The sequence below is a fragment of the Sphingomonas lacusdianchii genome, from assembly GCF_022664395.1.
In the GTDB taxonomy this organism is placed as follows: Bacteria; Pseudomonadota; Alphaproteobacteria; order Sphingomonadales; family Sphingomonadaceae; genus Sphingomonas; species Sphingomonas lacusdianchii.
The window spans coordinates 57672-113394 of sequence record NZ_JAKRET010000005.1 but is presented as its reverse complement, the minus strand read 5'-3'; the positions used below and the strand labels follow the sequence as shown (position 1 = coordinate 113394).

At 66.3% G+C, this 55723-nt stretch carries 58 protein-coding genes and 1 other RNA gene (2 of these 59 only partly in view); 26 read left to right on the top strand and 33 right to left on the bottom strand.

The window, feature by feature from the left end:
• Positions 1-1743 carry the 3' portion of an NAD(+) synthase gene (locus MF607_RS08645; protein WP_242117545.1) on the top strand. It extends 312 nt beyond the left edge of the window, so 1743 of the gene's 2055 nt are visible here — the last part of the coding sequence; its start codon lies off the left edge, out of view; the stop codon is at positions 1741-1743.
• Here the strand turns inward: MF607_RS08645 and MF607_RS08640 are convergent.
• Positions 1740-2594 carry an oxygenase MpaB family protein gene (locus MF607_RS08640; protein ID WP_242117542.1) on the bottom strand — a complete coding sequence of 285 codons (855 nt, stop codon included), beginning with the start codon at positions 2592-2594 and terminating at the stop codon, positions 1740-1742. The genes MF607_RS08645 and MF607_RS08640 overlap by 4 nt on opposite strands.
• Positions 2595-2696: 102 nt before the next feature.
• Between MF607_RS08640 and MF607_RS08635 the strand changes: the two genes are divergently transcribed.
• Both MF607_RS08635 and MF607_RS08630 read left to right on the top strand, forming a co-directional pair.
• Positions 2697-4334: a histidine kinase famiy protein gene (locus tag MF607_RS08635; protein ID WP_277925808.1), complete on the top strand. Its 1638-nt coding sequence runs from the start codon at positions 2697-2699 to the stop codon at positions 4332-4334.
• An 85-nt stretch (positions 4335-4419) separates the two neighbouring features.
• A complete protein-coding gene (locus MF607_RS08630) occupies positions 4420-6594 on the top strand; it encodes a histidine kinase dimerization/phosphoacceptor domain -containing protein (RefSeq protein WP_242117540.1) in 2175 nt (724 codons plus the stop codon).
• Positions 6595-6763: 169 nt separating this feature from the next.
• Here the strand turns inward: MF607_RS08630 and rplS are convergent, their stop codons facing one another.
• Positions 6764-7153, bottom strand: a complete 390-nt coding sequence (gene rplS / locus MF607_RS08625; protein WP_066689771.1) for a 50S ribosomal protein L19 — start codon at positions 7151-7153, stop codon at positions 6764-6766.
• Positions 7150-7887 carry a tRNA (guanosine(37)-N1)-methyltransferase TrmD gene (gene trmD, locus MF607_RS08620; protein ID WP_242117536.1) on the bottom strand — a complete coding sequence of 246 codons (738 nt, stop codon included), beginning with the start codon at positions 7885-7887 and terminating at the stop codon, positions 7150-7152. The genes rplS and trmD overlap by 4 nt, the downstream gene beginning before the upstream one ends.
• Before the next feature lie 63 nt (positions 7888-7950).
• On the opposite strand from trmD, the gene MF607_RS08615 reads away from it, so the two are divergent.
• Together MF607_RS08615 and MF607_RS08610 are read left to right on the top strand one after the other, a co-directional pair.
• Entirely contained in the window at positions 7951-8892 is a 942-nt protein-coding gene (locus tag MF607_RS08615) for an NAD(P)/FAD-dependent oxidoreductase (protein WP_242117533.1), read from the top strand.
• A 108-nt stretch (positions 8893-9000) separates the two neighbouring features.
• Positions 9001-9396 (top strand): BLUF domain-containing protein, encoded by a 396-nt coding sequence (locus MF607_RS08610; protein ID WP_242117531.1) that lies wholly within the window; start codon positions 9001-9003, stop codon positions 9394-9396.
• Here the strand turns inward: MF607_RS08610 and rimM are convergent, their stop codons facing one another.
• The 4 genes from rimM to ffh form a co-directional block, all read right to left on the bottom strand.
• The gene (gene rimM, locus MF607_RS08605; protein WP_242117529.1) at positions 9397-9855 is read right to left on the bottom strand and encodes a ribosome maturation factor RimM; all 459 of its coding nucleotides are present in this window, start codon (positions 9853-9855) and stop codon (positions 9397-9399) included.
• Positions 9856-9883: 28 nt separating this feature from the next.
• Positions 9884-10009: a hypothetical protein gene (locus tag MF607_RS22695; protein WP_277925805.1), complete on the bottom strand. Its 126-nt coding sequence runs from the start codon at positions 10007-10009 to the stop codon at positions 9884-9886.
• 103 nt (positions 10010-10112) lie between these two features.
• Positions 10113-10487, bottom strand: coding sequence for a 30S ribosomal protein S16 (rpsP, locus tag MF607_RS08600; RefSeq protein ID WP_242117527.1), 375 nt, complete (start codon positions 10485-10487; stop codon positions 10113-10115).
• A gap of 47 nt (positions 10488-10534) precedes the next feature.
• Positions 10535-12028, bottom strand: a complete 1494-nt coding sequence (gene ffh, locus MF607_RS08595) for a signal recognition particle protein (protein WP_242117525.1) — start codon at positions 12026-12028, stop codon at positions 10535-10537.
• A gap of 240 nt (positions 12029-12268) precedes the next feature.
• Here ffh and MF607_RS08590 point away from each other — a divergent pair, with 240 nt between their 5' ends.
• A complete protein-coding gene (locus tag MF607_RS08590; RefSeq protein WP_242117522.1) occupies positions 12269-13915 on the top strand; it encodes a putative bifunctional diguanylate cyclase/phosphodiesterase in 1647 nt (548 codons plus the stop codon).
• Here the strand turns inward: MF607_RS08590 and MF607_RS08585 are convergent.
• Positions 13890-14468, bottom strand: coding sequence for a DUF924 family protein (locus tag MF607_RS08585; RefSeq protein WP_242117519.1), 579 nt, complete (start codon positions 14466-14468; stop codon positions 13890-13892). The two genes, MF607_RS08590 and MF607_RS08585, sit on opposite strands and share 26 nt — an antisense overlap.
• Between MF607_RS08585 and mtaB the strand changes: the two genes are divergently transcribed.
• The 3 genes from mtaB to MF607_RS08570 are packed head-to-tail and all read left to right on the top strand — an operon-like array spanning position 14467 to position 17257.
• Complete coding sequence (mtaB, locus tag MF607_RS08580; RefSeq protein WP_242117517.1) at positions 14467-15702, top strand: tRNA (N(6)-L-threonylcarbamoyladenosine(37)-C(2))-methylthiotransferase MtaB; 1236 nt, start codon at positions 14467-14469, stop codon at positions 15700-15702. The two genes, MF607_RS08585 and mtaB, sit on opposite strands and share 2 nt — an antisense overlap.
• The gene (gene ftsY, locus MF607_RS08575; RefSeq protein WP_242117515.1) at positions 15699-16628 is read left to right on the top strand and encodes a signal recognition particle-docking protein FtsY; all 930 of its coding nucleotides are present in this window, start codon (positions 15699-15701) and stop codon (positions 16626-16628) included. The genes mtaB and ftsY overlap by 4 nt, the downstream gene beginning before the upstream one ends.
• Complete coding sequence (locus tag MF607_RS08570) at positions 16625-17257, top strand: septation protein A (protein WP_242117512.1); 633 nt, start codon at positions 16625-16627, stop codon at positions 17255-17257. The genes ftsY and MF607_RS08570 overlap by 4 nt, the downstream gene beginning before the upstream one ends.
• A gap of 139 nt (positions 17258-17396) precedes the next feature.
• On the opposite strand, the gene MF607_RS08565 is transcribed toward MF607_RS08570, so the two are convergent.
• Entirely contained in the window at positions 17397-18008 is a 612-nt protein-coding gene (locus MF607_RS08565) for a superoxide dismutase (RefSeq protein WP_242117510.1), read from the bottom strand.
• A gap of 112 nt (positions 18009-18120) precedes the next feature.
• The gene (gene pspF, locus MF607_RS08560; RefSeq protein ID WP_242117508.1) at positions 18121-19149 is read right to left on the bottom strand and encodes a phage shock protein operon transcriptional activator; all 1029 of its coding nucleotides are present in this window, start codon (positions 19147-19149) and stop codon (positions 18121-18123) included.
• A 170-nt stretch (positions 19150-19319) separates the two neighbouring features.
• On the opposite strand from pspF, the gene MF607_RS08555 reads away from it, so the two are divergent.
• From MF607_RS08555 to MF607_RS08515, 9 genes are all read left to right on the top strand, one after another.
• Positions 19320-19463 (top strand): hypothetical protein, encoded by a 144-nt coding sequence (locus MF607_RS08555; protein ID WP_242117504.1) that lies wholly within the window; start codon positions 19320-19322, stop codon positions 19461-19463.
• 67 nt (positions 19464-19530) lie between these two features.
• Positions 19531-20199 carry a phage shock protein PspA gene (pspA, locus tag MF607_RS08550; protein ID WP_242117502.1) on the top strand — a complete coding sequence of 223 codons (669 nt, stop codon included), beginning with the start codon at positions 19531-19533 and terminating at the stop codon, positions 20197-20199.
• A 5-nt stretch (positions 20200-20204) separates the two neighbouring features.
• The gene (gene pspB / locus MF607_RS08545) at positions 20205-20489 is read left to right on the top strand and encodes an envelope stress response membrane protein PspB (RefSeq protein WP_242117499.1); all 285 of its coding nucleotides are present in this window, start codon (positions 20205-20207) and stop codon (positions 20487-20489) included.
• Positions 20489-20869 (top strand): envelope stress response membrane protein PspC, encoded by a 381-nt coding sequence (gene pspC, locus MF607_RS08540; protein WP_242117496.1) that lies wholly within the window; start codon positions 20489-20491, stop codon positions 20867-20869. Before pspB ends, pspC begins: the two co-directional genes overlap by 1 nt.
• A 38-nt stretch (positions 20870-20907) precedes the next feature.
• The gene (locus tag MF607_RS08535; RefSeq protein ID WP_242117490.1) at positions 20908-21213 is read left to right on the top strand and encodes a hypothetical protein; all 306 of its coding nucleotides are present in this window, start codon (positions 20908-20910) and stop codon (positions 21211-21213) included.
• Positions 21214-21261: 48 nt separating this feature from the next.
• A complete protein-coding gene (locus tag MF607_RS08530; protein WP_242117897.1) occupies positions 21262-21546 on the top strand; it encodes a hypothetical protein in 285 nt (94 codons plus the stop codon).
• Positions 21547-21557: 11 nt separating this feature from the next.
• On the top strand, positions 21558-21821 hold the full coding sequence (locus MF607_RS08525; protein WP_056451243.1) for a hypothetical protein: 264 nt from the start codon (positions 21558-21560) through the stop codon (positions 21819-21821).
• A 25-nt stretch (positions 21822-21846) separates the two neighbouring features.
• The gene (locus MF607_RS08520; RefSeq protein WP_242117489.1) at positions 21847-22077 is read left to right on the top strand and encodes a hypothetical protein; all 231 of its coding nucleotides are present in this window, start codon (positions 21847-21849) and stop codon (positions 22075-22077) included.
• 23 nt (positions 22078-22100) lie between these two features.
• A complete protein-coding gene (locus MF607_RS08515; RefSeq protein WP_242117488.1) occupies positions 22101-22505 on the top strand; it encodes a SufE family protein in 405 nt (134 codons plus the stop codon).
• A gap of 281 nt (positions 22506-22786) precedes the next feature.
• On the opposite strand, the gene MF607_RS08510 is transcribed toward MF607_RS08515, so the two are convergent.
• From MF607_RS08510 to MF607_RS08460, 11 genes are all read right to left on the bottom strand, one after another.
• Positions 22787-23083, bottom strand: a complete 297-nt coding sequence (locus tag MF607_RS08510) for a (2Fe-2S) ferredoxin domain-containing protein (RefSeq protein WP_242117487.1) — start codon at positions 23081-23083, stop codon at positions 22787-22789.
• Positions 23080-23616: a J domain-containing protein gene (locus tag MF607_RS08505; RefSeq protein WP_242117486.1), complete on the bottom strand. Its 537-nt coding sequence runs from the start codon at positions 23614-23616 to the stop codon at positions 23080-23082. Before MF607_RS08505 ends, MF607_RS08510 begins: the two co-directional genes overlap by 4 nt.
• Before the next feature lie 51 nt (positions 23617-23667).
• Positions 23668-24067: RNase P RNA component class A (gene rnpB, locus MF607_RS08500), an RNA gene on the bottom strand.
• A 33-nt stretch (positions 24068-24100) separates the two neighbouring features.
• Positions 24101-24784, bottom strand: coding sequence for an N-acetylmuramoyl-L-alanine amidase (locus tag MF607_RS08495; protein WP_242117895.1), 684 nt, complete (start codon positions 24782-24784; stop codon positions 24101-24103).
• A 68-nt stretch (positions 24785-24852) separates the two neighbouring features.
• A complete protein-coding gene (locus MF607_RS08490) occupies positions 24853-25689 on the bottom strand; it encodes a CheR family methyltransferase (RefSeq protein ID WP_242117484.1) in 837 nt (278 codons plus the stop codon).
• Positions 25686-26735 carry a chemotaxis protein CheB gene (locus MF607_RS08485; protein ID WP_242117481.1) on the bottom strand — a complete coding sequence of 350 codons (1050 nt, stop codon included), beginning with the start codon at positions 26733-26735 and terminating at the stop codon, positions 25686-25688. The genes MF607_RS08490 and MF607_RS08485 overlap by 4 nt, the downstream gene beginning before the upstream one ends.
• A gap of 19 nt (positions 26736-26754) precedes the next feature.
• Positions 26755-27120: a response regulator gene (locus MF607_RS08480; protein ID WP_056401071.1), complete on the bottom strand. Its 366-nt coding sequence runs from the start codon at positions 27118-27120 to the stop codon at positions 26755-26757.
• A gap of 61 nt (positions 27121-27181) precedes the next feature.
• Positions 27182-27622 (bottom strand): chemotaxis protein CheW, encoded by a 441-nt coding sequence (locus MF607_RS08475; RefSeq protein WP_242117479.1) that lies wholly within the window; start codon positions 27620-27622, stop codon positions 27182-27184.
• A gap of 2 nt (positions 27623-27624) precedes the next feature.
• Positions 27625-29964, bottom strand: a complete 2340-nt coding sequence (locus tag MF607_RS08470; RefSeq protein WP_242117478.1) for a chemotaxis protein CheA — start codon at positions 29962-29964, stop codon at positions 27625-27627.
• Positions 29965-30301: 337 nt separating this feature from the next.
• Entirely contained in the window at positions 30302-30940 is a 639-nt protein-coding gene (locus tag MF607_RS08465; protein WP_242117474.1) for a histidine phosphotransferase family protein, read from the bottom strand.
• Positions 30937-31431 (bottom strand): M67 family metallopeptidase, encoded by a 495-nt coding sequence (locus MF607_RS08460; protein WP_242117471.1) that lies wholly within the window; start codon positions 31429-31431, stop codon positions 30937-30939. The genes MF607_RS08465 and MF607_RS08460 overlap by 4 nt, the downstream gene beginning before the upstream one ends.
• 17 nt (positions 31432-31448) lie before the next feature.
• Here MF607_RS08460 and MF607_RS08455 point away from each other — a divergent pair, with 17 nt between their 5' ends.
• The 3 genes from MF607_RS08455 to mtgA all read left to right on the top strand — a co-directional run bounded on the left by MF607_RS08455 (position 31449) and on the right by mtgA (position 34228).
• Positions 31449-32402 (top strand): RluA family pseudouridine synthase, encoded by a 954-nt coding sequence (locus MF607_RS08455; RefSeq protein WP_242117468.1) that lies wholly within the window; start codon positions 31449-31451, stop codon positions 32400-32402.
• Between the two features lie 51 nt (positions 32403-32453).
• Positions 32454-33359, top strand: a complete 906-nt coding sequence (gene rpoH / locus MF607_RS08450) for an RNA polymerase sigma factor RpoH (RefSeq protein ID WP_055792879.1) — start codon at positions 32454-32456, stop codon at positions 33357-33359.
• Positions 33360-33502: 143 nt separating this feature from the next.
• The gene (mtgA, locus tag MF607_RS08445; RefSeq protein WP_242117466.1) at positions 33503-34228 is read left to right on the top strand and encodes a monofunctional biosynthetic peptidoglycan transglycosylase; all 726 of its coding nucleotides are present in this window, start codon (positions 33503-33505) and stop codon (positions 34226-34228) included.
• Between the two features lie 44 nt (positions 34229-34272).
• Here the strand turns inward: mtgA and MF607_RS08440 are convergent, their stop codons facing one another.
• From MF607_RS08440 to MF607_RS08415, 6 genes are all read right to left on the bottom strand, one after another.
• Positions 34273-34521, bottom strand: coding sequence for a hypothetical protein (locus tag MF607_RS08440; protein WP_242117464.1), 249 nt, complete (start codon positions 34519-34521; stop codon positions 34273-34275).
• 73 nt (positions 34522-34594) lie between these two features.
• Positions 34595-34918 (bottom strand): YbaB/EbfC family nucleoid-associated protein, encoded by a 324-nt coding sequence (locus MF607_RS08435; protein ID WP_056401092.1) that lies wholly within the window; start codon positions 34916-34918, stop codon positions 34595-34597.
• Complete coding sequence (locus MF607_RS08430; RefSeq protein WP_242117462.1) at positions 34915-36555, bottom strand: DNA polymerase III subunit gamma/tau; 1641 nt, start codon at positions 36553-36555, stop codon at positions 34915-34917. Before MF607_RS08430 ends, MF607_RS08435 begins: the two co-directional genes overlap by 4 nt.
• Before the next feature lie 177 nt (positions 36556-36732).
• Complete coding sequence (locus tag MF607_RS08425) at positions 36733-37110, bottom strand: hypothetical protein (RefSeq protein WP_242117460.1); 378 nt, start codon at positions 37108-37110, stop codon at positions 36733-36735.
• A 145-nt stretch (positions 37111-37255) separates the two neighbouring features.
• Positions 37256-39112 (bottom strand): ABC-F family ATP-binding cassette domain-containing protein, encoded by a 1857-nt coding sequence (locus MF607_RS08420; protein WP_242117458.1) that lies wholly within the window; start codon positions 39110-39112, stop codon positions 37256-37258.
• Positions 39113-39499: 387 nt separating this feature from the next.
• The gene (locus MF607_RS08415; RefSeq protein ID WP_242117893.1) at positions 39500-41212 is read right to left on the bottom strand and encodes a class I adenylate-forming enzyme family protein; all 1713 of its coding nucleotides are present in this window, start codon (positions 41210-41212) and stop codon (positions 39500-39502) included.
• Positions 41213-41420: 208 nt separating this feature from the next.
• Between MF607_RS08415 and MF607_RS08410 the strand changes: the two genes are divergently transcribed.
• Genes MF607_RS08410 through MF607_RS08395 form a run of 4 tightly spaced genes read left to right on the top strand, consistent with a single transcriptional unit; the run spans position 41421 to position 46638 of the window.
• The gene (locus MF607_RS08410) at positions 41421-43445 is read left to right on the top strand and encodes a 3-hydroxyacyl-CoA dehydrogenase NAD-binding domain-containing protein (protein ID WP_242117455.1); all 2025 of its coding nucleotides are present in this window, start codon (positions 41421-41423) and stop codon (positions 43443-43445) included.
• A complete protein-coding gene (locus tag MF607_RS08405) occupies positions 43442-44620 on the top strand; it encodes an acyl-CoA dehydrogenase family protein (protein ID WP_242117453.1) in 1179 nt (392 codons plus the stop codon). Before MF607_RS08410 ends, MF607_RS08405 begins: the two co-directional genes overlap by 4 nt.
• 18 nt (positions 44621-44638) lie before the next feature.
• Positions 44639-45766 (top strand): acyl-CoA dehydrogenase family protein, encoded by a 1128-nt coding sequence (locus MF607_RS08400; RefSeq protein ID WP_242117450.1) that lies wholly within the window; start codon positions 44639-44641, stop codon positions 45764-45766.
• Complete coding sequence (locus tag MF607_RS08395; protein WP_242117448.1) at positions 45766-46638, top strand: acyl-CoA thioesterase; 873 nt, start codon at positions 45766-45768, stop codon at positions 46636-46638. The genes MF607_RS08400 and MF607_RS08395 overlap by 1 nt, the downstream gene beginning before the upstream one ends.
• A 6-nt stretch (positions 46639-46644) precedes the next feature.
• Here MF607_RS08395 and MF607_RS08390 read toward each other — a convergent pair whose 3' ends face one another.
• The 4 genes from MF607_RS08390 to MF607_RS08375 all read right to left on the bottom strand — a co-directional run bounded on the left by MF607_RS08390 (position 46645) and on the right by MF607_RS08375 (position 50821).
• Positions 46645-47724 carry a catalase family protein gene (locus tag MF607_RS08390; protein WP_347340870.1) on the bottom strand — a complete coding sequence of 360 codons (1080 nt, stop codon included), beginning with the start codon at positions 47722-47724 and terminating at the stop codon, positions 46645-46647.
• A gap of 61 nt (positions 47725-47785) precedes the next feature.
• On the bottom strand, positions 47786-48580 hold the full coding sequence (locus MF607_RS08385; protein WP_242117446.1) for an SDR family NAD(P)-dependent oxidoreductase: 795 nt from the start codon (positions 48578-48580) through the stop codon (positions 47786-47788).
• A complete protein-coding gene (locus MF607_RS08380) occupies positions 48580-49575 on the bottom strand; it encodes a phosphotransferase family protein (RefSeq protein ID WP_242117443.1) in 996 nt (331 codons plus the stop codon). Before MF607_RS08380 ends, MF607_RS08385 begins: the two co-directional genes overlap by 1 nt.
• A 1-nt stretch (position 49576) precedes the next feature.
• On the bottom strand, positions 49577-50821 hold the full coding sequence (locus MF607_RS08375) for an acyl-CoA dehydrogenase family protein (RefSeq protein WP_242117441.1): 1245 nt from the start codon (positions 50819-50821) through the stop codon (positions 49577-49579).
• A 131-nt stretch (positions 50822-50952) separates the two neighbouring features.
• Here MF607_RS08375 and MF607_RS08370 point away from each other — a divergent pair, with 131 nt between their 5' ends.
• Complete coding sequence (locus MF607_RS08370) at positions 50953-52170, top strand: TetR/AcrR family transcriptional regulator (RefSeq protein WP_242117439.1); 1218 nt, start codon at positions 50953-50955, stop codon at positions 52168-52170.
• Positions 52171-52231: 61 nt separating this feature from the next.
• Here MF607_RS08370 and MF607_RS08365 read toward each other — a convergent pair whose 3' ends face one another.
• Positions 52232-53806, bottom strand: a complete 1575-nt coding sequence (locus MF607_RS08365) for a long-chain fatty acid--CoA ligase (protein WP_242117889.1) — start codon at positions 53804-53806, stop codon at positions 52232-52234.
• 47 nt (positions 53807-53853) lie between these two features.
• A protein-coding gene (gene dnaE / locus MF607_RS08360) for a DNA polymerase III subunit alpha (RefSeq protein ID WP_242117436.1) crosses the window boundary here: on the bottom strand, positions 53854-55723 show its 3' portion. 1718 nt of this gene lie beyond the right edge of the window; only the last 1870 of its 3588 coding nucleotides appear in the window; the start codon falls outside the window, past its right edge; the stop codon is at positions 53854-53856.

Genomic DNA, 55723 nt, shown 5'->3' with positions numbered 1-55723 from the left:
CGGCTGTATAATTGCGCGGTGGCGGTGGCGCGGGGGCGCATCCTCGGCGTGGTGCCCAAGACCTATCTGCCCAATTACCGCGAATATTATGAGAAACGCTGGTTCGCGCCCGGCGCCGGGCTGACCGGGCTGACGATGCGTGTCGCGGGGCAGGAGGCGCCGTTCGGAACCGACCTGATCTTTGCCGCCGACGACCTGTCCGACTTCGTGTTCCATGCCGAGATTTGCGAGGATTTCTGGTCCCCCCTGCCCCCGTCGACGGCGGGCGCGATGGCGGGGGCGCTGGTGCTGTGCAACCTGTCGGCATCGAACATAGTCATCGGCAAGGCGCGCGACCGCGAGATGCTGTGCGCGTCGCAATCGGCGCGGACCATGTCGGCCTATATCTATTCGGCGGCGGGCATGGGCGAGAGTACGACCGACCTTTCGTGGGACGGACAGGGCAGCGTCCATGAACTGGGCGAGTTGCTGTTCACCTCCGACCGGTTCGATCGTTCGGCGGGCATCGTCTATGCCGATGTCGATCTGGAACGGTTGCGGCTGGAGCGGATGCGGACCGGCACGTTCAACGACTGCGCCAGCGCCAACGGCCATCCCGAAGCCCGCTTCCGCCGGATCGGGTTCGATCACGCCCCCGCCGAGGGGGATATCGGCCTGTTGCGACCGGTGCGCCGCTATCCCTTCGTGCCGAACACCCCCGACCGGCTCGACGATGATTGCTACGAAGCATTCAACATCCAGGTCGAGGGACTGCGCCAGCGGCTGGTCGCGTCGGGGACGAAGCGGCTGGTGATCGGCGTGTCGGGCGGGCTCGATTCGACCCATGCGCTGATCGTCGCGGCCAAGGCGTTCGACCGGCTGGAGCGGCCGCGCACCGATATTCTCGGTTTCACCATGCCGGGCTTCGCGACCGGCGAGGCGACCAAAAGCAATGCGTGGAAGCTGATGCGCGCGCTGGGCATCACCGGCGACGAGATCGACATCCGTCCCGCCGCGGCGCAGATGCTGGGCGACATGGACCACCCCTTCGCCAAGGGCGAGCCGGTCTATGACGTGACGTTCGAGAATGTGCAGGCGGGGCTGCGCACCGATTATCTGTTCCGGCTGGCCAATCAGCGGCAGGCGCTGGTGCTTGGCACCGGCGACCTGTCCGAACTGGCGCTGGGCTGGTGCACCTATGGCGTAGGCGACCATATGAGCCATTATGGCATCAATGCGGGCGTGCCCAAGACGCTGATCCAGTATCTGATCCGCTGGGCGATCCGCACCGACCAGTTCGATGCCGATACCGATGCGGTACTGGACGCGATCCTGAATACCGAGATTTCGCCCGAGCTGGTGCCGGCGGATGCATCGGGCAGGATGCAGAGCACCGAGGACCGGGTCGGCCCCTATGCGCTGAACGATTTCTTCCTACACCATATCGTGCGCTACGGCATGCGGCCGTCGAAGGTGGCGTTCCTGTGCTGGCATGCGTGGCGCGATGCGGCCGCCGGGCGCTGGCCGATCGATTTCCCGGAGGAGGCGAAGGGCAGCTACGACCTGCCGACGATCGCGGCGTGGCTGGAGAAGTTCCTGTGGCGCTTTTTCCAGACCAGCCAGTTCAAGCGGTCGGCGCTGCCCAACGGGCCGAAGGTATCGGGCGGCGGCGCGCTGTCGCCACGCGGCGACTGGCGCGCGCCGTCGGATGGCGTGGCCGGGCCATGGGTGGCGGAGTTGCGCGCCGGGTTGCCGCCGCTCTAACCCTGCGCGCGTGCCGTCCGTTCGGATGCCGATCCGCCCAGCGCCCAGCGCAACACTCGCGCCATGCCGTGCGCGCCGGTGCGGACGCCGACGCTGTGCGGCTGCAACTCGAGCATCGCCCGCGCCCATGGCGGCAGCAGGTCGATCGCCGCGGCGGTATTGAGCGCGCCGAACCCCTTGAGCAGCGGGTTGGGCAGCGGCTGGTGCAGCAGGGCGTCGCGCACCGTCCGGGTGCGTTCGTCGCAGCGCAGTTCGCGCCGGACCGCCAGCAGCCACGCATCGACCGCCGCCCGGCTGTCGGGGACATTGGTGGCACCCAACCGTTCGGCGACCACGACATTCTCGGCGAAATAACGATCCTGATCGGCACGCGACAGGTTCGGATCGCGATAGCGCAGATAGGCGCGCAGGAACGAGTCGGTTTCAGCGACATGCACCCATGTCAGGAGATGCGGGTCGTTGGCGTCGTAGGGCGTGCCGTCGGGCAAGTTTCCATGCACCCGGTCGTGAATCTGCCGCACCCGACCGATCAGCCGTTCGGCCTCAGCGGTGCTGCCATAGGTGGTCGCGGCGATGAACTGGGCGGTGCGCTTGAGCCGGCCGAGCATGTCACGCTGGAAATTGCTGTGGTCCCAAACGCCCGCCAGCGCGCCGGGATGAAGCATCTGCACCAGCAACGCCGCCGTACCGCCGATCATCATCGACGAAAAATCGCCATGCACGCGCCAGCTGACCGATTGCGGGCCGAACAGCCCGTTGTCGCCGGGCGGGCGGGTCAGGTCGATCGCGCCGTCCCCTGCCCCGGTCAGTGCGCGGACCTGTTTGGCAATGGCTTGGCGGACGGGGTTCATATGCGATGCAACGAGCGGCGCGGCGATCCGGGTCCGCCCGCGCGGAACCAAAGCCGCCGTTGGCGATCTTTATCCGGGAACTCGAACCGGTAGATTCCGTCCATGCACTCGCCGTCCAGTCCGGAAAAGCCCCTCGATCCCGTGCATCGCCAGCCGGCGATGGCGGAGGGCGACATGCGCGACCCGGCGAACGGAATCTTTTTCGCGGCGGTAAAGACCACGCGGATGCCGATGATCGTGACCGATCCCCGACAGGACGACAATCCGATCATCTTCGCCAATCCCGCCTTCCTGCAGATGACCGGCTATGCCGACGACGAGGTGCTGGGGCGGAACTGCCGGTTTCTGCAGGGGCCGGATACCGATCCGGACACCGTCGCCGAGATTTCCGAAGCGATCCGCCGGCGCCGCGAGACGTCGGTCGAAATCATCAATTACAAGAAGAACGGCAGCGCCTTCTGGAACGCGCTGTTCATTTCACCCGTGCTCGATGGCGATGGCGAGCTTCGCTACTACTTCGCCTCGCAACTCGACGTCACTCGCCGCCGCGATGCCGAGGAAGGGTTGCGACAGGCGCAGAAGATGGAAGCGGTCGGCCAGCTGACCGGGGGGATTGCGCATGATTTCAACAATCTCCTGACTGTCATTCAAGGGTTCACCGACGTCGTGCTGACCCAAGTCGAGCGCAGCCCAGAGAAGCCGATTGACCCCGTTCGCACCGGCCGGTCGCTCCGCGCGGTGGTCGAGGCGGCGGAACGCGGCGCGGAGCTGACCCAGCAATTGCTGGCATTCTCGCGCAGGCAGAAACTGTCGGGCCGGGTGACCAATATCGACGATCTGGTCACCAACCTGCTGCCAATGCTGAAACGCACGATCGGATCGGTACCGATCGCGATCGAGGTCATCCCGTGCGGCAGCGATTGCAATGCGCGGATCGATCCGGTCCAGGCCGAAACCGCGATCCTGAACATCCTGACCAACGCCCGCGACGCCATGCCCGGCGGCGGAAAGGTGACGATCACCGCCGAGCATGTCCGCGTCGACGGCACCGATCCGCGCTTCTCCGACGCGCGCCACGGCCCGTATATCGGGCTGTCGATCGCCGATACCGGACCGGGCATGGCGCCCGAGATACTGGCGCGGGTAACCGAACCATTTTTCACGACCAAGGATCAGGGCCAGGGCCCGGGCCTTGGCCTGTCGATGGTCTATGGCTTCATGAAACAGTCCGACGGCGCGCTGAAGATCGAATCGGAGGAAGGCAAGGGCACGACCGTCCACCTGCTGTTCCCCGCAGCGAGCGATGCCGCCGAACCGATCCGCCGCCGCCGGACGCACAGCGAGCGCGACTCGCGGGGTGACGAGACGATCCTGGTGGTCGAGGACCAGCGCGACGTCGGCGATCTGGCCGAGGCGATCCTGAGCGATTTCGGCTATACGGTCCTGCGCGCCGGCAACGGCCCCGAAGCGATCGACATCCTCGAACGCGGAACGCCGATCGACCTGCTGTTCACCGACCTCATTATGCCCGGCGGTATGAACGGGGTTATGCTGGCGCGCGAAGCCCGGCGGCAGCGGCCGCGACTGAAGGTGCTGCTGACCACCGGCTATGCCGAGGCGTCGATCGAGCGGGTCGACGCGCGGGGAACCGAGTTCGACCTGATCGGCAAACCCTATAAGCGTCCCGATCTGGCAGGGCGCGTGCGTCATGTGCTGGACGGGCCGACGGGAGCCGGTTGATCGAACGCGCTAGTCCTTTTACTGCAAACACTTCCCGCTGCGAACTTCGTCGTCGGGTCGCATCAAGACCACGAAAGGCCGACCGTTGGCGACGAATGCAGACTTCGATGCGCCGCGGCAGGCAGGTGCCCATTCGGCATCCGATCTGGGACCCGATCTGACCGCGTGCGATCGCGAGCCGATCCACATTCCCTGCGCGATCCAGCCGCACGGCGTGCTGCTGATCGTCGATCCCGTGCAGGACCGCATCACCGGCGGCGCGGGCGGCGTCGCCGGGCTGCTCGGCGACGACTGGCTGGGCGGGCCGGTCGGGCCGCTGATCGGGGATGAGGCGGTCGGCGTCCTGCGATCCACGATCGCCGGCCCGGTATCGCTGGGCACGATCAACGACCGGGCGTTCTCGATCGTCGCGAGCCGCGCCGGTGCCCAGTGGCTGGTCGAGGTCGAGCCGACCGCACCGGGCCAGCCGGGCACCGAGGACGCGCTGACCTGGATCGAACATGGCGGCGAGGAATTCGCTCGCGCCGTCGACCTCGACGATCTGAGCGCGCGCGCCGCCGCGATCTTCTCGCGGCTGACCGGGTTCGACCGGGTGATGATCTACCGCTTCCTCGACGATGATTCGGGCAAGGTCGTCGCCGAACGCCATGCCCCCGACATGGACGGGTTCCTCAACCATCATTTCCCGGCGTCCGACATTCCGCGACAGGCCCGCGCGCTGTATGTCCGCAATCGGGTGCGCGTGATCCCCGACGTCGCCTACACCCCCGCCCCGATCACCGGCATCGACCCGGCACTTCGCAATATCGACCTGAGCGATGTCGGCCTGCGTGCGGTGTCGCCGATCCATGTCCAGTATCTGCGCAATATGGGCGTCGCGGCGTCGGCATCGGTATCGATCGTCAAGGACGGGATGTTGTGGGGACTGGTCGCCTGCCACCATCGCACCCCGCGCAGCCTGTCCTACCTTCAACGCAAGACCTGCGAACTGGTCGCGGCATCGTTCGCGCAGCAGGTCAGCGCCAAGGAGGATGCCGCCGAATATCGCGAGCGGTTGCGGCTGCGCGCGGCCGAGGATGCGCTGGCCCAGCGGCTGGCGCAGGACAGCGACCCGGACCAGACCGCCGCGCTGATCGGGCATGACCTGCAACGCATGCTGGGCGCCGATGGCTTCGCCATGCAACGTGGTGCCGTTTTGCACACATCGGGCCATGTGCCGGCGCGCGAGGATATTGCCGACCTGTCACGCTGGGTCCGGCAACAGGGTTCGATCCTGACGCATAGCGCCGCGCTAGAACTGCGCCTGCCTGCCGCGCACGCCTATCGCGACCTGGCCAGCGGCATCCTTGCCATCACGCTGTCGGTCGACGAGCCGGTGGTGCTGATGTGGTTCCGCGCCGAGACGTTGCAGACGATCCAATGGGCCGGCAACCCGCACAAGGCAGTGAGCGACACGCCCGACCAGCCGCTGACGCCGCGCGCATCGTTCGCGGCGTGGAGCGAGGAGATACGCGGGCGCGCGCGTCCGTGGACCCCGGCGGAGGTCGAGGCGGCGCACCGGCTGTCGCGGCTGTTGTTCGATGTGCGCCAGCGGCGGCGGATCAGCGAGCTGAACCGCGAATTGTCGCGCGCCGTCACCGACAAGGACGCGCTCCTCGCGCAGCAGGAAACGCTGATCAAGGAGGTCAATCACCGGGTGCAGAACAGCCTGCAACTGGTGGTGGCCTTCCTGGCCATGCAGGCGACGGCGGAGAATGACGCGACGCTGACCCGCCATCTGGGCGAGGCGCAGCGGCGGCTGTCGGCGGTCGCGCTGGTCCATCGCCGGCTCTATTCCGACGACACCGTCACCGTCATCGACCTTGGCCGCTACATCGAGGATCTGTTGACCGAGATGCAGTCGTCCATGGGTGCCGAATGGACCGGGCGGCTGACCATGGACCTGTCGCCGATGCTGATCTCCGCCGATGCCGCGGTGCAGGTCGGGCTGGTGCTGGTCGAACTGGTCATCAATGCCCAGAAATATGCCTATGAGGGCAAGCCGGGACCGATCGCAGTGACGCTGGAGCGGTTCCGCAACCGGTTCCGCCTGACGGTGAGCGATCGTGGGCGCGGGCGCGTCGGCAACCGCACCGGCTTCGGCACGCGCATGCTGACCGCGATGGTCAAGCGACTGGACGGCGTGATCGAGGAAAGCGACAATGCGCCGGGGCTGCGCTTCACCGTGTCTGCGCCGATCGGTGGACCGGACGAGGGGTAGGCCGGCCTCGTCGTGCGTTCGGTGCGGCCCGCTGCTTAACCTTCCCCCTCTCTGCCAGGGAGGGGGGCAGCAATTTGCCGACGCATCACTGAATATTCAACGACCCAAGAAAAAGGGCGCGGCGGCCATTGGCCACCGCGCCCCACTGGCGCAACCACGCCCGCGCCGGTTACTCGGCAGCGGTCGCCTTGGCCGGACGCGGGTCGCGGCGTTCGGCGATACGCGCCGACTTGCCGGTACGACCGCGCAGATAATAGAGCTTCGCGCGCCGCACGACGCCACGACGGACGACTTCGATCGAATCGATGTTCGGCGAATAGAGCGGGAATACGCGCTCCACGCCTTCACCGAAGCTCATCTTGCGGACGGTGAACGACGAACCCATGCCCTTGTTCGAACGGGCGATGCAGACGCCTTCGTAATTCTGCACGCGGGTACGCTCGCCTTCGACGACCTTCACGCCGACCTTGAGGGTGTCACCGGCGCGGAATTCCGGGATCTTCTTCGATTCGTTGAACTTGGCGATCTGTTCAGCTTCGATCGTCTGGAGGAGGTTCATTTCTTCTGACCTTCGTTTTGCCTGTGCGCGCCAGAGGGCGACTGGACCCGAGCGTCGACGTGACGCTCCCACAGATCCGGCCGCCATAGCCGTGTGTCGGATTCCGATCGTGACTTGCGCCACGCGGCGATCCTCGCATGATCCCCCGATCGCAACACTTCGGGGATCACACGCCCTTCCCATTCAGCAGGTCGGGTATATTGAGGATATTCGAGAAGGCCGCTTTCGAAGCTTTCCTCGATACCACTCGAAGCCGCGCCCATTACGCCGGGAAGCAGCCGAACGCAAGCGTCGAGCAGCACCAGCGCACCCATTTCGCCGCCCGACAGCACATAATCGCCGATCGCGACCGGCTCGATGGCGCGCGCTTCGAACAGCCGTTCGTCGAACCCCTCGAAGCGGCCGCACAGCACGATCGCGCCCGGCCCCGCCGCCAGTTCGCGTACCCGGCCCTGCGTCAGCGGCTTTCCGCGCGGCGTCATCGCCAGCACCGGTCGGCCATCCGCCACGCTGTCGAGCGCGGCGGCGAGCACATCGGCGCGCAGCACCATCCCTGCCCCGCCTCCGGCCGGCGTATCGTCGACCGAGCGATGCTTGTCGGTCGCGAAGTCGCGGATCTGCACCGTGTCGAGCGACCAGCGTTCCTCGCGCAGCGCCCGCCCGGCCAGCGACAGGCCGAGCGGCCCGGGAAACATTTCGGGATAGAGGGTCAGCACGGTCGCGGCGAAGGTCATGGGCGACAGCCTGTGCCCGCTTGTTCGTGGGAACGAAAGCCCATCCGCTTCATTTGCGCCTCCATGTCGGCGACCTCCCCTGCCCCCGATCCCGAAACGGTCGATTGCGTCATCGTCGGTGCCGGTCCCGCTGGGCTGACCGCCGCCATCTATCTCGCGCGGTTTCACCTGACGATCCGCATGTTCGATTGCGGATCGAGCCGCGCAGCGATGATCCCGCGCACCCATAATCATGCCGGCTTTCCCGGCGGCATTGCCGGCAAGGAACTGCTGGCGCGGATGCACGAACAGGCGCGGACCTATGGCGCGACCTGCACCCCCGCGACGGTCGACGCGATCGAACGCGACGGCGAGGATTTCCGCGTCGTCACCGCCGACGGCGTCGTGGCGGCGCGTAGCGTGTTGCTTGCGACCGGGGTCGTCAACCATCGGCCGCGCGGATTGGACGACGCCGTCCATGATGCGGCGCTGGCGCGGGGATTGCTGCGCTATTGCCCGATCTGTGACGGGTATGAGGTGACCGACCGACGGGTCGGGGTGATCGGGACCAGCGATCACGGCACGCGCGAGGCACTGTTCCTGCGCGGTTATACCGCCGACGTCACGCTGATCGCCCCCGACAGCGACCATGACCTCGACGATGCCTGTCGGACCAAGCTCAACGCAGCCGGCATCCAGCGGGTCGACGGACCATGTGGCGACTATCGGATCGATGGCGACCGGTTCATCGTACGCACCGCCGAGGGCGAGATGGCGTTCGACAGCGTCTATCCGGCGCTTGGCTCGCATATCCGCTCCGAACTGGCGGTCGCGGCCGGGGCGCGGGCGAGCGTGGACGGCTGTCTGGAGGTCGACGATCACCAGCGCACCTCGATCCCCGGCCTGTTCGCGGCCGGCGACGTGGTGAAGGGCCTCGACCAGATCAGCCATGCCATGGGCGAGGCGGGGGTCGCGGCGACGACGATCCGCAATCTGCTGAGCGAACGCCGTCCGCTGCGGCGATGAATCTGGTCGCCGGCCGAATTCGGTCCGTCGCCGACCATTCCGGGTTGCGAACGATCCCCGGCCGCGAAGTGACTTGATCGGACGCGGCGGGAACCGTATCCGATGTGCGTGACTACCCCGCCCTTTCGTCAGCTATTCTACGCCAGCCGCTGTGCGCCCGGTGTCGATGTCGACCGGATCGTGCAGCAGTCGCGGCACAATAATGCCGTCGACGGGGTGACCGGGTTGCTCTGGTATCAGGACGGCCTGTTCCTGCAGGTGATCGAGGGGCCGGAGAGCAGCGTCGCCGCCACCTTCGCCCGGATTGCCGCCGACCCGCGACATGACGAACTGACGATCCTGTCCGATCGTCCGGTCGAGGCCCGCGAATTCGGGTACTGGAGCATGGAGCGCGCGCAGACGGGCAGCAGCGATACCGACGCGTTGCTCGCGCGGCTCGAACGCCGACTGTCCAATGCACCGGAATCGGTGCGGCAGGCATTCACCACCGCCGCCAATCGCTGATCAGTCGGCGGCGAACAGCGCGTCGACGACCAGCCGTTCGGCATTCCATTCGGGGACCGCTTGCGGCTGCATCGGCACCATGAAGCGCTTGCCGTCGGGGCGTTCGATCTCGATTACGTCGCCTGCGCCGAAATCGTCGATCGCGACGACGTGACCCAGCGCCTCGCCCTCGCTCGACACCGCCGGCAACCCCAGCAGGTCGGCATGGTAATATTCGCCCTCACCCAGCGGGGGCAGCTGGTCGCGGCCGATCCACAGCTCGGTGCCGCGCATCGCCTCGGCCTTGGTCCGGTCGGCGATCTCGCGGAACTTGCCGATGACGCCGTTGGTGGCGGGGCGCACCGACATCAGGGTCAGCGCGCCTCCGTTCAGCGCCGGATAAGCCGACAGGTCATCGGTGAACAGCTTCAGCCGCACCTCGCCGTTCAGCCCGTGCGCACCGGCGATCGCCGCCAGCACGACACGGTCGCGGTCCGCCGCCGCCGGTTCAGGCGTCGGGCGAGCCTTCGCCGCCCGCGGGGGCGTCGTCGCGGCCTTCGGCGGGTTCTTCCGCCGATTGGCCGGCATTGGTGGCGTCTTCGTCATGGTTCGGCTGCTGTTCGGGATCGATCATCGTTCATGCTCCTGGTCGGGTAGACCCGGAACGCGTGACGACGGTCATAGGGTGCCGGCGCGCCCGAAAAGACGCGCCGACGGAACCCCTTACCCTTGGCCTCTTATGCTTCGGCCGGGGCAGCAGCGGCTTCTTCGGCGGCCTTCGCCTTTTCGGCACGCTCTTCGGCGCGCTCGACGGCCTTCTCGCCCGGCTTGCCCTTGTTCGGGTTGTTGCGGGCAGCGCGTTCCTTAACGCCGGCCTTGTCGAGGAAGCGGGCGACGCGGTCGGTCGGCTGCGCGCCGACGCCCAGCCAATGGGTCGCACGCTCGGCATCGAGCACGACGCGCTTCTCGTCTTCCTTGCCCAGCAGCGGGTTGTAGGTGCCGATCTTCTCGATGAAGCGGCCGTCGCGCGGGCTGCGCGCGTCGGCGACGACGATGCGGTAGTACGGACGCTTCTTCGAGCCGCCACGCGACAGACGGATGCTGAGTGCCATTATTCTTCTTCCTTCGTTGGTCTGTGTAAGCCGGTTCCGACCGGCGGTTACTTCTTCTTGATGAGGTTTTCGAAGCCGGGTGGCAGTTGCGGCATGCCCTTGCCACCCGTGAGACCCGGCAGGCCCGGCATTTCGCCGCCAGCCTTGCTCATCAGGTCGCCGAGCCCCGGACCGCCCAGCGCATTGCCGAGACCGCCCATGCCGCCCTTGCCCAGCATCGCCATCATGCCTTTGATGCCGCCCATCTTCTTGAGCTTCTTCATCGCGGACTGCATTTCCTGATGCATCTTCAGGAGCTTGTTGACGTCCTGCACCGTGGTGCCCGACCCCTTGGCGATACGGATCTTGCGCTTGGCGTTGATCAGCTCGGGCTTGGCGCGTTCCTTGACCGTCATCGACGTGATCATCGCGTCCATGCGCAGCAGGATCTTCTCATCGACCGCGCCCGAGGCCATCGCCGCCTGCGCCTTCTTCATGCCGGGGATCATGCCGGCAAGCGCGCCGAGGCCGCCCATGCGCCGCATCTGCGCCAGCTGCCCGCGCAGGTCGTTCATGTCGAACTGGCCCTTGGCGAGACGACCGGCCATGCGCTCGGCATCTTCGGCCTCGATCGACTGCGCCGCCTTCTCGACCAGCGAGACGACGTCGCCCATGCCGAGGATCCGGCCGGCAACGCGCTTCGGATGGAACGGCTCGATCGCATCCAGCTTTTCGCCGGTCCCTGCGAACTTGATCGGCTTGCCGGTTACGGCCCGCATCGACAGCGCGGCGCCACCGCGCGCATCGCCGTCCATGCGGGTCAGGATGACGCCGGTCAGCGGCACTTGTTCGGAGAAGTTCTGCGCGACGTTGACCGCGTCCTGACCGGTCAGCGAGTCGACGACCAGCAGGATTTCGTTCGGCCGCGCGATCTCCGCCACCGCCTTCATCTCGTCCATCAGCGCCTGATCGACGTGCAGACGGCCCGCCGTATCGAGCATGACGACGTCATAGCCCTGCAGCTTCGCCGATTGCAGCGCGCGCCGGGCGATATCGACCGGCTGCTGCCCCGCCACGATCGGCAGCGTCGCAACCTCGACCTGCGTCCCCAGCACCGCCAGCTGTTCCTGCGCGGCCGGGCGATTGACGTCGAGCGACGCCATCATCACCTTCTTGCCCTCGCGCTTGGCGAGCAGCTTGGCGAGCTTGGCGGTGGTGGTGGTCTTGCCCGAACCCTGCAGACCGACCAGCATCACCACGGCGGGCGGCGTGACCGCGACGTCGAGTTCGGCCGTATCCGGCCCCAGCATGTCGACCAGCGCGTCATGGACGATCTTGACGACCTGCTGCCCCGGCGTGATCGAGCGCAGGACGTTCTGGCCAACGGCCGCTTCGGTCGCCTTCTCGACGAATTCGCGCGCGACCGGCAGTGCCACATCGGCTTCGAGCAGCGCGACGCGGACTTCGCGCATCGCGGTGCGAACGTCGGCTTCGGTCAGCGCGCCGCGACCGCGCAAGCGATCGAACACCCCTCCCAGCCGGTCACTCAGACTCTCGAACACGCGTACCACTCCAGCCTTGCCGTACGGGAAACGCTCAAGCAAAACACGCCGGCGGACGAAACCTCGTCGGCCGGCGTCGCCCATGGGCGGCAATGCTGAACGTCTCCGCACGGAAACGATCCGGGGCGCCTATCCCAAAACTCGGTTCGGCGCAAGCGATGACGATCGGCGACCGGTCCATGGCGGACGATGGGCCGGCTTTAACCGCTTCTATACCGATGGTCGGGATAAGAATTGCCGATGGAATGGGATCGTCAAAGAGGTACCGAGGGCATCGGCCCTGCGCCGGCGGAACCGCGGGAAGGCGGCGAACGCTGGACCCTGGCGATCTGCGTCGCGGCGATCCTGCTGTTCGTGGGCCTCAGCTTCGCGGTCATTTCGGGACTGCTCGACCATCGTTTCTATGGCGGCGAGCCTGTGGCGCAGCCGCTGGTGACGGCGTTGCTCATCAACGCCGCGCTGGTCATCTTCGGCTGGCGCCGCCACCGCGCCGTCCGGATCGAGATGCATGGCCGATCCGCCGCCGAGGAACGCGCGCGGATGCTGGCGTCGCGCGATCCGCTGACCGGTTTCCTCAATCGCCGCAGCCTCAGCGAAGCGGGTGCCGCGCTGCTGCGTTCGGCGACGAAGCGCGATCAGGCGGTGGCGCTGCTGATCGTCGACCTCGATCATTTCAAGATGGTCAACGACATGCACGGCCATGCGGCGGGCGACAGCGTGCTGCGCAGCGTCGCGCTGGAGATTGCCGGAGCGATGCCCCCCGCCGCGCTGACCGCGCGATTCGGCGGTGACGCCTTTGCCTGTGCCTTCGTCTTCGACGCGCGCGATCCGGCGGTCGTCGAACGCATTGCCGGCCGGGTCATCACCGCGCTGTCGCAGCCGATGTTCGTCGACGATCTGCGCATCCATCTGAGTTGTTCGATCGGCATCGCCCGGTCGGACTTTGACGGGGGCAGCATCGACACGCTGCTGCGCGCCGCCGATATCGCGATGTATTCGGCCAAGAAATCGGGTCGCGGCGACTTCACCTGGTTCAACCGGGCGATGGAGAACGCGCTGATCGACCGCAACGACATCGAAAGCGGGTTGCGTCAGGCGATCCCCGCCGGACAGGTCGTTCCCTTTTTCGAACCGCAGGTCGATCTGGCCACCGGTCGGCTGTGCGGGTTCGAGGTACTGGCACGCTGGGTCCATCCGACCCAGGGGCCGATCCCGCCCGATCGCTTCATTCCGGTCGCGGAGGAGGCCGGGCTGATCGGCGACCTGTCGCTGTCGATCATGCGTCAGGCCTTCGCCGCCGCACGCGACTGGGACCCGGGCATCACCCTGTCGGTCAACATCTCGCCATGGCAGTTGCGCGACGCATGGCTGGCGCAGAAGATCATCAAGACCACGGTCGAATGCGGTTTCGCCGCGAACCGGCTGGAGATCGAGATCACCGAAAGCGCGCTGTTCGACAATCTGCCGCTGGCCCAGTCGATCGTCGGATCGCTCAAGAACCAGGGCGTCCGGCTGTCGCTCGACGATTTCGGCACCGGTTATTCGAGCCTCGCGCATCTGCGGGCACTGCCGTTCGACCGGATCAAGATCGACAAGAGTTTCGTCCTGTCGCTGCTCGACAATGCCGACTCGGCAGCGATCGTCCATGCGATCATCGGTCTGGGCGAAAGCCTGAACCTGCCGATCACCGCCGAGGGGGTCGAGACCGACGCGATCGCCGAACGGCTGGCCGCGCTCGGTTGCGCCAAGGCGCAGGGCTGGGCCTATAGCCGGCCGTTGTCGGTGGCCGACACCCGGCGGATGCTGGCGGCGCGCGGGCTGCTCCATTGCGGCGGGGGGAGCGATCCCGAACTGACCGACCTTACCAACCGGCGTCGGGCCGGCTGAGATAGGCACGCTCCGCCGCGGTCGATTCGCCGCCAAGCGCGGCGTTGCGCGACGGATAGCGGCCATAGCGCGCGAGGACGGCCGCATGGTCGCGGGCGAATTGCAGGTTCACCGGATTGCCCAGCGACTCGAAGCAGCGCAGCGAGAAGCGCGCGACGCCGGCATCCTCGCTATGCATCAACGGCATGTACAGGAACGAGCGTTCAAGCGGTTTGAATTCCCTGTCGTCGCCACGGGCGATGCCGATCAGCGCGAGTTCGAGCGCGAGCGGGTCTGCGGCAAATGCCTCGGCGGTCCCGCGATAGATATTGCGCGAAAACTGGTCGAGCAGGATGACCGCAGCGAGCAGATGATGTTCTTCGTCCCGCCACTCCGCCGCCTCGGTCGCCAATACCGTATCGCGCAACGCCCCGAAGCGCTCCGCGATCGTCACATCGAGCGCCGCGTCCTTGGCGAAATGGCGGTCCGGCCCGACCTCATCGAACCAGAAGTCGAGCACGCCCCGCGCGTTCGCGTGGACTTCGCGTGTCCCTGTCCCTAGATCACCGCCCATGCCATCCTCCGCTGGTCCCACTATCATCACGCTCGGCTGCCGGCTGAACATCGCCGAAAGCGATGCGATCCGCGCGCTGGTCGTCGATCGCGACGTGACCGTGGTCAATAGCTGTGCGGTCACCAACGATGCGGTCGCGGCCACCCGCCGCGCGATCCGGCGGGCCCGCCGTGACCGGCCGGCGGCGCAACTGATCGTCACCGGCTGCGCGGCACAGATCGATCCGGCGCAATTCGCGGCGATGCCCGAAGTCGACCGGGTCATCGGCAATTCGGACAAGCTGAACCCGGCCGCATGGGGTTCGACCGACCCGGTCGTCGTCGGCGACATCGCCCGCATACTCGACACCGCGCCGCAACTGGCCGGCGGATTCGAAGGGCAGACGCGCGCCTTTATCGAAGTCCAGAATGGCTGCGACCATCGCTGCACCTTCTGCGCGATCCCCGCAGGGCGAGGGCCATCCCGTTCGGCGACGATCGACGGCGTGGTCGCGCAGGTCGCGGCCCTCGTCGCGGCCGGCCATGCCGAGGTCGTGCTGACCGGTGTCGACCTGTCGAGCTATGGCGACGACCTGTCCGATACGCCGAGGCTCGGCGATCTGGTCGCGGCGATCCTCGCCCGTACGCGCTTGCGGCGCTTGCGGCTTTCTTCGCTCGATCCCGCAGCTATCGACGCCAAGCTGTTCGAATTGCTGACGAAAGAACCCCGTGTCATGCCGCACGCGCACCTGTCGTTCCAGGCGGGCGACGATATGGTGCTGAAGCGGATGCGCCGCCGGCACAGCCGCGCCGACGCGGTCGCGCTGGTCGACCGGCTCAAGTCCGCACGTCCCGATATCGCGATCGGTGCCGACCTGATCGCCGGCTTTCCGACCGAGGACGATGCGATGGCGGCGAACACCCTCGCGCTCATCGACGATTGCGACATCGTCCATGCCCATGTCTTTCCCTACAGTCCGCGCGCCCGGACCCCCGCTGCGCGGATGCCGCAGGTGCCGCCGCCGGTTGGCAAGGCGCGCGCACAGGCGTTGCGTGTAGCCGCCGAACGTCGCCACCGCGACTGGTTGCAGCGCCAGATCGGCAGCACCGCCGACATCCTCGTCGAACGTCCCGGCACGCGCGGGCACAGCCCCGGCTTCGCCGATGTTTCGCTTCCCCCCTGCCCGCCCGGTTCGATCGTGACCGTGCGGCTGACCCAGATCGAAGGCAATCAGTTGATCGGAATGCCCCTATGAGCCTTTCGTGGCACGAACGCCTGCTCGGCGGCCTCAAGAAGACGTCGGACCGGCTGACCGGCAACCTTGTCGGCCTGTCCGCCGCGCGGCTCGACGACACGCAGCTCGACGATATCGAGGAAGCGTTGATCGCCTCCGACCTCGGTCCCGCCACCGCCGCCCGCGTCCGCCAGCGCCTTGCCGAAGGGCAATATGAACGCAACATGGAGGAACTCGGCATCCGGCTGGTCGTCGCGGAAGAGATCGAAAAGGTCTTAACGCCGGTCGCCAAGCCGCTGGAAATCGAGGCGTTTCCGCGACCGCAGGTGATCCTCGTCATCGGCGTCAACGGGTCGGGCAAGACCACCACCATCGCCAAGCTGGCCAAGACGCTGGTCGAACAGGATTATGGCGTGATGCTGGCGGCGGGCGACACCTTCCGCGCCGCCGCCATCGGCCAGCTTCGCACCTGGGCCGAACGGATCGGCGTGCCGATCGTCAGCGGTGCCGAGGGGGGCGACGCCGCCGGCATCGTCTATGAAGCGGTCAAGCAGGCGACGGCCACCGGCATCGACGTGCTGATCGTCGACACCGCCGGCCGCCTGCAGAACAAGCGCGAATTGATGGACGAACTGGCCAAGGTCCGGCGGGTCCTCGGCCGGCTCAACCCGGCAGCGCCGCACGACGTCGTCCTCGTCCTCGACGCGACGACGGGTCAGAATGCGCTGAACCAGATCGAGGTATTCAAGGAAATGGCGGGCGTCACCGGCCTCGTCATGACCAAGCTCGATGGCACCGCGCGCGGCGGCGTATTAGTCGCGGCGGCCGAGAAGTTCGGCCTGCCGATCCATGCGATCGGCGTGGGCGAAACCGCCGACGATCTGCGCGGCTTCGACGCCAACGAAGTGTCGCGGATCATCGCCGGTGTCGAACGGGTGCGCAAATGACCGTACAGCGCCAACCCGCCTCGCCGCTGTTCCGCATGGCGCTCGATTACGGGCCGCTGGTGGTGTTCTTCGTCGCCAATCTGCTGGCCGGCAAGATCGGCCTGCCCGACATGATCGATTCGCTGGCGCAGGTCATCATCGCCAGCACCGCCTTCATGATCGCCAGCGTCATCGCGATCATCGTATCGAAGTGGAAGACCGGCCACATTTCGCCGATGCTGTGGCTGTCGGCCGGGCTGGTCGTCGTGTTCGGCGCGCTGACTCTCTATTTCCGCGACGATACTTTCATCAAGATGAAGCCGACCATCGTCTATGCGATGTTCTCCGCGATCCTGACCTTTGGCTTGGTGACCGGGCGGCCGTTGCTGCAACAATTGCTCGAAACCGCCTATCCGGGGCTGAGTGCGCTCGGCTGGCGCAAGCTGACCATCAATTGGGCGGCGTTCTTTGCATTCATGGCGGTGCTCAACGAGGTCGTGTGGCGCCATTCGACCTGGGATTTCTGGGTCGGATTCAAGCTGTGGGGCGCGGTACCGCTGACGCTGTTGTTCGCGGTCGCGAATATCCCGATGCTGTTGAAGCATGGGCTGAAGGTCGGGGAAGACAGCCCGCTTCCCCCCGCAGACTAACTCCCTCTCCCCCTTGGGGGAGAAGGTCGGGGAGAGGGAAGTTCCGGGCGTCGCACTCACAAAAAAAGGGGGCCGCCCTCGCGGACAGCCCCCTCTCCCAACCCTCTCCCCTAAAAGGGGAAAGGGTTATTGCGGCGGATTACTTCACCGCCGCGTCGTACCGCTGGCCGACCCTGTCCCAGTCGACCACGTCCCACCACGCCTTCAGATACGCCGGACGCGCATTGCGGTAGGTGATGTAATAGGCGTGCTCCCACACGTCGTTGCCGAGGATCGGCGTGCCCTTGACCGGCGCGACGTCCATCAGCGGATTGTCCTGGTTCGGGGTCGAGGTGATGGCCAGCTTGCCATCCTGCCCGACGATCAGCCACGCCCAGCCCGATCCGAACTGGTTCGCGCCGGCGGTGTTGAACTGCTCCTTCAGCTGGTCCAGCCCGCCGAACTGCTGATCGATCGCGTCCTTCAGCGCACCCGAGGGCTGCGACCCGCCGCCCTTCATGGTTTCCCAGAAAAAGGTGTGGTTCCAATAGCCGCCGCCATTGTTGCGCAGCTTGGCCGAACCGCTGCCGATATTGGCGAGCAGTTCCTCGATCGACTTGCCCTCTAGGCTCGCATCTTCCGACACGGCTTCGTTCAGCTTGTCGGTATAGGCCTGATGATGCTTGTCATGGTGCAGCGTCATCGTTTCCTTGTCGATGGTCGGCTCCAGTGCATCATAGGCATAGGGCAGCGGCGGAAGTTCGAACGCCATGGCAATCCTCCTTAGGAAAAGAACTCGCTCGACCGAACGCGGCGGACCCCGCTTGGCTCCGATCGTTACGCCCGCGAACCCATAGGCGTGGCCGGCGGTGGCGAAAAGGGGGTCAGCCGCCCTGCCCCAGCATTCCGTGACGCTTCAATGCATGGCGCAGCTGGTCATAGGTCAGCCCGATCGCATCTGCACAGTTGCGCTGATTGTAGCGCGCCTCCGCCATCGCCCGCGTCAGCAGCTGCCGTTCGAAGCGATTGACCCGCGTCTTGAAATCCTCGCACGGATCGTCGGGGGCGGCGGACTCGATCGTCGGCGTTCCCACGACCGGCGCCGCCCCCGATGTCGCAGGGTTCGCATTGGATCGCGGGCGGAAGGGCGAGGCGAACGGGTCGATCTCGACCAGGTCGATCGGTCCCGGCCGTTCCCAGCGATAGACCGACCGTTCGACCGCGTTGCGCAACTCACGGACATTGCCCGGCCAGCGATGCTCCATCAGCTGATCCACGGCATTGGGCCCGAACCCGACCCATTCATCGCGCCCGATCTCCGCCGCCATGCGCCGCCCGAAGAAATCGGCCAGCACCATGATGTCCCCCGGCCGCGCGCGTAACGGGGGCAGGGTCACCACCTCGAAACTTAACCGGTCGAGCAAATCGGCGCGGAACGTGCCGCATTCGACCCGGTCGGGCAGATGCTCGTTGGTCGCGGCGACGATGCGGACATCGACGCGCAACGGCCGCGACGATCCGATCCGCGTCACCTCGCCATATTCGACCGCGCGCAACAGCCGCTCCTGCGCGCCCATCGACAGCGTGCCCAGTTCGTCAAGGAACAGCGTACCGCCATCGGCCTCCTCGAACCGCCCTGCCCGTGCCTTGGTCGCGCCGGTGAACGCGCCCGCTTCATGCCCGAACAATTCCGCCTCGATCAGCGTCTCGGGCAGCGCGGCGCAGTTCATCACCACCAGCGGCTGATCCCAGCGCCCCGACAGGCGGTGCAGGCGTTCGGCGACCAGTTCCTTGCCGGTCCCGCGTTCGCCGATCACCAGCACCGGACGATCGAGCGCGGCCGCCCGGCTGGCCCGTTCAAGGGCATCGAGAAACGGGCCGGACTGGCCGACGACCTGGGTTGCGCGCTCCATGCCGATGATGTGGCGTATTTTCCCAATAGTTCGCAAGAGGCCAAATGCACCGGACCCGGCAACCATTCAAAAGTGACGCAAATCCGTCATTTTTCGATTTGGCACGCCTCCTGCAATGTATTGTGCAAGCCCGACACAGGGCGCACGCTACAGCTTCAGGGAGTTCCACCATGATCCGCATCAACAAGAACGTGACCACCCGCCAGTCGGTCCTCAGCCTGATCGGCGCGGTCGCGGTCTGCGTCACCGCCTTCGGCGTTACGACCGCACCCGGTCCGATCGCCACCACCCATGCCGCCGCGCCGATCGCGTAAGGCGGCAGGCCGGGGCGGTTCTGCCCCGTTCCGTCCCGGCCACCCACGCATTCTTCAGGAGTAACCGATGGGCATTTTCTCCCGCACCCGCGACATCATCGCCGCCAACGTCACCGACCTGCTCGACAAGGCCGAAGACCCCGCGAAGATGATCCGCATGATCATCCTCGAAATGGAGGAGACGCTGGTCGAGGTCCGCGCATCCGCCGCGCGCACCATCGCCGACCAGAAGGAAATGCGCCGCCACATCTCCAAGCTCGACAAGCTGCAGGAAAGCTGGACCGAGAAGGCCGAACTGGCGCTCAGCAAGGATCGCGAGGATCTGGCCAAGGCGGCACTGGTCGAACGTCAGAAGGCGGTCGACATGATCGAACAGCTCAATTCGGAGATCGTCGTGCTCGACGACGCGCTGCGCGCTTCGGAAGCCGATATCGCCAAGCTGCAGACCAAGCTGCGCGAGGCGCGGACCCGGCAGAACGCCATCCAGACCCGGATGGAAAGCGCCAACAACCGCACCAAGCTGCGCGAAATGTATGCCGGTTCCAAGACCGCCGAGGCGTTCAGCCGCTTCGACGTCCTCGAACGCCGCGCCGATCTGGCCGAGGGTCGCGCCGAAGCGGCCGGCATGGGGCAAGGCGGCAAGAGCCTCGAGGACGAGATCGCCGAGCTGCGGCAGTCGGACAAGATCGATGCCGAACTGGCCGCGCTCAAGGCCCGCCTGAACCGGGAGGGCTGATCGCGATGGGCGATTTCCTGATCGGCATGGTCGCCGTCGCCGCGCTCCTGATCGGGCTGCCGTGGCTGATCCTCCACTATATCACCAAGTGGAAACAGTCGCCGACGCTGACCAACGAGGACGAGCGGCTCCTCGACGACATGCACCTTACTGCCCGCCGGCTCGAAGAGCGGCTCCAGACGATCGAGCGGATCATCGCCGCCGACAATCCGGACTTCCGCCCTTCGATGCCGCGCCGGGAATATCCGGAAAGCGATTTCCGCAACCACGATTACACACGGAGGGACTGATGTCCGGCGCACGCACCAAATTCTATGTCGACAAGGCGAATGGCAAGATGTCGGGCGTGTGCGCCGGCATCGCCGACTATACCGGTGTCGAGGTCATGTGGATCCGCATCGGCACGGTGTTGCTGACGCTAGCCGGCGGCTTCCCCTGGACGGTGATCGCTTACTTCATGATCGCCTGGATGGCGCAGAAGAAGCCGCACGGTCTGTACGAAAGCCGCGAGGACGAGAAGTTCTGGCAGGGCGTCCGGTCGAACCCGACCCGCACCGCGTCGGAAATGCGCTCTACTTTCCGTGACATCGATCGTCGCCTCGCCGACATCGAAATGTACTATACCAGCCGCAACACCCGTCTGGCGGACGAGATCGACAGCCTGCGCTGAACCGATCCCCGCCGGGGCAGATTTAGGGGAGAAGGACAATGAATTGGGGTGGACCAGGGTTCGTGCTGTCGATCATCGCGATCGTCATGATCGCGAGCATCGTGAAGACCGCGATCCGCGCGAAGCACGGTTATCCGCTGGATGACGAAGCGTGCGAAGGCAAGGGCAAGCGCCGCCGCCGTCAGGATGAGATCGACGCGACGCGACAGGCACGGTTGATGGCCGATCAGAACGAGCAGTTGCAGGCGAAGGTCCTGCGCCTCGAAGAGCGGATCGCCGTCCTCGAACGCATCGCCACCGATCCCGCCACGCGAACCGCCCGCGAAATCGACGCGCTGCGCTGATCCCGAAGGACGACCGACATGATCACCACCAACCCCGATTTCGTCCCGATGATCGTCACCATCTGCCTGACCGGCATGGCGGCGTGGGTCATCACCACCTGGCTCCGCGTCAAGAACGGCTATCCGCTGCAGGGCGGCTGGGGGCAGAGCGTCTATCCCCGCGCCAACGACGAGACGATCGAACGGGTCAAGCTGCTCAGCCAGGAAAACGCCCAGCTGAAGGCCGAACTCGGATCGATCAAGGACCGGCTCGCCAATGTCGAGCGGATCGTGACCGACGGCGCGCACGGCCTCGAACGTGAGATCGAGCAGCTGCGCGGCCGGACGAACTGAAAGGACCGACGATGAGCCCCTTCATCATTCCCGCCCTCGCCCTGATGATTCCGATCGTCGCGATCCTCAGCAAGCTGGTCTTCCAGCCATGGCTCGAGCTGAAGGAACGCGAGTTGCAGGTCCGCGGCACCGAGACCGCCGAAAAGGCCGCGCAATATGCCGCGCAGACCGAACGGCTGGAACAGCGGGTCCGGGTCCTCGAACGCATCATCACCGACCGCGGCGTCGACCTCTCCGACGAGATCGAACGCCTCCGCGACAAACCGCTCAACTGACAAACCCGACGAAAAGGGCAGTCCGATGAACCTGACTCTTACCCTCGCACTCGCCGCCACCACGCTTGCCGCCGTGGCGATCGTCTCTGCCACCCTGTTGTCGGGCTGGCGCGGCTGGCTGGCCCTGCAACGACAGCGGCTCGGCGAACAGCCCGTCAGCCAACCTACCCCCAATGCCGGCACCCGGATCGAGATCGCCGACCTGAAGGAACGCATCCGCAAGCTCGAAGCGATCGCCGCCGGGGTGGAACTCTAACGCGCAATGCCTATAGCGGCGTCATGCAGAGCATCGACGATATCCGCGAAGAATATGACTTTCTCGACGGCGACGACCGCTACCGGTTGCTGATCGATCTGGGCCGGCAGCTGGAGCCGATGCCCGATCCCCTCAAGACCGATGCGACGCTGGTCCGGGGCTGTTCGGCATCGGTCTGGGTCTATCCCCAGCAGCAGGACGACGGCACGCTCCACTTCCTCGCCGACAGCAATGCCGCGATCACCAAGGGGATCATCGCGCTGGTGCTGGCAACCGTACAGGACCGCAAGCCCGACGCGATCCTTGCCGCCGATATCGAAGCGACGCTCGCGCCCTTCGACCTGCGCAACCAGCTGAGTTCGAACCGGACGCAGGGCATTCCGAACATGATCGCGCTGATCCGCGAAACGGCCGGGCGGCTGGCGTAAGACGTTCAAGCCGCTGATCACGTCACCCCGGACGTTATCCGGAGTCCCGCTTCTTTTTCCACGCGTCACATATCGGGACCCTGGATCAAGCAAGTCCGGATTACCCACCGCGTCGCGTACCCCCGCGCAGGCGGGGGTCCAGGGTTCCAGACGCAAGCGGTGGTTTTGCTTGGCTCTGGACCCCCGCCTTCGCGGGGGTACGACATGTATGCTGCGAAGCGCGCAGACTTTCGGAAAGGTCTCCATCAAGTCCGGCGTAACGGTCGACTACGGGGCGGGCGTCAACCCAAGCCCAGCCGCGCCGCCACCGCATCCAAATCGTCGCCCGGCCGCACCAGCAGCCATTCCCCCGGCCGTTCGCTGTCGACCACGACCACCGCGGCCTTCGGACAGACGTCGAGGCACTTCACCTCGAACACCCCCGCCGCGCCCTTCGGCCCGTTCTTAAGCTTCAGATGCTTGCGCAGCGCCTTGGCCAGCGGCTTGTCCGACCCGCCGAAGCCACCGTCCAGCTTCCTCGAACATTTGGCGCAGACCAGTACCGCCTTGCTCCAGCGCGAACGGACCTCGCGCTTCACGCCGGCTTCCAGCTCCGCCGTTCCTCGGCAACGCGCAGCACGTCATAGGCCGCCTGGATCGCGTGGAATTTCTTGGCCGCCTCGGCATCGCCGGGACGGACATCGGGGTGAAAGACCTTGGCCAGCTTGCGCCACGCCAGCCGGATCGTGTCGAAATCGGCATCGGGATCGCACTCCAGCACTTCCAGCGCGCGCATCTCGTCGCGCGACCGGCTGCCGTCGCCCGACCCGGCCCACGCATTCGATGCCGACGCGGCATAGCCGTTGGCGGTGCGCCGTTCGGCCTCCTCGCGCGCCTTGGCTTCCTCTTCGTTCAGCCCCTCGAAGTAATTCCAGCCCTTGTTGTATTCGGCCGCATGGGCTTCGCAGAAATACCAGCGATCGGGGTTGTTCGGCGATTTGGGCGCCGGGCATTTGCCGGGTTCGGTACAGCCGTGCCGGTCGCACAGCTTCACCGTCTGCGCCTCGCGGCCCTCGCTATAGCCGCGCCAGCGGGGAAAGCCCCAGTCGTTCGATCGCGTATGTCGTGCCATTGTCTTCGAAATAAGCCGCCGTGCGCCCCACGCAACCCATTGCCGCGCGCGAATGTCAGAGGGTCTGTAAGCCGGGTTCTGTCCACCCGCCAAAGCGGGATAGGCGACCATTCCTCTCGGACGACGCTTGCGCGCCGTCTCCAGCAACCAACCCGGGCAGCGGGCCGGAACATGCCCCGAAGCGCTTGCGCGCTTCATGCCGCCCCTATTCGGTCTTGCTCCCGGTGGGGTTTGCCATGCCGCTGCCGTTACCGGCCGCGCGGTGCGCTCTTACCGCACCCTTTCACCGTAACCCGGCCGAAGCCAAAGGCCGTCTGCTCTCTGTGGCACTGTCCCTGAACTCCCGGCCGAAGCCGGAAGCCCGCCGGGCGTTACCCGGCACCGTCGTTTCCGTGGAGCCCGGACTTTCCTCGGCACGCTCATCGCGTGACGCGGCCGCCCGACCCTCTGACGCCCGCGTCCCTAGCCGACCGCGCCCACCGGTTCAATCGTCGCCTTGCGGCTTGGGCAGCAGCAGCGCGAGCAGCAGCATCCGGCATTCGCCGTCGGCTATGCCGTCGATCATCTCGGGCCGGAACCGCCGCTGGAACGCGGTGATCGCCGCTGTCGGATCGCTGACGTCATAACCGAAGCGTTCGAGCGCCAGCAGGAAGCCGGCGTCGCTCCATCCCGGATCCATCAGGTTGCGTGTCGGTCGCGGCAGCGCGAGGCGCAGTCGCGCCAGCCGGTTCCACGGGAACAGCTCGCCCGGATCCTGCTTGCGCGTGGGGGCGATGTCCGAATGGCCGACGACATTGCCGCGCGTGATCTGGTGCCGGTCCTTGATCGCGTGGACAAGCGGGATCAGCGCGTCGATCTGCGCCTCGGGAAACTCGCGATAGCCGAATTTGTGACCGGGATTGACCAGTTCGATGCCGATCGACGCGCTGTTGATGTCGGTGATCCCGCGCCAGTGCGCCTTGCCGGCATGCCAGGCCCGCTTGTCCTCGGCGACCAGCCGGTGGATCGTCCCGTCCTCCTCGGCGACATAATGCGCCGACACCTCCGCCGCCGGATCGGTCAGCCGCGCGATCGCCGATGCCGCATCGGTCATGCCGGTATAGTGCAGCACCAGCATCGTGACCGGCAGGGTGCGTTCGCCGAAATTGGGCGACGGCGTATCGATCATCTGCACGCGACTCTTGTCCCTTCACGCCACTGCGCCCCGATTGCGGCGGGACGCGGGGAAAGGCAAGGTCAGTGCGCGGCCGGCCGGTACAGCCCGCGATAGCGTTCGGACGGTACCAGCGCATCGGTGTGCCCGATCACCGTCTCGCCCGCGCCCAGCACCAGCAACCCGCCCGGCCGCAGCACCGGGGCGATCCGGTCGAGCACCACGCCACGCGTCGCGGGCGACAGGTACATCAACACGTTGCGGCACAGCACGATATCGAACTTGCCCGCCGGCATCGGGTCGGCGATGAGATTTTGCTGGCCATAGAGCAGCCGGAAGCGCAGCTCGGCCTTCGCCTCCCACAGATCGTCGCGCGGTTCGAACCATTGCATCATCCGCCGGATCGGCAGTCCGCGCTGGATTTCGAACTGGGTATAGCGCGCCGCCCGCGCCCGCATCAGCGCCCGCATCGAAATGTCGGTCGCCCGGATTTCGGGCGGCAGGATGCCGGTCCGCTCGCTCGCCTCGGCGAACAGCATCGCCATCGACAGCGGCTCCTGCCCGGTCGAACACGCCGCCGACCAGATGCGCAGCCGGCGCGGCGTTTCTGCGACCATGTCGATCCCCGCCTGCACGACGGTGTCGAGCGTCGCGGCATCGCGGAAGAAGGATGTTTCCTGGTTCAGCAGCGCATCGACCACCAGATCGGCCAGCCCGCGCTCGCTCGACGCCCGGTCGTTGATCCGCGCGACCAGTTCGTCGAGCGTGCTCAGCCCCCGCTCGCGCAGCATCGGCTGGAGCGCGCTGTCGATCCGCCATGCGCGGCCGGCGTCGAGCTGTTGCCCGGTGCGCTGTTCGAGCAACGCGACGATCGCGCTGGCGGCGGGGCCGAGCGGGCCGGCAGGGCGCGCCACGGTCATGCCGGCCGCCGCCGCCGCGCGACGAACGCGCCCAGTTGCGCGGGCGTGCCGATGGTGTTGGCCAGCCCCGCCTCGGCCACCGCCCCCGGCATTCCCCAGACCACCGAACTCGCCTGATCCTGCACCGCGACCACCCCCCCTGCCGCACGGACATTCGCCGCGCCGCGCGCGCCATCGCGGCCCATGCCCGACAGCACGATCGCCAGCGCCCGCGCGCCGAACACCTGCGCCACCGAATCGAACATCGGATCGACCGAGGGCATGCAGCCGCTGATCGACGGCGCCCGATCGAGCCGCGTCGCGGCGCCGTCGCTGGTCGGCACCACCCGGATATGCGCGTCGCCCGGCGCCACGATCAGCCGTCCGCGCTGGATGCGCAGGCTGTCGCGCGCCACATCCACGGGCCGCCGCGCCAGCCCGGCCAGCTGCTGCGCGAAATATTCGGTGAACGTCCCCGGCAGATGCTGGGTGACGAGGATCGGTATGTCGAGTTCGGGCGGGATCGCCGCCAGCAACGGCGCCAGTGCATGGATGCCGCCGGTCGACGCGCCGATCGCGATGATGTCGAACACGTCGCTGCGCGCCTGGGCGAAACCGCCGTTCGCACGCGGCACCGTGCGCATCACCCGCTCGACCAGCCCCTCCAGCCGCGCGGCGAACCCGCCCGCCAGCGGCGAGGATTCGGGCTTGGCCAGCGTCGCCGCCGCGCCCAGCGACAGCGCATGGGCGGCGGTCGGCGATCCGTCGGCACAGTCGCCCGACAGCACGATCACCCGCGCCCCCGGCGCCGCCGCCAACAGGTCGGGCAACCCCGAAAGGCCGTCGATGCCGGGCAAATTGATGTCGAGCAGGATCAGGTCGGCCGCCCCGCCCGCCAGACTGCCGGTCGCCTGTACGATGCCGCCCACCGCCGCGACGACGCGGTGTCCGGGCATCGCCTCGACGATGCGGGTCAGCACCGCACGGGTCACCGCCGAATCGTCGACGATCAGGACCCGTACGGCCGTACCATCCGCTGCGGCGGTTCGGGCGAACGGGGCGTTCACGACCTTGCTTCGGTCTGGATCAGGCGACGCCGACGATCTGAAGCTTGCTCTCCAACGTCTCGCGATCGAACGGCTTCATGACATATTCGTCGGCCCCGGCCTCGATCGCCGCCCGGATATACGCCATGCCGTTCTCGGTCGTGCAGAACACGACCTTGGGCTGCATGCCGCCCTCGCTCTGGCGCAGCGCGCGCAGGAAATCCATGCCGCTCATCACCGGCATGTTCCAGTCGAGCAGGATCACGTCAGGCTGTGCTTTGGCGCATTGGTCGAGCGCCTCGCGCCCGTCGCCCGCCTCGCGCACCTCGAACTGGAGCGTTTCGAGAATATGCCGGGCGACCTTGCGGATCACCTTCGAATCATCGACGACCAGGCAACTCTTCATGACAACACCCCATGTTGGTACGCGCGACAGTAGGACGCTTTCGTAAGCGCCGCGTTAAAGTTCAGGCGGCGACCCGTCCCGCATCCGCCGCCCGCGCGACGATCGCCGGCAGGTCGAGGATCAGGACGACGCGCCCTTCATGCTCGATCAGGCCGTTGGTGATCGCCGCCCATGCGGCCCCGGGCAACAGCCCGGCCGACAACGGTTTCGGTACGAAGCGATGCGCATCGTCCAGTGCGTCGACCAGCAGCGCATAATGATGGCCGTCGACCTGCGTCACCACCGCGCGGCGGCGCGCGGCCAGCGGTGCCGCGGGGTCGAGCACGATCGCGGTGTCGATCACCGTCACCACCCGGCTGCGCAGTGCCGCCAGTCCGCGCACCGCGCGCGACGTGCGCGCGACCGGTGTGATCTCGCCGATATCGACCACCGATTCGACATGGTCGGACCGGATAGCAACCTCCTGACCGACGATGGTCGCAAGCAGGAACAACTGGGGCATGCTCAACCTCCCGCCGCGATGCGCAGCGCCCGCAACACGCCTTCGCGGTCGTAGCGATAGATGCTGCCGTCGCCGATATCGGCGGGCGATGCGCGCAACCGTACCACCGGCGCCCCGGCGACCGGGACCGGCACAGCGATATCGGCCTGTGCCAGCACGAGGGTCGGGCGTTCGCCCTCCTCGACCCGTTCGACGATCCGATAACCCGCCTGCTCCAGCATCGGGCGGAGAAAGGCGCGCATCCATCCGCTGCCGCCATCCGCCAGAAGACAGGTCGGCCGGCCGCGCGCGACCAGCGCCGACGCCGCCTCACGCGCATGGCGTTCGAACAACCATAGCGGATCGATCTGCTCGATCTGCTCGCCGTCCAGCAACACGATGCCGGCAATCGGCCCCGGCACCTCCCCGGTCGGTGCCAGTTCGGGGAGCATGACGATGTCGACCGCATCGACGATCGCATAGGCGACTTCCATCACGCCGTCGGTCAGGCGCAGCACCGTCGTCACCCGCTCGATCGCCGCCGGATCGCTCGCCTCGGCCGGCACGATTCGCCCGTCGATCGCCAGCCGGATGCGCCCTGCGCTCTGCTGCAGCGATCCGGCCCGGATGCGTTCGATCCGGTCGATCACCGCCAGCGGGATGACCCGCCGCCGCCCGTCCAGATCGTCGAACAGCAAGGCGGTGACGCGGTGGTCCGCTTCCGCCGCTTCCTCGGCTTCGATCTCCAGATCCATCGCATCGGCAAAGCTCAACCCCGCCGCCTGTGCCACCCCGGCGCAATCGAGCATCAGCATCGGCCGTCCGGTATCGGGCAGCGTCTGTCCGGCATACAGGCCGGTCGCCATCACCGCCGGCGCGGCGGGCTTCACCACCAGTTCCTCGGTATCGAGCACCTCGTCGACCGCGATCGCGAAGTCGCCCGCGCCGATCGTCACCACCACCAGCATCTTGGGCGCGGCGGGTGCATCGGCGGCCACGCCGATCACCTCGCACAGATCGACCACCGGGATTCGCCGGTCGCGGATGCGCGCGATGCGATTGTCGCCCAGCTGGTCGACGCGGATATTGGCGGCGCGTTCGTTGACGATCTCGCCGATCGTCTGCCGCGAAATGGCGAAGCGATGCGCGCCTGCCCGCACCACGATCGTCGACACGATCGACAGCGTCAGCGGTACCTGCACCGCGATCCGCAATCCCCGCCCGGGCTTGTTGTCCAGCGTGATGCGCCCGCCAATCTGGTCGATCGCGGCGCGCACCACGTCCATGCCGACGCCGCGTCCCGAAATCTCGGTCGCGGTGTCGCGCGACGACAGTCCCGGCGCGAACACCAGTTCGCAGCGCTGCCGATCGTTCAGCTTGCGCAGTTCGCTCTCGCTGCGCTGCCCCGTCGCCGCCAGCTTGGCCACCAGCCGGTCGGTATCGATGCCGCGCCCGTCATCGATGATCTCGATGACGATCTGGTTGCCCGATTGCCGCGCCGATACGTGCAGCCGCCCGCTCTCGCGCTTGCCCGCCGCCCGGCGCTCCATCGGCGTCTCGACGCCATGGTCGATCGCGTTGCGCACCAGATGGACCAGCGGATCGCGCATCACCTCGATCATCTCGCGGTCCAGCTCGACATCGCTGCCGTCGACGGTCAGCGACACCGCCTTGCCGACCACCGCCGCCGTGTCGCGGACGATGCGGGGCAGCGGCGAAAACAGCGTCTCGATCTTCTGCATCCGCGTCCGCGTAACCGCATCGCGCATGTCGGCCACCGAGCTCGACAACCGCTCCAGCGCCGCCTCGACCGCAGGGTCCAGATCGGTGTCGCGCAGGCGCCGGACCAGTTCGTTGCGGACCAGCACCATGTCGGACATGCCGCTCATCATCCGGTCGAGCAGATCGACGTTCAGCCGGACGCTGCGCAGCGGTGCCCGCCCCGCCGCCATAGCCGCCGCCGCCACGGGCGTCGCCGCCGTCGCGGGATTGCCGATCCTCGGCGCCAGTGCGGCGATCAGATCGTCCTCGCCCTCGTCGGTCAGCGGCAGTCCGGCATCGATCGCCTCGACCAGATCGCCGATCCGGTCGACGATCGCGAGGACCGCATCGACCAGTGCGCTGTCCGGCCGACGCTTGCCGTCGCGTACCTCGCACAGCGTGTCCTCGGCGGCATGGCTCAGCCGCGACAGTCGCGGCAGATCCAGGAAACCGCAGCTTCCCTTCACCGTGTGGACGAATCGGAAAATGGCATCCAGCCGGGCACGATCGTCGGGCGCGGCTTCCCACGCGACGATCTCCGACGACAACGCCTCCAGCGTTTCGCGGGTTTCGGCGATGAATTCCTGTAACAGATCGTCCATGCGGCCCCGTCCGGTTGTGGACGCGACCATGGCGTTCGATAGGTTAAGGCGGAGTTAGTAGGCCGGTTCGGTACGCTCTCCGAACACCACCTGCGGCCCGACCCGTTACCGCGGGACTCAATCGAGACCTTTGCGAAAGGCCTTCGCCTATCCCGGTATCCTTCCGTACCCCCGCGCAGGCGGGGGTCCAGAGCCTAGCAGAACAAAGGTTGCGAGTACCGCCCTGGATCCCCGCCTTCGCGGGGATACGGCGAAGCAGACTTTCGGCGAAATTTCGACTTGATACAGTTACCAACTTCTTTCGCATCAGCAAAGGAAGCGCCGACGAGAAACTCGCTCAAACCGACGCGAACGAAGCCCCGAACAGCAACACCGGCGAATCGCTCGGCGATACCTGCAACGTACCGCCGCCCTGCTCGACCAGTTCGCGCGCAAGGCATGCCGCCGCCGCGCGCGGGGTCATCATCGCCGCGTCGCCCAGCAACGCGCCGCGCAGTTCGGCATCCAGCACGATCCGCGGCCCGTCGGCGCGCACCGCGATATCGATGCCGGTCGCGGTGACTTCCGCCCCGACGTCGAGCTGCCCGCCGCGCACCAGCGCATCGCCGGCAATCAGGGCAAGGTTCAGCAACACCTTGACCGCGGGCTTGGGCAGCGACGGTGCCTCGACCATCCAGCCGAGCTTCACCCGGTGATTGTCGCCGAACAATCCCTCCAGCGCCGCCCGCGCCTCGCGCGTATCGATCGAATCACCGAATCCGCCGGCCGCGCCAAAGGCGAGGCGGAAGAATTTCAGCTTGTTGGCCGATGCCCGCGCACTGTCGGTCAGCAGTTCGAGGCAGCGGGCACGCATGTCGGGATCGGTCTCGTCGGCCAGCAGTTCGAGGCCGTTGTTGAGCGCCCCGACGGGGCTCAGCAGATCATGGCATAATCGCGAACACATCAGGCTGGCGAATTCGGCTGGGCTGATGTTCAAAGCGACGATCCCTGCGCTGCGCCGAACGTCATCGTCCGGCCGCTAATGTCCATCTGCACCGCCTCGCAGTTATTTTCAACGTGGCCGGCGTAGATGACGTCGAAACGGACGGGGTCGAATCGGCCATGGCGTTCCCCGTTCGCGACCGCCCGCCACAACCGCGCGGTGCCACCGCCGATAATCAACCACAACCGCCCGTCCGCCGCCGCCTGCGCCGCATCGGTCGGTGACGGATATGCGCTGCCGCTCGGATGCGAATGATAGCAGCCGAGCACCGCCGCCCCGCCGCCCCGCGCATCGCGATACGCTTTCAGCAGCACCGCCGGATCGATCTCGAAATGGCGCGCGGGGTCGGCGGCGACGTTGCGCGCGGGCTGCGCCGTCTCGATCCGGTCGCCCGTCCCCCGCAGCAGACCGCAGACTTCCTGCGCGCTCCCCGCCGCCTTGACCAGCAGCGCGCGGATCGTTTCGCTTGTAAAACTCGGTCTCATTCCCATCTTTGTAGGCAATGGACCGGGGGGTTTCCACGATAGAGGCGCGCATTACCGATGCCGCGCACGGCCTCAGGATCGACAAGGCGCTGGCCGAGGTCGTGACCGACCTGTCGCGCGAACGGATCAAGGCGCTGCTGGCATCGGGGCATGTCGCCGGTCCCGATGGTCCGGTGTCCGACGGCAAGCGCAAGGTTGCGGCGGGGCAGCATTTCGTCATCACCGTGCCCGCTGCAGTGCCGCTCGACAATGTGGCGCAGGATATTCCGCTGGTCGTTGCCTATGAGGACGATCATCTGATCGTCGTCGACAAGCCCGCCGGGCTGGTCGTGCATCCGGCGGCCGGCAATCTCGACGGGACGCTGGTCAACGCGCTGCTACATCATTGCGCGGGCAAGCTGTCGGGAATCGGCGGCGTCGCGCGGCCGGGGATCGTCCACCGCATCGACAAGGATACGTCGGGACTGCTGGTCGTCGCCAAGAGCGACGTCGCGCACGAGGGACTGGCGCGCCAGTTCAAGGATCACAGCATCGACCGCCGCTATCTGGCGATCGCGGCGGGTCGGGTGTCAACTTCGGCGGGAACGGTGGACGCGCCCCTCGCGCGATCCCCCAATGATCGCAAGAAGATGGCGATCGTCCACTCGCCGACCGCCAAACACGCCATCACCCATTGGCGTAAACTTCGCCAACTTCGGGGGGCGTCGTTGATCGAATGCCGGCTGGAAACCGGGCGGACGCATCAGGTGCGGGTGCATATGGCGTCGATCGGTCACCCCCTGCTCGGCGACCCGGTCTATGCGGGGCGCAAGCCTGCGCTACGGGGCGAACTCGAAACGCTCGATTTCCGCCGACAGGCATTGCACGCCGCACATCTGGGGTTCATTCATCCCGTGACAAAGAACGCTTTGGCGTTTGATAGCGATCTTCCGGCAGACATGCAGGAACTGTTGGATCATCTTCATGGTTAGTTCCGGGGATGTCGCGATGCGGCAATGCCCACGACAAAGGGAGTTTTGACGATGGCAACTGGCAGCAACGTCCCGGCGACGATCCCGGCGCTTGGCGGCGAGGCGAGCCTCAACCGCTATCTCTCCGAAATCCGCAAGTTTCCGATCCTCGCACCCGAGCAGGAGTATATGCTCGCCAAGCGGTTTCAGGAACATGGCGATCCGGAGGCGGCGGCGCAGCTCGTCACCTCGCACCTGCGTCTCGTGGCCAAGATCGCGATGGGCTATCGTGGGTATGGCTTGCCCGTCAGCGAACTGATTTCCGAAGGGAATATCGGACTGATGCAGGGCGTGAAGAAATTCGAGCCCGATCGCGGCTTCCGCCTCGCCACCTATGCGATGTGGTGGATTCGCGCCTCGATCCAGGAATTCATCCTGCGGTCGTGGTCGCTGGTAAAGATGGGCACCACCGCCGCGCAGAAGAAGCTGTTCTTCAACCTGCGCCGGATGAAGTCGAAGCTCGACGCCTTTGAGGACGGCGATTTGTCGCCTGAGCATCTGCAAAAAATCGCGACCGACCTCGGCGTTACCGAGGAGGAAGTGACCTCGATGAACCGCCGCATGGCGATGGGCGGCGACACCTCGCTCAACGTCCCGATGCGCGAGGATGGCGAGAGCCAGTGGCAGGACTGGCTGGCCGATGACAGCCCCCTGCAGGACTCGGTCGTCGCCGAGGCGCAGGAGGCCGATGTCCGCCACGGCATGCTGGTCGAGGCGATGGACGACCTCAACGATCGCGAAAAGCACATCCTCACCGAACGCCGCCTGACCGACGATCCCAAGACGCTGGAGGAACTCAGCCAGGTCTATGGCGTCAGCCGCGAACGCGTCCGCCAGATCGAGGTGCGGGCGTTCGAGAAACTGCAAAAGGCGATGATGCGCCTCGCCGGCGACCGCCGGATGCTGGCCGCCGTCTAGCCGACCGGGGCGGGCGCGCTGGCCCGCCCCCCCTTCCTCATCCCGGCGAAGGCCGGGATCCATAACCCATGTCGCCCGGGGCTTTTGCGACGACGCGCGTTGCCGACTTGCCCTTCCCCACGCACTACCGCTAGCGGTCGGCGATGGCCGCCCGCACCGCACCCCGCCCCAAACCCACTGCCGCCCGAGGCTGGACTCGCCGCCTGATCGGCTGGGCGATCAAGGGCCTGCTCGGCTTCGTGGTCCTATCGGTACTGTGGGTCCTGCTGCTCCGCTTCGTGCCCCCGCCGATCACCCTGACCATGCTCGGCGACGTGCCGACCGGCCATGGCGTCACCAAACCATGGCGCAGCCTGTCGAATATCGACCCGGACATGCCCCGCGCGGTCATCGCGGCGGAGGACAGCCGTTTCTGCGGGCATAACGGCTTCGACTATGCCGCCATCGCCAATGCCGCCCGCCGCAACGCGCAGGGCGGCCGCATCCGCGGCGGATCGACGATCAGCCAACAGACCGCAAAGAACGTCTTCCTGTGGCAAGGCGGCGGCTATTTCCGGAAAGGCATGGAGGCCTATTTCGCCGTTCTGATCGAGGCGCTGTGGGGCAAGCGGCGGATCATGGAAGTTTATCTCAACGTCGCCGAAACCGGCATCGACACCTATGGCGTCGAGGCCGGATCGCAGCGCTATTTCAAGCACGGCGCCGCCAAGCTCTCCGGCCGCGAAGCCGCGCAGATCGCCGCCGTCCTGCCGCTGCCCAAGCAGCGCGCCGGCATCGCCCCAACCGGCTTCACCCGGCGTTACGCCCGCACGATCGAACGCCGCATCGGCATCGTCCGTCGCGAGGGACTGGACCGCTGCCTGAATTGAAACGTCGCCCCGGACCGGATCCGGGGCAACGCACGATCGGTCGGTTACTTCGTCGCCCGTTCGACCGCATCGCCGGCCTTGTCCGCCGCCGAACCGACGCTCTTCGCCGCCGACGTGACCGCATTGGTCCGCGCCGTGTCGTTATTCGTGTTGTTCAGCAGGAAATAGGCACCGACGATCACCGCGATCAGCACGGCAAGGCCGATCAACAGCCCGCCGCCCGATCCACGCCGTTCGATGATCGTCGTATGCGGCGCGCCGTTGGTGGTGGTTTTGATACGATCGGGCTGCATGGTCATCCTCCCTACAAACTGATCGCTCGAAAACACCCGGCATAACCGGTTGTTCCAGCAGCGTTCCGACCGCTCAGAACGGCAGCTTGAACCCCGGGGGCAGCGGCAGGCCGCTGGTCAGCTTCGACATTTCGGTCGAGCTGGCCGCATCCGCCTTCGCCCGCGCGTCATTGAACGCCGCGACGATCAGGTCTTCGAGCATCTGCTTTTCAGACGGCTGCAACAGCGAATCGTCGATATCGACGCCGAGGATGCGCCCCTTGGCCGATGCGCGGACCTTGACCAGCCCGCCGCCCGATTGTCCGTCGACCTCGATCGTGTCGAGATTCGCCTGAGCCTTGGTCAGTTCGCTTTGCACATTCTGCGCCATGGCCATGATGTCGTCGAGATTCTTCATCGCGCGATACTCCCGTCGCTGCGTTGCCAATGATCGAGGGTGGCGTCCGGAAACGCCTGTAACGCCGCCTGTACCAGCGGTGACTGCAAAACCTGTTCGCGTTCCGAGTCCGCCTTGGCCGTTTCCTGCTCGCGTAGGGTAGGCGCTCCCGCCCCCTCGCCGATCAGAACGCGCCAATGGCTGCCGGTGATCCCTTTGAGCGCATTCTCGAGATCGCGCGCGAAATCGGCGGGCAAGGGCCGCGATCCGCTCAGTTCGATCAGCTGCGGCTCCAGCCGGATCATTCGCGCGCAATTACGAAATTGTGCCTCCAGCGAATGGCGGCCATGTTTCGACAAGAGGTTCGCGACCTGCTCCATCGTCTCGGGCACCGGGTCGACCGCGACCTCTGCCGCCGCCGGGGCGGAAGGAGCCGAAGCAGGGGCCATCGCCGGCACCTGCCCCGCCGCCAGTTGCTTCGCCAGCGTGCCCGGATCGGGCAGCGACGATGCATGGACGATGCGCAGCAACGCCATCTCGCACGCCTCGATCGGCAGCGCCGCCCGCGACACTTCCTCATGCCCCTTCAGCAGCAACTGCCACAACCGATGCAGCATCGGAAACGACAGCGCGCTCCACGCATCGAACGCCGCGCGCTCCTCGGCCGACTGGCCCGGCCCGCGATCGCCGCCGACCTTGACGATCGTCACCGCATGCACGGTTTCGAGCAACGTCCGCAGCACCGCCGCCGGATCGACGCCCAGATCATATTGCGCGCGCAACGCCCGCAGCGCCCCCGCCGCATCCGCCTTGAGCAACAAGTCGAACAGCCCCCGGATCGCGCCGCGATCGGACAGGCCCAGCATCTGCCGCACCGCGTCGGCGCGCACGCCCTCGCCTTCCAGCCCGCCATGCGCGATCGCCTGGTCGAGGATCGACAGCCCGTCGCGCGCCGACCCTTCGGCCGCGCGCGCGATCAGTTGCAGCGCCTCCGGCTCGGCCTCGACGCCCTCCGCCTCGACGACATGCGCAAAATGCCCGGCCAGCAGGTCGGCCGGAATGCGCCGCAGGTCGAAGCGCTGGCAGCGCGACAGGACCGTCACCGGCACCTTGTGCACCTCGGTCGTCGCCAGCAGGAATTTGACGTGCGCGGGCGGTTCTTCCAGCGTCTTGAGCAGCGCGTTGAACGCCGGCGTCGACATCATGTGCACTTCGTCGATGATGTAGATCTTGAAGCGCGCCGACACCGCGGCATAGCGCACCGCCTCGGTCATCTCGCGCACGCTGTCGACGCCGTTGTTCGACGCGGCGTCGATCTCGATCACGTCGATATGCCGCCCTTCGGCGATCGCGCGGCACGGCTCGCACACCCCGCACGGATCGATCGTCGGCCCACCCTGCCCGTCCGGCCCGATGCAATTGAGTGCCTTGGCGATCAGCCGCGCGGTCGACGTCTTGCCGACCCCGCGCACGCCCGTGAGCAGGAACGCATGCGCCAACCGCCCGCGCTTGATTGCGTTGCCCAGCGTCGTGACCATCGCATCCTGCCCGATCAGCTGGCTGAACGTCTGCGGCCGATATTTGCGCGCGAGCACGCGGTATGGCTGCGCGGCGGCAGGCTGGTCAGGGATGTCGAGGGCGAGGAAGGAGTCGGACATTCCTTGTGTCTTAGCGGGTGGCGGCGGCGGTGTCGCGTGTTGTGCGAGCGCTCTCTTCCTGCGCCATTCGACGGTCTCATTCGACCGGTCTGGTCGCGAACACCACTGAATCGAGCATCAAATATACTGGATACAACTTGGTCGATTACTTCACAAACCAAGGCCTCTTACAGTTTTTTAGTCTGGACTGAAAGTAAATAGCCGAACCATAAGAAAACCGCACGCGGCGATAACTCCCACCGCAGAGCATGCCAACGCAACGGTCGGCAGCGACTTGGTGTTCACCACCCAAGTCATGACAACTGAAGCCGTCAGTACGCATAGGCATGGCAACGTCATTCCAACAAACCATCGGAATTTGCCAAGCCGTTCCGCGATGTAAATCAGACCGAGGGGAAACAGTGGTAGCGCTACCCATGGACTCGTCAGGTCTTCTAAACCCGCATAATCCAGCGAGAGCCAACCGACACTCGCGATGAGCAGCAGTGCTGCCACCTTTGAACTGTTCGCGGCATTACGAACAAGAAAGCGTTGCGACGAGTCCATGATGGTCATCGATCGGGCACCCGAAACCAACCGCGTACTGCATAAGCCAAGGCTGTCCCTATTCACAACAGCGCAATCTCCACGTAGAGTTTGCTCGAACGCCTTCGAAGACGGATTGCATTCCGCCGGACGGCAGCGATGCCGTAGCCAAACCTTACGCCGCCAGCGCCTCCAACGCCTCGTTCGCCTCCATCCACTTCGTCTCCGCCACCTCGATCTCGGTATCGAGGCTCGCGCGCCGCTTCATCAGCTGCGCCATGGTCAGCTTGGCCAGCGCCGGGATCGCCTGCCCCGCCATCGCCGCGTCGAGCGCATCGCGCTGTTCGGTCAACCGCGCCAAATCGCGCTCGATCGCCTGCGCGCCCTTCTTCAGCACCTGCGCCTTTTCGCGCGCTTCGGCGGCGGCCTTGCGGTCGTTCTTCTTGTTGGCCTTGGCCGCCTTTTCCTTCGCCGAATTGCCCAAGACCAGCGCGATATAATCGTCGATGGTCCCGTCGAATTCCTTCGCGGTCCCCTCATCGACCAGCACCAGCCGATCCGCCGTCGCCTCCAGCATGTGGCGGTCGTGGCTGACCAGCAGGACGCAACCGGTATAGGCGTTGAGCGCCTGCACCAGCGCCTCGCGCGCGTCGACGTCCAAGTGGTTGGTCGGTTCGTCGAGGATCAGCATATGCGGCGCGTCGCGCGTGATGAGCGCCAACGCCAGCCGCGCGCGTTCCCCACCCGAGAGCTTGCCGACCAGCGTCGTCGCCTTATCCCCCGAAAAGCCGAACCGCCCCAGTTGCGCGCGCACGGCGGCGGGCGACGCGCCCTTCATCTGCCGCGTCATATGCTCCAGCGGCGTGTCGTCGGTGCTCAGTTCCTCCACCTGATACTGGGTGAAATAGCCGACCTTCATCTTGCCGGCTGCGTTCATGTCGCCATCCATCGGCGCCAGCTGCGCCGCAAGCAGCCGGGCGAGCGTCGTCTTGCCGTTGCCGTTCCGCCCGAGCAGCGCGATGCGATCCTCGGGATCGATCCGCAGGTTGAGCCGCTTCAAAATCGGCGTCTCGCCATAGCCGACGCTCGCCATGTCGAGCGTGATCAGTGGCGGGCGCAGTTCATCGGGATCGGGAAAGTCGAACGACAGGCTGGGGTCCTCGGCCATCGCCGCGATCGGCTTCATCTTGGCGAGGATCTTCAACCGCGACTGCGCCTGCTTGGCGGTCGAGGCGCGCGCCGAGTTCTTGGCGACATATTCCTGCAGCTTGGCCCGCTGCGCCGCCTGGTTGGCGCGCGCCGCCTCCAGCTGGGCCAGCCGTTCGGCCCGCTGCTTCTCGAACGCGTCGTAACCGCCGGGATAGAGCGTGATCTTGCCCTGATGCAGGTGCAGGATATGGTCGACGACGTTGTTCAGGAAATCGCGTTCGTGGCTGACGACGACGATCGTCGCCTTGTACCCTTTCAGGAAATCCTCCAACCACATCACCGCTTCGAGGTCAAGGTGGTTCGACGGTTCGTCGAGCAGCAGCACGTCGGGCTGGCTGAACAGCAGTGCCGCCAACGCCACGCGCATCCGCCAGCCACCCGAATAGCTCTCCAACGGCCGCTGCTGCATCTCCTCGTCGAACCCCAACCCGACCAGGATGCGCGCCGCCCGCGCCGGTGCGCCATAGGCGTCGATCGCCAGCAGCCGTTCGTGAATATCGCCCAGCCGGTCGGGATCGGTCACCGTCTCGGCATCGTGCATCAGCTTGGCGCGCTCGACATCGGCTTCCAGCACCGTATCGAACGGCGTGGCCTGTCCGGCGGGTGCTTCCTGCGCGACATAGCCCAGCCGGCTGCCACGCGGCATTTCGGCGGTGCCGGTGTCGGGCTCCAATTGCCCGGCGATCACCCGCACCAGCGTCGACTTGCCCGCGCCATTGCGGCCGATCAGCCCGACGCGGCTCCCTGGCGGCAGCGCCGCGCTGGCATTGTCGAGGATCGTCCGCCCGCCCAGGCGCACCGTGATACCGTTCAGATTGAGCATGGCCGCGCGCCTAGCATTTTTCGCCGCGTTTGCGAAGGGCGTGGCGGAACCGCTTTCCTACACGTCAGCTTCGGCGCAGGACCTGCGCCCGCCGCATGACGCGCGCGCGCTCTTTGACAACGTTCCGACGAACAAACACCACGCTGTTCCCCGCGTAAGCGAGACCTCTGCGAAACTTCTTTTCCCGTACCCCGGCGAAGGCCGGGGCCCAGTTGAGGGACGCTCGTAACTTACACGAAGGCCCTGCCGACTGGACCCCGGCCTCCGCCGGGGTACGATGGAGTTGGGCTTGAAGGCCCGGCTTTCACGAAGGCCTCGCCTGCGCGGAGGGAACGGGGGAAATGAGGCAACGCCCCCAACACACACAAAACCCCCGCAAGTGTGAACTTAGTGAACTTTGGCCGCGTCAACCGCCGCAAACATCTGGCGCAGTTCGCTTTTCACGATCTTCCCATTGGCGTTTCTTGGCAGCACCGTGTCGGAAAAACGCACCGCGACCGGCACCTTGAACGCCGCGAGCCGCGCGCGAACGAAGTCCTGCAACTCGCCCTCGCTCGCGGCACAGCCGGGGCCCAGATGCACAACCGCCACCGGCACCTCGCCCAGCACCCGATCAGGCACCCCGACCAGCGCGGCATCGGTAACGGCGGGATGCGCGTACAACACGTCCTCGACCTCGATCGAATAGATATTTTCGCCGCCGCGGATGATGATGTCCTTGGCCCGGTCGACGATGAAGCAGAAGCCTTCCTCGTCCAGCCGCGCCAGATCGCCGGTGCGGACCCATCCGTCGACGAACGTCTCGGCGGTCGCTTCGGGGCAGTTCCAGTAACCCTTCACGATCATCGGCCCGCGCGCCCATAGTTCGCCGACCTCCCCCACCGGCAGTTCGCACGTGCCGTCGGGGGCCATGATCTTCAAATCGGCGACCGGTACCGGCGGACCGCAGCTGGTCGGGCGGTTGAGATATTCCTCGGCGCTATGCTGGGTGACGGTCGCCATCGTCTCGGTCATGCCCCAGCCATTGCCGGGCATCGCGCCGAACACCTCGTGGATCCGCCGCACCAGATCGGGCGCGGACGGTGCGCCGCCATATTGCACGACCTCCAGCGACGACAGGTCATACTGGTCGCGGTCGGGATGCTCCAGCAGTTGCCACGCGATCGTCGGCACCCCGCCGGTCACCTGCACCCGCTCGCGCTCGATCAGCGCCAGCGCCTGTCCCGCGTCCCATTTGCGCATCAGCACCAGCGTCGTTCCGCTCGCCATCGCCCCCATCAGCGATGCGCTGCACGCGGTGACGTGGAAAAAGGGGATGACCAGCAACCCGACCTTGGGCTGCGGCGCGGGCGGCGGCATCTCGCCCCGCCGCAACATCGCCCGTGCGGCGATATAGGCGCTAGAGAAGATGTTGGTCGCCAGATTGCGGTGCGTACCCAACGCCCCCTTGGGCTTGCCGGTCGTACCGCTGGTGTAGAAGATCGTCGCATCGTCCTCCGGCGCGATCGCTACCGCGGGTAGGTCGACCACGGGCAGCGCCGCATAGTCGGTACAACTGCCGATAACGTCCTCCAACGCCCGCGCCGGTGCCGCCAGTGCTTCGCGCGCCCGCGCCACGATAACGCTCTCCAGCCCCGGCATGGCGCTATAGTCGCCACCCAACCGGTCATGCCGCTGCCGATCGACGATCAGCATCCGCGCGCCCGAATCATTCACTCCGAAGGCGAGTTCCTGCGGGCTCCACCATGCGTTCAGCGGTACGCAGATCGCTCCGATCGCGACGATCGCGAAGAAGGCTACCGGCCATTCGGGCATGTTGCGCATCGCCAGTGCCACCCGGTCGCCCTTGCCAATGCCGCTGTCCTGCAGATGCTTCGCCAGCGTCGCGATCGCGCGATACTGCGCCTCGTACGTCACCCGCTGATCCTCATGGATCGTTGCCAGCCGCTCGCCATGGCTGCGCGAAAAAGCGATCAGCTGCGCAAGGTTCGCCGGTGCGTTCTTCCATATCCGCGTCGGCACGCCGCGGATCGTCTCGGTCGCCATCTCGAACGGGGCGCCCGTCGCGGTCAGCGCCGCCTGCACCTGCGCCATCGACATGCGCGGCCAATCGGCCGCTACCGGAATCACCGCTTCGCCTGCCTGCAAGACACCGCTCCTGTTCAGCGACCCTAGAATATCGGGTTTGCCCGATCGATCGCCACCTTGCAGGTTGTTATTGATTATCCGGCCGGCAAAGGCAATAGAATGCGCCAAACGCGCCCCGGTTTAGAAGGACCGGTATGGCAAAAGCTGGAGAAGGCCGAACATGTCCGTGAACACCGAACGTCATGGCGACATCCTTGTAGCGATGGCCGACAACCCGCCGGTCAACGCGCTGTCCGCGTCGGTCCGGCTGGGGCTGAAGGCAGCGATCGAGGAAGCGGCGGCCGACGACTCGGTCCGCGCGATCGTCATCGCCTGCGCGGGCAAGACCTTCTTCGCCGGTGCCGACATCACCGAATTCACCAAGCCGCCGGTCGAACCGCTGCTGCCGCAACTGGTCGACATGATCGAGGCGTCGGACAAGCCGGTCGTCGCCGCGATCCACGGCACGGCGCTGGGCGGCGGCTGCGAAGTCGCGATTGGCAGCCATTACCGCATCGCCGTCCCCAGCGCCAAGCTCGGCACGCCCGAGGTCAAGCTCGGCCTGCTCCCCGGTGCCGGTGGCACGCAGCGCCTGCCCCGCCTCGCCGGGGTAGCGACCGCGCTTGAACTGGTGGCGAAGGGCGATCCGATCCCGGCGAGCAAGGCAAAGGAGGCGGGCATCGTCGACCGCCTCGCGACCGAAGGCAATCTGCTGGAGGAAGCCATCGCCTTCGCCCGCGAAGTCGCCGACATCCGCCCCCTGCCCCGCACCTCCGAAAAGTCGGTTTCGCCCGACCCGGAAGCCGTCGCCGCCTTCGAAAAGGCCAATGCGCGCCGCTTCCGTGGCTATGAAGCCCCCGCGGCCAACATCGCCTGCGTGGTGAAGGCCAGCGAAACCCCCTTTGCCGAGGGGATTGCGTTCGAGCGGCAGCAATTCATGAAGCTGATGTTCTCCGTCCAGTCGGCGGCGCAACGGCACATCTTCTTCGCCGAACGCAAGGCATCAAAGATCGACGGCATCGCCGAGGACATCGCGCTGCGCCCAATCAAGCGCATCGGCGTGATCGGCGCGGGCACGATGGGCGGCGGCATCGCCATGAACTTCCTGTCGGCAGGCATCCCCGTCACCATCGTCGAGATGCAGCAGGACGCACTCGACCGCGGCGTCGGCATCATCCGCAAGAATTACGAAGCGACCGCCGCCAAGGGCCGGATGAAGCCCGAACAGGTCGAAGCGGCGATGGGCCTGCTCACCCCGACGCTGTCGCTCGACGACCTCGCCGACGTCGATCTGGTGATCGAGGCGGTGTATGAGGAAATGTCGGTCAAGCAGGACATTTTTGGCAAGCTCGATCGCATCTGCAAACCGGGCGCGATCCTCGCGTCGAACACCAGCTATCTCGACGTCAACGTCATCGCCGCCGCGACCAAGCGCCCGCAGGACGTGCTGGGCCTCCACTTCTTCTCGCCCGCCAACGTCATGAAGCTGCTGGAGATCGTGCGCGGCGATGCCACCGCCGACGATGTGCTGGCAACCGCGATGGCGCTGTCGAAGAAAATCCGCAAGGTCGCGGTGGTCGCGGGTGTCTGTCACGGCTTCATTGGCAACCGCATGCTCGAACCGCGGCAGGTCGAGGCGATGAAACTGCTGATGGAGGGCGCGACCCCCGAACAGGTCGATCGCGTCCATGTCGAATTCGGCATGCCGATGGGTCCGTTCCAGATGGCCGATCTGGCCGGTGTCGATATCGGCTGGCACCGCGATCCCTCGCGCATCGAAAATATCCGCGACGCGCTAGCCGCCGAAGGCCGCTGGGGCCAGAAAAAGGGCGCCGGCTTCTACGATTACGACGACAAGCGCCAGGCATCGAACAGCCCGCGCGTCGCCGAGATCATCGAAGATTTTCGTACGAAGACAAACACTCCGCAACGCGAGATCACTGACGAAGAGATTATCGAGCGCACCCTCTACCCGATCGTCAATGAAGGCGCGAAGATCCTCGCCGAGGGGAAGGCGCAGCGCGCGTCCGATATCGATGTCGTCTGGATCTATGGCTATGGCTGGCCGCCCTATCGCGGCGGTCCGATGTTCTGGGCCGATACCGAAGGCGCAAAGAAGATCGTCGTCGGTCTCGAAAAGCACGGCTTCGACATCGCGCCGCTGCTGCGCGAGAAGGCGGAGACCGGCGGGCGGTTCAACAAATGAGCGACCTCGCCGCGTTCCGCGCCGACACCCGCGCATGGCTGGAGGCCAACTGTCCGCCATCGATGCGCGAACCGGTCCGTTCCGACAAGGACGTGACATGGGGCGGCCGCAATCCGAGCTACGCCAATCCCGATCAGAAGCTGTGGCTCGATCGGATGGCAGAGCGCGGCTGGACCGTCCCCGACTGGCCGACCGCCTATGGCGGCGGCGGCCTTTCGCCAGCCGAAGCGAAGATATTGCGCGGCGAAATGGCGGCAATAAACGCCCGCAACCCGCTCTATTCGTTCGGCATCTCCATGCTCGGCCCGGCGCTGCTGAAATACGGGACCGAGGAACAGAAGCAGGAACATCTGCCCAGGATCGCGCGTGGCGAAATCCGCTGGTGTCAGGGCTATAGCGAACCGGGCGCTGGCTCCGACCTTGCCGGGCTACAGACCAGCGCCGTCGCCGATGGCGACGACTTCATCGTCAACGGGCAAAAGGTGTGGACCAGCTATGCCGACAAGGCCGACTGGATCTTCTGCCTCGTCCGCACCGACCGATCGACCAAACAGGGCGGGATCAGCTTCCTGCTGTTCGACATGGCCTCGCCCGGCGTCACCACCCGCCCGATCAAGCTGATCTCCGGCAACTCGCCCTTTTGCGAGACCTTCTTCGACGATGTCCGCGTGCCGAAGGCTAATCTGGTCGGCGAACTGAACAAGGGCTGGGACGTCGCCAAGTATCTGCTCGGCCATGAACGCGAGATGATCTCGGGCATGGGGTCGACCGGCAACGGCCCGTTGATCGCGAAGGCGGTGGAGACGATCGGCACCGACGATACGGGCCGCCTCGCCGACCCGATGCTGCGCGCCGCCATCGCCACCTTCGACGTCCGCGCCCGCGCCTTCGCCGCCATGTCCGAACGCTTCCGCGACGAACTGAAGGCCGGCCGCGCCCATCCCGCGCAGCCGAGCATGATGAAATATGTCGGCACCGAACTGAACAAGACCCGCCACGAATTGCTGATGGCGGCGGGCGGTTCGGACGCGCTCGAATGGGAAGGCACCGACAGCGATCACGGCGCGGCTGCGCGCGCGTGGCTCCGGACCAAGGCGAACTCGATCGAGGGCGGTACGTCCGAAATCCAGCTCAACATCATCGCCCGCCGCATCCTCGACCTGCCGCTGCAATAACTGTCAGGAACACCACTCATGCCCCTGTTTCTGAACGAAGATCAGACGATGCTCGCCGACACCGCCCGCGAATTTCTGGGTGAAGCCGCCCCGGTTGCGCATCTGCGTCGCCTGCGCGATGCCGACGACCCGACCGGCTTCGATCGCGGTCTGTGGGCGAAGTTCGCTGAGATGGGCTTCACCGGTATGATGGTGCCCGAAAGCGCTGGCGGTCTCGGTCTCGGTCATGTCGAGGCTGGCATCGTGCTGGAGGAGATCGGTCGCAACCTGTCGCCCTCGCCTTTCCTCACTACCTCGGTCGCCGCCGTCGCCGCGCTGTCGGGCACAAGCGCCGGCGAACACTGGTTGCCGCGCATCGCTGCCGGCGAAACCATTGCCGCCCTCGCAATCGACGAGCGCGCCAAGCATGGCGACGCCGTCGCGATGCGCGCCGAACGCTCGGGCAACGGCTTCCGCCTGTCCGGCACCAAGCAGTTCGTTGCCCATGGCCATGTCGCCGACCTGGTCGTGGTAGCCGCGTGCACCGCTGGTAGTGCCGAGGATGCCGAGGGCCTCACGCTGTTCGCGCTCGCCGCCGACACCCCCGGCCTGACCGCCGATGCCCGCCGCCTGACCGACAGCAGCATCGCCGCCCGCTTGACCTTCGACAATGTCGTGGTCGATGGCGATGCGGTCGTCGGCAGCGTGGATGACGGTCGGGCCGTATTGAACCGACTGCTAAGAGCCGCGCGGTCCGGTGCAGCGGCAGAGTCGCTCGGCGTCGGCGAAGGTGCTGCTACTCGGACGCTCGACTATCTGCGTCAGCGCAAGCAGTTCGGGCAGACCATCGGCAGTTTCCAGGCGCTGCAACATCGCGCCGCGCATCTCTACGCCGAGCTTGAGGTCGCCCGCGCTGCCGTCCTGAAGGCGCAGCAGCTGCTCGACGAAGGGGCGACCGATGCCGACACCGCCGTCTCGGTCGCCAAGGCGATGGCCGGCATGGCGTCGACGCTGGCCGTGCAGGAAGCGGTGCAGATGCATGGCGGCATCGGCATGACCGACGACGCCGATATCGGCTTCTTCATGAAGCGCGCCCGCGTGCTGACCGAGATGTTCGGCGATATCGGCTATCACAGCGACCACATCGCCCGGATCGGGGGCTATTGATGGAGCCGACACCCGCCGATCTGGTCGCGGGACTGGTGAAGCTGCTCGATATCGAGGAGATCGATACCGATCTGTATCGCGGCGCTCGCAATCCGGGCGGCGTCGGCCGCGTTTTCGGCGGGCAGGTGATTGGGCAGGCGCTGCAGGCGGCGCAACGCTCGATCGGCGGGGCCAAGATCGCCCATTCGCTGCACGCTTATTTCCTGCGCCCCGGCGACGAGCAGCATCCGATCATCTACCGCGTCGTCCGCGACTTCGCCGGGCGCAGCTTCGCCAATGCCCGTGTGATCGCAATGCAGCGTGGACAGGCGATCCTGAACATGGCGGCGTCGTTCCAGTTGCCAGAGGACGGGCTGGTTCATCAGGACGCGATGCCCGACGTGCCGCCGCCCGAGGCGCTGCAATCCGACCGGGAGTTGCGCGAAGCGATGCAGGACCGCATCCCGGACAAGTTCCGTCGCTTGTTTCTGCGCGCCCGCCCAATCGAGATCCGCCCGGTCGAGGCCGACCAGCTGACCGCCCCGGGTCCCCGCGCCCCATACCAGAATGGCTGGTTCCGCGCCGTCGCGCCGCTCGGCGACGATGCGACGCTGCACCGCGCGATCCTCGCCTATGCCAGCGACATGATGCTGCTGGGCACCTCGATGCTACCGCACGGCGTCCATTGGATGATGGAGCAGGTCCAGACCGCGAGTCTCGACCATGCACTGTGGCTGCACGAACCGTTCCGCGCCGACGAGTGGCTGCTCTACACCACCGACAGCCCATGGGCCGGTCATGCACGAGGTTTCAATCGGGGCCGCATCTTCGCGCGCGACGGGCGGCTGGTGGCAAGCGTCGCCCAAGAGGGTCTGGTGCGAGTGAGGAGGTAGACGCCCTTACCCCGGCTCGTGCAGCGGACAGCCGTTGAAGCGCTCGCGATACTGCGCCGAATGGTCGTAGACCGGCTTCCGGACCCGGTTCACCCCGCCCAGCGGCTGATGCGCCGCCAGTCCGGTCCACACGCTGAACCGCAACTCTTCGTCGACCGTAGCTACCTTGTCCGCCGACCAGCTATCCTGCGGTTCGCAGCGCAGGGTCGCCACCGTCAGATACGGGCTGACCTCTTCCGGCCACGGCGTCGCGGCATCCTCGATTGGTTGCGCCTCGGGATCGCGCAGCAACTGCACGCGCACCTCCCACTCGCCCCGCAGGTTCGCTGCCGACGCTTGCAGATCTTCGCGGATCGCGTTCGGTCGCCCGTTGGTATCCACGACCACATCGGTCAGCGCGGTTAGATCGGGCGATACCGGCACCACCTGATATTTCGCGACATAGGACCCATGCCGGAACGGGGTCGCCGAGAAATAAGTCTCGCCGAGCGGATGGACGTTCTTCGAGCCGCCCATCGTCTTCAGCAAGGTGCTTTCGGTCCCGATTGCCTCCAATGCCGCCTCTGCGCCGCGCAGGACATAGGACAGTGCCTTCTTCGCCCATTCCGCCTTGTCTGTGGTCTTTGCCAGCAGCTTCAGATTGCTGGCGAACTTCGCGGGCGTCGGCGCGGCAAAGGCGGGGGCGTTGACCATCACGAAATCCTGCGTGCGCCCACCCGCACCGGGCAGGCGTTCGCCATCGACGTCCATCACCTTCCACGCAAGCCCGCGCGGCAGACCGATCGCATCGTCGAGGATATCGCCCGGATTGGTCGAAAACCGCATCCAGACCGGATACACGCCCGGCGCGGCGAACAGCCCCTGCGCCAGCTCGGGCGGCAGGTCGTCATGAACGCTTAGTTCCGCCTTCAATATGCCATGCGACTTGGCATGGACCGCCCGCACCGCCTTGCCATAATCCTTCGACGTGGTCGTCAGGATCGTGTCGAACGCCTGCTCCATTTCAGCGACCGTCTCCGCCTCGTCCGCCGCGGGCTGTTCGAGTGCGGCGGTGTAGCGCACCGGCGGTTTCAGCATGTCGGTCATGTGCGGGAGCTCCTTCATCCTCGCGCTGACAAGCATGGAAAGCCGCATTCGTTCCGGACCCTTACACGGCGGTACGCCCATAGTCCTGCCGGGTGAACGGGTGGCTCGACGACAGGCCGCCATCCACTGCCCATGCCTGCCCGTTGACATAGCTCGCCTCGCCCGAAGCGAGGAACAGGACGACACGGGCGATCTCCTCCGCCTCGCCACCGCGCCGCAGCGGGTTGAGGCGGCCGATCCGCGCTTCCTTCCCCGACTGGCGGGCGTGGTCGTAAACCATGGCCGTCATGCCCGTCTCGATCAGCCCGGGGCATACCGCATTCACCCGAACGCCCGATCCCGACAATTGCTGTGCAGCGGTCTGGACCAGATTGATGACCCCGGCCTTCGACGCGGAATAGGCCGCCCCGCCCGCGCCCGATCGCAGTCCGGCGACGCTCGCGGTACAGACGATCGCGCCGCCGCCCGCCGCCGCCATCACTGGCGCGGCATGGCGAATGGCAAGGAACGGGCCGATCAGATTGACCCGCAGGATTTCCGCCCAGTCCTCGGCGCTCTGCTCGAACAGCCCGGCCAGACCACCCGAAATTCCGGCATTGGCATGGACGACATCGATTCCGCCGAACCGGTCGACCGCCAGCGCCACCGCCCGCGCGACATCCGCATCCGCCCCGGCATCCATCGAACAGGCGACCGCGCTACCGCCCGCCGCCTCGATCAGCGCGACGGTCGCGTCCGCCCCATCCCGATCGCCGCAGACCACCCTGGCACCTTCGCGCGCGAAAGCCAGTGCGCAGGCCCGCCCGATGCCGGATCCCGCGCCGGTGACCAGCACCGACTTTCCCGCAAACCGCATCACGCCCCCACCTGTTCCGCAAAGCGCCACGCCGCCGCAGCCAATTCGGGCACCCGCTCCGCCATCCTTGCCGCCTGCGCGCTCGACGCGTTGCCGTCGCGCACCCGCTGCTTGATCCCCTGTACGATCCCGGTCAGGCGGAAGAGATTGTACGCAAAATACCAGTCGAGCCCCGGCACGCCGTCGCGTCCGGTCGCCGTGCAATATCGCGCCACGACCGCATCCATCGTCGGAATGCCGCTATCGCCGCCGCTCAAACCCGCAATGCCCGACCGGCCATCGGCGGGCGTCATCCAGTTCATCAGCAGATAGGTGAAATCGGCCAGCGGATCGCCCAGCGTCGACAGTTCCCAGTCGAGCACCGCCGCCACCTGCGCCCCGTCCTCGGCAAAGATCAGATTGTCGATCCGGTAGTCGCCATGGACGATCGCCACCCGATCCTGCGTCGGTACCGTGCGCGGCAGCCACTCGATCAGCCGCTCGACATCCGCCAGATCGTCGGTCTGGCTGGCGCGATATTGCCGGGTCCAGCGCGCCACCTGTCGCTCGAAATAATTGCCCGGCTTGCCATAGTCGCCCAGGCCGACCGCCACCGGATCGATCGCGTGCAGCGCCGCCAGCGCATCGACCATCGCCTCGTAATGCGCACGCCGCGCATCGGGGGACAGGTCGGGCATCGCCCCGTTCCAGATCGTCCGCCCCGCAACCCGCTCCATCAGGTAGAAGGGCGCGCCGATCACCGCCGCATCCTCGCACAGCCCGACCGGCCGCGGCACCGGATAGCCGGTCGGATGCAGCGCCGCGATCAGCCGATATTCGCGTTCGATCGCATGGGCGCTCGGCAGCAGCACCCCGAACGGCTTTCGCCGCAGCACATAGGAACAGGTCGGCAAATCGACCCGATAGGTCGGATTGCTCTGCCCGCCCGGATAGCGTGTCACCGCGACCGGCCGCTCCCCCAACCATGTCGTCAGACGGTCGAGATCGAGGTCCACCTCACTGCCCACCGGACACTCGCGCAAACTCCGCCCGCGCGATCGCGCGGTTATGGACTTCATCCGGCCCGTCGGCAAAGCGCAGCGTGCGGACCCCCGCCCACGCCGCCGCCAACGGGAAGTCGTCCGACACCCCGCCCCCGCCATGCGCCTGGATCGCGTCGTCGAGGATCGCCAGCGCCATGGTCGGCGCCTGCACCTTGATCATCGCGATTTCGCCCTGCGCGGCCTTGTTCCCCGCACGGTCCATCATGTCGGCGGCCTTCAGGCACAGCAGCCGCGTCATCTCGATGTCGATCCGCGCCCGCGCCACCCGCTGTTCCCAGATCGAATGATCGGCGATCCGCTTCCCGAATGCGACGCGCGATTGCAACCGCTTCGCCATCGCCTCCAGCGCCATTTCGGCCACCCCGATCGTCCGCATGCAATGGTGGATGCGCCCTGGACCCAGCCGACCCTGCGCGATCTCGAACCCGCGCCCCTCGCCCAGCAGCAGGTTGCTGGCCGGTACCCGGACCTTGTCCAGCACCACCTCGCCATGACCATGCGGAGCGTGATCATAGCCATAGACCGGCAGCATCCGCTCGATCCGCACGCCGGGCGTATCCATCGGCACCAGGATCATGCTCTGCTGCCGATGGCGCGGCGCATCGAGGTCGGTCTTGCCCATCACGATCGCGACCTTGCAGCGCGGATCACCGGTCCCCGACGACCACCATTTGCGTCCGTCGATCACATAGTCGTCGCCGTCGCGGACAATCCGGGTCTCGATATTGGTTGCGTCCGACGATGCCACTGCCGGCTCGGTCATCAGGAAGGCGGAGCGGATCATGCCCTCCATCAACGGCCGCAGCCACGCCTCCTTTTGCGCCCGCGTGCCATAGCGGTGCAGCACTTCCATATTGCCGGTGTCGGGGGCCGAGCAGTTGAACACCTCGCTCGCCCAATGCCACCGCCCCATCGCCTCGGCACACAGCGCGTATTCGAGGTTCGACAACTGGGTCCCTTCGAACGCAAAGGTCTCGTCGACCATTGGCGCGCCCGAATGCGGCGGCATGAACAGGTTCCACAGCCCTGCCGCCCGCGCCCGCTCCTTCAGCGGCTCCAGCATCTCAACCGGCGCCCAGCGATCCCCGCTTGCGACTTCGCGATGATAACCATGGTCAGCGGGCGCGACATGCTCGGCAAGGAACGCCGCGACACGGTCGCGCCAATGGGTTTCGCGTTCGCTTAGCGAAAAGTCCAAAATCCGTCTCCCGCTGCAACCTGTTTTTGCCGGTCTATGCCATACCGCATATTCGGTAAAGCGCCGATGACGTCGCGTATCGGTAAGAAAATGGACTTGGGCTCCACACCCGATCTGCTAGGGTCGCATGCATGACGACGACCGACGGGGCCACCAAACGCTATCGTGCCAAACGCGACGCCATTCTCGCGGCGGCGGCGGAGGCGATCAACGAAGCCAGTGCGAAGGGGATGACCTTCGCCGATGTCGCCCGCCGGGTCGGGCTGAACACCACCAGCGTCACCTATTATTTCAAGCGCAAGGAAGACCTTGCCGCCGCCGCCTTCGATCACACGCTCGCTTGGCTGCAGGCGTCGCTCGACGAAGCCCTGCTCGAACCCACGCCCGAGGCGCGCGTCGCGAGGTTCCTGTCGATCCATTTCGATCGCCAGCGCCGGATCGAAGCCGGCGAGGAACGCCCGGTCGCGATGCTGTCCGACCTGCGGGCGATGGAGGACCCGTTCAAGGCGCGGCTATTGTCCGGCTGGCGCGACGTCTTTCGCAAGACGCGGACCTTATGGGGCGAACCGCGCGACCGCATTGCAAAGGATATCCAGGGTGCCCGTGCGCATGTCCTGCTCGAAAACTGTTTCTGGCTGACCGTCTGGCTCGAACGCTACGAACCCGACCAATATGACCGGGTCGAGGCGCGGTTGATGGACGTGTTCCGCCACGGCCTCGCCGGCCCCGGCCAGCGCTGGACCCCGCGTCCGCTCGCGCCCGAGCAGGCCGATGCCGAACCGGCGCGCGACGCCTTCCTTCGCGCCGCCACCCGACTCATCAACGAACTCGGCTATCGCGGTGCCTCGGTCCAGCGGATCGCCTCCGAACTGAACGTGACCAAGGGGTCGTTCTACCACCATCTCGATGCCAAGGACGATCTGGTCATCGCCTGTTACCGCCGCAGTTTCGACACGATCGGCGCCGCACAGCGTGCCGCCGATCGCGACGGCGGCAGCCATTGGCAGCGTCTGTCGAGCACGCTGGCGATGCTGATCGATGCGCAGTTCACCGAACAGGGGCCGCTATTGCGCACAACCGCCCTGTCCGGCCTGCCGACGACGGTGCGACAGGCGATGGTCGACCGCTCGAACCGCATCGCCCGCCGCTTTGCCGGAACGATCAGCGACGGCATCGCCGAAGGCTCGCTGCGCCCTGTCGATCCATTGATCGCGGCGCAGGCGCTGATGGCATTGCAGAACGCGGCCTTCGACATGCGGGGCTGGGCCGCGACCATGCCGCGCGAACGGGCGGTGGGCTTCTATGCGTCGACGGTCATGACCGGGCTGTTCGCGGAGCCGGTGGTGTAGGGGCGATCCGTCGGGCAACGACATCCATGTGTCTGGGCGAACCCGTGAACAGGCCGGTCCCTTATCCCAACACCCCTTGATACGCCTCGCGCAACGCCGCCTTCTTCAACTTGCCCGTCGCGCTGTGCGGCAGGGCGTCGACGAAGATCACCCGGTCGGGCAGCCACCATTTCGCGACCTTCGTCGCCAGATGCGCCAGCACGCCTTCCGCCGTCACCTCCGCCCCCGGCCGCTTGACCACCAGCAGCACCGGCCGTTCGTCCCAGCGCGGATGGGGTACGCCGATCGCCGCCGCCTCCGCCACACCGGGGCACCCGACCGCGGCGTTCTCCAGATCGACCGAACTGATCCATTCGCCGCCCGATTTGATGACGTCCTTCGCCCGGTCGGTAATCTGCATCGTCCCGTCGGGATGCAGCATCGCCACGTCGCCGGTGTCGAACCAGCCGTCCGGCGTCAGCGCGTCCCCGGCTTCGTCGCGGAAATAGCGTTTGAGGACCCATGGCCCGCGCACCTGCAACCGGCCCGACGTCGCGCCATCACGCGGCAGGATCGCGCCATCCTCGTCGACGGTGCGCAGTTCGACGCCGAACGGCACCTTGCCCTGTCGGCACACCTGATCGACGCGCTGATCGAAGCTCAGATCGTCCCAGTCCGCCCCCGGCGCGCCCATCGTCCCGATCGGCGACGTCTCGGTCATACCCCAGGCGTGGTTGACCCGCACGCCCATCCGCATGATCCGCTCGATCATCGCGCGTGGAGCAGCCGATCCGCCGATCGTCACGACCTTCAGATGCTCGGGACTGTGGCCGGTGGCGTCCATATACTGGAACATCGCGAACCACACGGTCGGGACCCCCGCCGAATGCGTCACCCGTTCGCGGTTCATCAGGTCGCACAGCACCGCCGGTTCGTTGACCGCCGAGAACACGATCTTCGCCCCCACCGCCGGCGCGGCGAAGGGCAGTCCCCAGCCGACGGCATGGAACATCGGCACCACCGGCAGGCACACCGCGCGCTGCGACAGGTCGAATTCGTCGGGCTGCAACTCGGCAATGGCATGCAGCACGTTCGATCGGTGCGAATAGATCACGCCCTTCGGGTCACCGGTCGTGCCGCTGGTATAGCAGATCATGCAGTGGTCGCGCTCGTCGCCCTCGACCCACGCATAGTCGCCGGTTTCGGGTGCGATCAGCGCGGCAAAGCCGTCCGGCCCGTCACCGTCCATCACGATGAAATGTTCGATGCCCGACAGGCGCGGTCTCATCCGCGCGACAATGGGCGCAAACACCGCATCGTAGAGCAGCACCCGGTCGCCGGCATGGTCGGCGATATAGGCAAGCTGGTCGTCGAACAGCCGCGGATTGATCGTATGAACGATCCCGCCCATCCCGATCACCCCATACCACGCGATCAGGTGGTGGGCATGGTTCATCGCCATCGTCGCCACCCGGTCGCCCGGCTGGATGCCGAGCCGTTCCAGCGCCTGCGCCAGCCGCCGCGCGTCGCGGGCAATGCCCGCCCAGTTGGTCCGCGTCTCGCTGCCGTTCGCCCAGCGGGTGACGATCTCGCGCCCGCCATGCTCGCGTTCGGCATGATCGAGCAAGCGGGGTACTCGAAGTTCGAAATCCTGCATTCCGCCCAGCACGCGCACTCTCCTTCGCGAACGGGGCTGTACCGCCCCTATCCGACGGCGGCGATCGGTGGCTTCACCGTATCGAACGCCGCTTGGGCGACACCTTGCAGCCTGCCGACCCGTTCGGCAAGCTCGCCATCAATCCGAAAATCGCGACCCAGGCATACCCGAGCTTCGATTCCGTCGATGGCGGGTACCGATACCCAGATTTCGCCACGCCCGCCACGCTCGACCATCATCAATCCCGCCAGCGCCGGATAGGCGGCAGCATCGTCGATGGTCAGGTCCAGCCGCAGCCGCACGTCGCGCGCGATCATATCGAACGGCTTCAACGCCTTGACGGTCGCCCGCGCACTCTCGTCGCCCGCGCGGCGATCGAGTTCGAGCGTGAACAGTCCGCACCCGCCGACCTTGCCCGCCGCTTCCAGATCGTTCGCCGGCCCCTCGTCGAAACACGTCACCGGCACCTGTCCGGTCGCGTCGGACAGCGTCGCCATCATGTAGCGCTTGCCCCGCGCGGAGGTACGCCAGCGTGCATCCTCGACCAACGCCGCCACCGTCGCGCCGACTCGCCCGCCCTCGGGCACATGGGTATCGGCGAGATCGGCGATCTTGCGCGCACCATGGGCACTGGCGAGATGCGCGTAGCGATCGAGCGGGTGGGCCGAGAAATAGAAGCCGAACGCGTCCTTTTCCGCCGCGATCGCCTGGGTCAGCGACCAATGCACGTCGGGCATCCGGATCGCCGCCTCGACCGCGCCACTCGCCTCACCGAACAACCCGCCCTGCCCGCTCGACCGGTTCGCTTCGGTCCGCTGCGCCGTCGCCATCAGCGTGTCGGCGAGCGCATGGACCCCGGCACGGTCGAGTGCGATACAGTCGAACGCGCCCGCCGCCGCCAGCGTTTCGATCTGGCGCTTGTTCAACAGCTTCGGATCGACCCGCGTCGCGAAATCGTCGAGCGACTTATACGGTCCCTTGGCCCCGCGTTCCTCGACCATCAATTCCATCGCGCGCTCGCCGACGCCCTTCAGCGCCGACAGCGCATAGCGCACCGCAAGGCCGCCTTCGGTCTCTTCCACGCCGAAGGTCGCGTCACTGGCGTTGATGCACGGCGGCAGGCAGTCGATCCGCAGCCGTTTCATATCATCGACAAAGATCGCCAGCTTGTCCGTCTGCGCATAATCGAACGCCATCGATGCCGCATAAAATTCGTGCGGATGATGCGCCTTCAGCCATGCCGTCTGATACGCCAGCAACGCATAGGCGGCGGCGTGGCTCTTGTTGAAGCCATAGCCTGCGAACTTGTCGATCAAGTCGAACAGCTCATTGGCCTTTGCCGCCGGGATGCCGTTCACTTCGGCACAGCCTTTGACGAAGATCGAGCGCTGCGCGTCCATCTCCGCCTTGACCTTCTTGCCCATCGCGCGGCGCAGCATGTCGGCGCCGCCGAGCGAATAGCCGGCCAGGATCTGTGCGGCCTGCATCACCTGTTCCTGATAGACGAAGATCCCGTAGGTCTCCTTCAAGATCGGTTCGAGCAGGTCGTGCGGGTAGATCAACTCCTCGCGCCCCGCCTTGCGCGCGCCGAACGAGGGGATGTTGTCCATCGGCCCCGGCCGGTACAGCGAGACGAGCGCGATGATGTCGCCGAAATTACTCGGGCGTACCGCGGTCAGCGTTCGCCGCATCCCTTCCGATTCGAGCTGGAACACGCCGACCGTATCGCCGCGCTTGAGGAGTTCGTAGGTCGCTTCGTCATCCCAGAGCAGACTGTCGAGATCGACGACAATCCCGCGCCGCGCCAACAATTCGACCGCGAATTTGAGGACCGAGAGCGTTTTCAAGCCCAGAAAGTCGAACTTCACCAGGCCCGCGCCCTCGACATATTTCATGTCGAACTGCGTCACCGGCATG

Excerpts from the sequence above, each read along its gene's own strand:
- pspF (WP_242117508.1), bottom strand. The coding sequence starts at position 19,149 with ATGGAGCGCGCAACCCAGGTCGTCGGCCAGTCCGGCCCGTTTCTCGAT.
- MF607_RS08480 (WP_056401071.1), bottom strand. The coding sequence starts at position 27,120 with ATGAAGAGTTGCCTGGTCGTCGATGATTCGAAGGTGATCCGCAAGGTC.
- pspB (WP_242117499.1), top strand. The coding sequence starts at position 20,205 with ATGGGCGATTTCCTGATCGGCATGGTCGCCGTCGCCGCGCTCCTGATC.
- MF607_RS08490 (WP_242117484.1), bottom strand. The coding sequence starts at position 25,689 with ATGACCGTGGCGCGCCCTGCCGGCCCGCTCGGCCCCGCCGCCAGCGCG.
- MF607_RS08530 (WP_242117897.1), top strand. The coding sequence starts at position 21,262 with ATGATCGTCACCATCTGCCTGACCGGCATGGCGGCGTGGGTCATCACC.
- MF607_RS08420 (WP_242117458.1), bottom strand. The coding sequence starts at position 39,112 with ATGCTCAATCTGAACGGTATCACGGTGCGCCTGGGCGGGCGGACGATC.
- MF607_RS08435 (WP_056401092.1), bottom strand. The coding sequence starts at position 34,918 with ATGAAGAATCTCGACGACATCATGGCCATGGCGCAGAATGTGCAAAGC.
- MF607_RS08555 (WP_242117504.1), top strand. The coding sequence starts at position 19,320 with ATGATCCGCATCAACAAGAACGTGACCACCCGCCAGTCGGTCCTCAGC.
- MF607_RS08585 (WP_242117519.1), bottom strand. The coding sequence starts at position 14,468 with ATGGGCGGTGATCTAGGGACAGGGACACGCGAAGTCCACGCGAACGCG.
- MF607_RS08635 (WP_277925808.1), top strand. The coding sequence starts at position 2,697 with ATGCACTCGCCGTCCAGTCCGGAAAAGCCCCTCGATCCCGTGCATCGC.
- rpoH (WP_055792879.1), top strand. The coding sequence starts at position 32,454 with ATGGCAACTGGCAGCAACGTCCCGGCGACGATCCCGGCGCTTGGCGGC.
- MF607_RS08400 (WP_242117450.1), top strand. The coding sequence starts at position 44,639 with ATGCCCCTGTTTCTGAACGAAGATCAGACGATGCTCGCCGACACCGCC.
- MF607_RS08615 (WP_242117533.1), top strand. The coding sequence starts at position 7,951 with ATGTCGGCGACCTCCCCTGCCCCCGATCCCGAAACGGTCGATTGCGTC.
- MF607_RS08505 (WP_242117486.1), bottom strand. The coding sequence starts at position 23,616 with ATGGCACGACATACGCGATCGAACGACTGGGGCTTTCCCCGCTGGCGC.
- rpsP (WP_242117527.1), bottom strand. The coding sequence starts at position 10,487 with ATGGCACTCAGCATCCGTCTGTCGCGTGGCGGCTCGAAGAAGCGTCCG.
- MF607_RS08430 (WP_242117462.1), bottom strand. The coding sequence starts at position 36,555 with ATGTCCGACTCCTTCCTCGCCCTCGACATCCCTGACCAGCCTGCCGCC.
- MF607_RS08590 (WP_242117522.1), top strand. The coding sequence starts at position 12,269 with ATGGAATGGGATCGTCAAAGAGGTACCGAGGGCATCGGCCCTGCGCCG.
- mtaB (WP_242117517.1), top strand. The coding sequence starts at position 14,467 with ATGCCATCCTCCGCTGGTCCCACTATCATCACGCTCGGCTGCCGGCTG.
- ftsY (WP_242117515.1), top strand. The coding sequence starts at position 15,699 with ATGAGCCTTTCGTGGCACGAACGCCTGCTCGGCGGCCTCAAGAAGACG.
- MF607_RS08475 (WP_242117479.1), bottom strand. The coding sequence starts at position 27,622 with ATGCCCCAGTTGTTCCTGCTTGCGACCATCGTCGGTCAGGAGGTTGCT.
- MF607_RS08520 (WP_242117489.1), top strand. The coding sequence starts at position 21,847 with ATGAACCTGACTCTTACCCTCGCACTCGCCGCCACCACGCTTGCCGCC.
- MF607_RS08415 (WP_242117893.1), bottom strand. The coding sequence starts at position 41,212 with ATGTCGATGGCGCAGGTGCAGGCGGCGCTGACCGCGACGGGCGCCCCG.
- MF607_RS08570 (WP_242117512.1), top strand. The coding sequence starts at position 16,625 with ATGACCGTACAGCGCCAACCCGCCTCGCCGCTGTTCCGCATGGCGCTC.
- rplS (WP_066689771.1), bottom strand. The coding sequence starts at position 7,153 with ATGAACCTCCTCCAGACGATCGAAGCTGAACAGATCGCCAAGTTCAAC.
- MF607_RS08440 (WP_242117464.1), bottom strand. The coding sequence starts at position 34,521 with ATGCAGCCCGATCGTATCAAAACCACCACCAACGGCGCGCCGCATACG.
- MF607_RS08515 (WP_242117488.1), top strand. The coding sequence starts at position 22,101 with ATGCAGAGCATCGACGATATCCGCGAAGAATATGACTTTCTCGACGGC.
- MF607_RS08495 (WP_242117895.1), bottom strand. The coding sequence starts at position 24,784 with ATGATCGATACGCCGTCGCCCAATTTCGGCGAACGCACCCTGCCGGTC.
- pspC (WP_242117496.1), top strand. The coding sequence starts at position 20,489 with ATGTCCGGCGCACGCACCAAATTCTATGTCGACAAGGCGAATGGCAAG.
- MF607_RS22695 (WP_277925805.1), bottom strand. The coding sequence starts at position 10,009 with ATGATCGATCCCGAACAGCAGCCGAACCATGACGAAGACGCCACCAAT.
- MF607_RS08390 (WP_347340870.1), bottom strand. The coding sequence starts at position 47,724 with ATGACCGACATGCTGAAACCGCCGGTGCGCTACACCGCCGCACTCGAA.
- MF607_RS08405 (WP_242117453.1), top strand. The coding sequence starts at position 43,442 with ATGAGCGACCTCGCCGCGTTCCGCGCCGACACCCGCGCATGGCTGGAG.
- MF607_RS08455 (WP_242117468.1), top strand. The coding sequence starts at position 31,449 with ATGGACCGGGGGGTTTCCACGATAGAGGCGCGCATTACCGATGCCGCG.
- MF607_RS08410 (WP_242117455.1), top strand. The coding sequence starts at position 41,421 with ATGTCCGTGAACACCGAACGTCATGGCGACATCCTTGTAGCGATGGCC.
- MF607_RS08470 (WP_242117478.1), bottom strand. The coding sequence starts at position 29,964 with ATGGACGATCTGTTACAGGAATTCATCGCCGAAACCCGCGAAACGCTG.
- MF607_RS08425 (WP_242117460.1), bottom strand. The coding sequence starts at position 37,110 with ATGACCATCATGGACTCGTCGCAACGCTTTCTTGTTCGTAATGCCGCG.
- pspA (WP_242117502.1), top strand. The coding sequence starts at position 19,531 with ATGGGCATTTTCTCCCGCACCCGCGACATCATCGCCGCCAACGTCACC.
- MF607_RS08460 (WP_242117471.1), bottom strand. The coding sequence starts at position 31,431 with ATGAGACCGAGTTTTACAAGCGAAACGATCCGCGCGCTGCTGGTCAAG.
- MF607_RS08565 (WP_242117510.1), bottom strand. The coding sequence starts at position 18,008 with ATGGCGTTCGAACTTCCGCCGCTGCCCTATGCCTATGATGCACTGGAG.
- MF607_RS08640 (WP_242117542.1), bottom strand. The coding sequence starts at position 2,594 with ATGAACCCCGTCCGCCAAGCCATTGCCAAACAGGTCCGCGCACTGACC.
- MF607_RS08365 (WP_242117889.1), bottom strand. The coding sequence starts at position 53,806 with ATGCAGGATTTCGAACTTCGAGTACCCCGCTTGCTCGATCATGCCGAA.
- MF607_RS08395 (WP_242117448.1), top strand. The coding sequence starts at position 45,766 with ATGGAGCCGACACCCGCCGATCTGGTCGCGGGACTGGTGAAGCTGCTC.
- trmD (WP_242117536.1), bottom strand. The coding sequence starts at position 7,887 with ATGACCTTCGCCGCGACCGTGCTGACCCTCTATCCCGAAATGTTTCCC.
- MF607_RS08535 (WP_242117490.1), top strand. The coding sequence starts at position 20,908 with ATGAATTGGGGTGGACCAGGGTTCGTGCTGTCGATCATCGCGATCGTC.
- MF607_RS08525 (WP_056451243.1), top strand. The coding sequence starts at position 21,558 with ATGAGCCCCTTCATCATTCCCGCCCTCGCCCTGATGATTCCGATCGTC.
- mtgA (WP_242117466.1), top strand. The coding sequence starts at position 33,503 with ATGGCCGCCCGCACCGCACCCCGCCCCAAACCCACTGCCGCCCGAGGC.
- MF607_RS08370 (WP_242117439.1), top strand. The coding sequence starts at position 50,953 with ATGACGACGACCGACGGGGCCACCAAACGCTATCGTGCCAAACGCGAC.
- MF607_RS08385 (WP_242117446.1), bottom strand. The coding sequence starts at position 48,580 with ATGCGGTTTGCGGGAAAGTCGGTGCTGGTCACCGGCGCGGGATCCGGC.